General features: G+C 72.7%; 46 protein-coding genes and 1 tRNA gene (1 of these 47 cut by a window edge). 21 read left to right on the top strand and 26 right to left on the bottom strand.

Annotated elements, in window-relative coordinates:
* The 5 genes from ACZ7MY_RS28480 to ACZ7MY_RS28460 form a co-directional block, all read right to left on the bottom strand.
* Window positions 1-1,156: the 5' portion of a TerD family protein gene (locus ACZ7MY_RS28480; RefSeq protein WP_499606109.1), read on the bottom strand. 617 nt of this gene lie to the left of the window's left edge; only the first 1,156 of its 1,773 coding nucleotides appear in the window; the start codon lies at window positions 1,154-1,156; its stop codon lies beyond the left edge, outside the window.
* A 22-nt stretch (window positions 1,157-1,178) separates the two neighbouring features.
* Window positions 1,179-1,757 (bottom strand): TerD family protein, encoded by a 579-nt coding sequence (locus tag ACZ7MY_RS28475; RefSeq protein WP_499606107.1) that lies wholly within the window; start codon window positions 1,755-1,757, stop codon window positions 1,179-1,181.
* 109 nt (window positions 1,758-1,866) lie between these two features.
* On the bottom strand, window positions 1,867-3,963 hold the full coding sequence (gene uvrB / locus ACZ7MY_RS28470) for an excinuclease ABC subunit UvrB (protein ID WP_499606105.1): 2,097 nt from the start codon (window positions 3,961-3,963) through the stop codon (window positions 1,867-1,869).
* Between the two features lie 86 nt (window positions 3,964-4,049).
* Window positions 4,050-6,224: a bifunctional polysaccharide deacetylase/glycosyltransferase family 2 protein gene (locus ACZ7MY_RS28465; protein WP_499606104.1), complete on the bottom strand. Its 2,175-nt coding sequence runs from the start codon at window positions 6,222-6,224 to the stop codon at window positions 4,050-4,052.
* Between the two features lie 6 nt (window positions 6,225-6,230).
* Complete coding sequence (locus ACZ7MY_RS28460) at window positions 6,231-6,770, bottom strand: hypothetical protein (protein WP_499606102.1); 540 nt, start codon at window positions 6,768-6,770, stop codon at window positions 6,231-6,233.
* 197 nt (window positions 6,771-6,967) lie between these two features.
* Here ACZ7MY_RS28460 and ACZ7MY_RS28455 point away from each other — a divergent pair, with 197 nt between their 5' ends.
* Window positions 6,968-8,005 carry a chitinase gene (locus tag ACZ7MY_RS28455; protein WP_499606100.1) on the top strand — a complete coding sequence of 346 codons (1,038 nt, stop codon included), beginning with the start codon at window positions 6,968-6,970 and terminating at the stop codon, window positions 8,003-8,005.
* On the opposite strand, the gene ACZ7MY_RS28450 is transcribed toward ACZ7MY_RS28455, so the two are convergent.
* Window positions 7,970-8,767, bottom strand: a complete 798-nt coding sequence (locus ACZ7MY_RS28450; protein ID WP_499606268.1) for an MHYT domain-containing protein — start codon at window positions 8,765-8,767, stop codon at window positions 7,970-7,972. The two genes, ACZ7MY_RS28455 and ACZ7MY_RS28450, sit on opposite strands and share 36 nt — an antisense overlap.
* 176 nt (window positions 8,768-8,943) lie before the next feature.
* The gene (locus ACZ7MY_RS28445) at window positions 8,944-9,882 is read right to left on the bottom strand and encodes a hypothetical protein (protein WP_499606098.1); all 939 of its coding nucleotides are present in this window, start codon (window positions 9,880-9,882) and stop codon (window positions 8,944-8,946) included.
* A gap of 200 nt (window positions 9,883-10,082) precedes the next feature.
* On the opposite strand from ACZ7MY_RS28445, the gene ACZ7MY_RS28440 reads away from it, so the two are divergent.
* Entirely contained in the window at window positions 10,083-10,661 is a 579-nt protein-coding gene (locus tag ACZ7MY_RS28440) for a methylated-DNA--[protein]-cysteine S-methyltransferase (protein ID WP_499606097.1), read from the top strand.
* A gap of 78 nt (window positions 10,662-10,739) precedes the next feature.
* A complete protein-coding gene (locus tag ACZ7MY_RS28435; RefSeq protein WP_499606095.1) occupies window positions 10,740-11,543 on the top strand; it encodes an N-formylglutamate amidohydrolase in 804 nt (267 codons plus the stop codon).
* 21 nt (window positions 11,544-11,564) lie between these two features.
* Here the strand turns inward: ACZ7MY_RS28435 and ACZ7MY_RS28430 are convergent, their stop codons facing one another.
* From ACZ7MY_RS28430 to rpsA, 6 genes are all read right to left on the bottom strand, one after another.
* Window positions 11,565-14,696 carry an alpha-N-acetylglucosaminidase gene (locus ACZ7MY_RS28430; RefSeq protein WP_499606092.1) on the bottom strand — a complete coding sequence of 1,044 codons (3,132 nt, stop codon included), beginning with the start codon at window positions 14,694-14,696 and terminating at the stop codon, window positions 11,565-11,567.
* Between the two features lie 125 nt (window positions 14,697-14,821).
* Entirely contained in the window at window positions 14,822-15,190 is a 369-nt protein-coding gene (locus ACZ7MY_RS28425) for a tetratricopeptide repeat protein (protein ID WP_499606090.1), read from the bottom strand.
* A gap of 93 nt (window positions 15,191-15,283) precedes the next feature.
* On the bottom strand, window positions 15,284-16,222 hold the full coding sequence (locus ACZ7MY_RS28420; protein WP_499606088.1) for a slipin family protein: 939 nt from the start codon (window positions 16,220-16,222) through the stop codon (window positions 15,284-15,286).
* A gap of 70 nt (window positions 16,223-16,292) precedes the next feature.
* Entirely contained in the window at window positions 16,293-16,895 is a 603-nt protein-coding gene (gene coaE / locus ACZ7MY_RS28415; protein WP_499606086.1) for a dephospho-CoA kinase, read from the bottom strand.
* A 41-nt stretch (window positions 16,896-16,936) separates the two neighbouring features.
* Window positions 16,937-17,872 carry a PAC2 family protein gene (locus ACZ7MY_RS28410; protein ID WP_499606084.1) on the bottom strand — a complete coding sequence of 312 codons (936 nt, stop codon included), beginning with the start codon at window positions 17,870-17,872 and terminating at the stop codon, window positions 16,937-16,939.
* Between the two features lie 151 nt (window positions 17,873-18,023).
* Window positions 18,024-19,520 carry a 30S ribosomal protein S1 gene (rpsA, locus tag ACZ7MY_RS28405; protein ID WP_499511262.1) on the bottom strand — a complete coding sequence of 499 codons (1,497 nt, stop codon included), beginning with the start codon at window positions 19,518-19,520 and terminating at the stop codon, window positions 18,024-18,026.
* Window positions 19,521-19,824: 304 nt separating this feature from the next.
* Here rpsA and ACZ7MY_RS28400 point away from each other — a divergent pair, with 304 nt between their 5' ends.
* Both ACZ7MY_RS28400 and hrpB read left to right on the top strand, forming a co-directional pair.
* Window positions 19,825-20,685 carry a class I SAM-dependent methyltransferase gene (locus ACZ7MY_RS28400; RefSeq protein WP_499606082.1) on the top strand — a complete coding sequence of 287 codons (861 nt, stop codon included), beginning with the start codon at window positions 19,825-19,827 and terminating at the stop codon, window positions 20,683-20,685.
* Complete coding sequence (gene hrpB / locus ACZ7MY_RS28395) at window positions 20,613-23,243, top strand: ATP-dependent helicase HrpB (RefSeq protein WP_499606080.1); 2,631 nt, start codon at window positions 20,613-20,615, stop codon at window positions 23,241-23,243. The genes ACZ7MY_RS28400 and hrpB overlap by 73 nt, the downstream gene beginning before the upstream one ends.
* Here the strand turns inward: hrpB and ACZ7MY_RS28390 are convergent.
* Together ACZ7MY_RS28390 and ACZ7MY_RS28385 are read right to left on the bottom strand one after the other, a co-directional pair.
* On the bottom strand, window positions 23,224-23,961 hold the full coding sequence (locus ACZ7MY_RS28390) for a helix-turn-helix domain-containing protein (protein ID WP_499606079.1): 738 nt from the start codon (window positions 23,959-23,961) through the stop codon (window positions 23,224-23,226). The genes hrpB and ACZ7MY_RS28390 overlap by 20 nt on opposite strands.
* Before the next feature lie 111 nt (window positions 23,962-24,072).
* Window positions 24,073-24,145, bottom strand: a tRNA-Leu gene (locus ACZ7MY_RS28385).
* 99 nt (window positions 24,146-24,244) lie between these two features.
* On the opposite strand from ACZ7MY_RS28385, the gene ACZ7MY_RS28380 reads away from it, so the two are divergent.
* Window positions 24,245-24,871 carry an ANTAR domain-containing response regulator gene (locus ACZ7MY_RS28380; protein ID WP_499606077.1) on the top strand — a complete coding sequence of 209 codons (627 nt, stop codon included), beginning with the start codon at window positions 24,245-24,247 and terminating at the stop codon, window positions 24,869-24,871.
* Window positions 24,872-24,889: 18 nt separating this feature from the next.
* Here ACZ7MY_RS28380 and ACZ7MY_RS28375 read toward each other — a convergent pair whose 3' ends face one another.
* The gene (locus ACZ7MY_RS28375) at window positions 24,890-25,477 is read right to left on the bottom strand and encodes a hypothetical protein (RefSeq protein WP_499606076.1); all 588 of its coding nucleotides are present in this window, start codon (window positions 25,475-25,477) and stop codon (window positions 24,890-24,892) included.
* Between the two features lie 253 nt (window positions 25,478-25,730).
* Here ACZ7MY_RS28375 and ACZ7MY_RS28370 point away from each other — a divergent pair, with 253 nt between their 5' ends.
* From ACZ7MY_RS28370 to ACZ7MY_RS28350, 5 genes are all read left to right on the top strand, one after another.
* Entirely contained in the window at window positions 25,731-26,870 is a 1,140-nt protein-coding gene (locus ACZ7MY_RS28370) for a branched-chain amino acid ABC transporter substrate-binding protein (protein ID WP_499606074.1), read from the top strand.
* Between the two features lie 133 nt (window positions 26,871-27,003).
* Window positions 27,004-27,933: a branched-chain amino acid ABC transporter permease gene (locus tag ACZ7MY_RS28365; protein ID WP_499606072.1), complete on the top strand. Its 930-nt coding sequence runs from the start codon at window positions 27,004-27,006 to the stop codon at window positions 27,931-27,933.
* Complete coding sequence (locus ACZ7MY_RS28360) at window positions 27,930-29,297, top strand: branched-chain amino acid ABC transporter permease (protein WP_499606070.1); 1,368 nt, start codon at window positions 27,930-27,932, stop codon at window positions 29,295-29,297. The genes ACZ7MY_RS28365 and ACZ7MY_RS28360 overlap by 4 nt, the downstream gene beginning before the upstream one ends.
* Window positions 29,294-30,226: an ABC transporter ATP-binding protein gene (locus ACZ7MY_RS28355; protein WP_499606069.1), complete on the top strand. Its 933-nt coding sequence runs from the start codon at window positions 29,294-29,296 to the stop codon at window positions 30,224-30,226. The genes ACZ7MY_RS28360 and ACZ7MY_RS28355 overlap by 4 nt, the downstream gene beginning before the upstream one ends.
* Entirely contained in the window at window positions 30,223-30,990 is a 768-nt protein-coding gene (locus ACZ7MY_RS28350; RefSeq protein ID WP_499606067.1) for an ABC transporter ATP-binding protein, read from the top strand. Before ACZ7MY_RS28355 ends, ACZ7MY_RS28350 begins: the two co-directional genes overlap by 4 nt.
* A 116-nt stretch (window positions 30,991-31,106) precedes the next feature.
* Here ACZ7MY_RS28350 and ACZ7MY_RS28345 read toward each other — a convergent pair whose 3' ends face one another.
* Together ACZ7MY_RS28345 and ACZ7MY_RS28340 are read right to left on the bottom strand one after the other, a co-directional pair.
* Complete coding sequence (locus ACZ7MY_RS28345; RefSeq protein WP_499606066.1) at window positions 31,107-31,592, bottom strand: PaaI family thioesterase; 486 nt, start codon at window positions 31,590-31,592, stop codon at window positions 31,107-31,109.
* A gap of 56 nt (window positions 31,593-31,648) precedes the next feature.
* Entirely contained in the window at window positions 31,649-33,958 is a 2,310-nt protein-coding gene (locus ACZ7MY_RS28340; protein ID WP_499606065.1) for an FdhF/YdeP family oxidoreductase, read from the bottom strand.
* Window positions 33,959-34,025: 67 nt separating this feature from the next.
* Here ACZ7MY_RS28340 and polA point away from each other — a divergent pair, with 67 nt between their 5' ends.
* Window positions 34,026-36,761 carry a DNA polymerase I gene (gene polA / locus ACZ7MY_RS28335; RefSeq protein ID WP_499606063.1) on the top strand — a complete coding sequence of 912 codons (2,736 nt, stop codon included), beginning with the start codon at window positions 34,026-34,028 and terminating at the stop codon, window positions 36,759-36,761.
* On the opposite strand, the gene ACZ7MY_RS28330 is transcribed toward polA, so the two are convergent.
* A complete protein-coding gene (locus tag ACZ7MY_RS28330; RefSeq protein ID WP_499606061.1) occupies window positions 36,692-37,585 on the bottom strand; it encodes a DUF4184 family protein in 894 nt (297 codons plus the stop codon). The genes polA and ACZ7MY_RS28330 overlap by 70 nt on opposite strands.
* A gap of 150 nt (window positions 37,586-37,735) precedes the next feature.
* Between ACZ7MY_RS28330 and ACZ7MY_RS28325 the strand changes: the two genes are divergently transcribed.
* The 3 genes from ACZ7MY_RS28325 (at window position 37,736) to pgfA (ending at window position 40,243) form a co-directional block, all read left to right on the top strand.
* Window positions 37,736-38,950 carry a lytic transglycosylase domain-containing protein gene (locus ACZ7MY_RS28325; RefSeq protein WP_499606059.1) on the top strand — a complete coding sequence of 405 codons (1,215 nt, stop codon included), beginning with the start codon at window positions 37,736-37,738 and terminating at the stop codon, window positions 38,948-38,950.
* Between the two features lie 87 nt (window positions 38,951-39,037).
* Entirely contained in the window at window positions 39,038-39,172 is a 135-nt protein-coding gene (locus ACZ7MY_RS28320) for an SPW_0924 family protein (RefSeq protein ID WP_107418524.1), read from the top strand.
* 12 nt (window positions 39,173-39,184) lie between these two features.
* Entirely contained in the window at window positions 39,185-40,243 is a 1,059-nt protein-coding gene (gene pgfA, locus ACZ7MY_RS28315) for a cell envelope lipid trafficking protein PgfA (protein ID WP_499606058.1), read from the top strand.
* Here pgfA and pyk read toward each other — a convergent pair.
* Together pyk and ACZ7MY_RS28305 are read right to left on the bottom strand one after the other, a co-directional pair.
* A complete protein-coding gene (gene pyk / locus ACZ7MY_RS28310; protein WP_499606056.1) occupies window positions 40,152-41,591 on the bottom strand; it encodes a pyruvate kinase in 1,440 nt (479 codons plus the stop codon). The genes pgfA and pyk overlap by 92 nt on opposite strands.
* Before the next feature lie 139 nt (window positions 41,592-41,730).
* Window positions 41,731-42,438, bottom strand: coding sequence for an SIMPL domain-containing protein (locus tag ACZ7MY_RS28305; RefSeq protein ID WP_499606054.1), 708 nt, complete (start codon window positions 42,436-42,438; stop codon window positions 41,731-41,733).
* A gap of 175 nt (window positions 42,439-42,613) precedes the next feature.
* Between ACZ7MY_RS28305 and ACZ7MY_RS28300 the strand changes: the two genes are divergently transcribed.
* Window positions 42,614-44,443 carry a bifunctional metallophosphatase/5'-nucleotidase gene (locus ACZ7MY_RS28300; protein ID WP_499606053.1) on the top strand — a complete coding sequence of 610 codons (1,830 nt, stop codon included), beginning with the start codon at window positions 42,614-42,616 and terminating at the stop codon, window positions 44,441-44,443.
* 77 nt (window positions 44,444-44,520) lie between these two features.
* Here ACZ7MY_RS28300 and ACZ7MY_RS28295 read toward each other — a convergent pair whose 3' ends face one another.
* Window positions 44,521-45,408: a LysR family transcriptional regulator gene (locus tag ACZ7MY_RS28295; protein WP_499606051.1), complete on the bottom strand. Its 888-nt coding sequence runs from the start codon at window positions 45,406-45,408 to the stop codon at window positions 44,521-44,523.
* A 91-nt stretch (window positions 45,409-45,499) separates the two neighbouring features.
* On the opposite strand from ACZ7MY_RS28295, the gene ACZ7MY_RS28290 reads away from it, so the two are divergent.
* Genes ACZ7MY_RS28290 through ACZ7MY_RS28280 form a run of 3 tightly spaced genes read left to right on the top strand, consistent with a single transcriptional unit; the run spans window position 45,500 to window position 48,917 of the window.
* Window positions 45,500-46,225 (top strand): succinate dehydrogenase cytochrome b subunit, encoded by a 726-nt coding sequence (locus ACZ7MY_RS28290; protein ID WP_499606049.1) that lies wholly within the window; start codon window positions 45,500-45,502, stop codon window positions 46,223-46,225.
* Window positions 46,226-46,227: 2 nt separating this feature from the next.
* Window positions 46,228-48,162, top strand: coding sequence for a fumarate reductase/succinate dehydrogenase flavoprotein subunit (locus ACZ7MY_RS28285; RefSeq protein ID WP_499606048.1), 1,935 nt, complete (start codon window positions 46,228-46,230; stop codon window positions 48,160-48,162).
* Complete coding sequence (locus ACZ7MY_RS28280) at window positions 48,159-48,917, top strand: succinate dehydrogenase/fumarate reductase iron-sulfur subunit (protein WP_499606046.1); 759 nt, start codon at window positions 48,159-48,161, stop codon at window positions 48,915-48,917. Before ACZ7MY_RS28285 ends, ACZ7MY_RS28280 begins: the two co-directional genes overlap by 4 nt.
* Here ACZ7MY_RS28280 and ACZ7MY_RS28275 read toward each other — a convergent pair.
* The 4 genes from ACZ7MY_RS28275 to ACZ7MY_RS28260 all read right to left on the bottom strand — a co-directional run bounded on the left by ACZ7MY_RS28275 (window position 48,859) and on the right by ACZ7MY_RS28260 (window position 55,460).
* Entirely contained in the window at window positions 48,859-50,292 is a 1,434-nt protein-coding gene (locus ACZ7MY_RS28275) for a lysine N(6)-hydroxylase/L-ornithine N(5)-oxygenase family protein (protein ID WP_499606045.1), read from the bottom strand. The two genes, ACZ7MY_RS28280 and ACZ7MY_RS28275, sit on opposite strands and share 59 nt — an antisense overlap.
* Window positions 50,289-51,674, bottom strand: coding sequence for a pyridoxal phosphate-dependent decarboxylase family protein (locus ACZ7MY_RS28270; protein WP_499606043.1), 1,386 nt, complete (start codon window positions 51,672-51,674; stop codon window positions 50,289-50,291). Before ACZ7MY_RS28270 ends, ACZ7MY_RS28275 begins: the two co-directional genes overlap by 4 nt.
* A gap of 555 nt (window positions 51,675-52,229) precedes the next feature.
* The gene (pepN, locus tag ACZ7MY_RS28265; protein WP_499606041.1) at window positions 52,230-54,746 is read right to left on the bottom strand and encodes an aminopeptidase N; all 2,517 of its coding nucleotides are present in this window, start codon (window positions 54,744-54,746) and stop codon (window positions 52,230-52,232) included.
* Between the two features lie 111 nt (window positions 54,747-54,857).
* Complete coding sequence (locus tag ACZ7MY_RS28260; protein ID WP_499606039.1) at window positions 54,858-55,460, bottom strand: CGNR zinc finger domain-containing protein; 603 nt, start codon at window positions 55,458-55,460, stop codon at window positions 54,858-54,860.
* 76 nt (window positions 55,461-55,536) lie between these two features.
* Here ACZ7MY_RS28260 and ACZ7MY_RS28255 point away from each other — a divergent pair, with 76 nt between their 5' ends.
* Together ACZ7MY_RS28255 and ACZ7MY_RS28250 are read left to right on the top strand one after the other, a co-directional pair.
* On the top strand, window positions 55,537-56,328 hold the full coding sequence (locus tag ACZ7MY_RS28255; protein WP_499606038.1) for an MBL fold metallo-hydrolase: 792 nt from the start codon (window positions 55,537-55,539) through the stop codon (window positions 56,326-56,328).
* Between the two features lie 73 nt (window positions 56,329-56,401).
* Window positions 56,402-57,217, top strand: coding sequence for a class I SAM-dependent methyltransferase (locus tag ACZ7MY_RS28250; RefSeq protein ID WP_499606267.1), 816 nt, complete (start codon window positions 56,402-56,404; stop codon window positions 57,215-57,217).
* Window positions 57,218-57,313 lie beyond the last annotated feature (96 nt).

Genomic DNA, 57,313 nt, shown 5'->3' with positions numbered 1-57,313 from the left:
GGGCGCTGTCCACCCACAGCCCGCGCTCCAGCGGCAGCCGTACCAGCAGGGGGACGCGCAGCTCCGGGCGCTCGGGCAGGTGGAGGTCGCCGAGCCGGACGGCCATGGGCGGCTCGGTGGGGACGCGGTAGCCGTGCCAGACGGGGCTCTCCCAGCCCGCGTAGGGCGGCGGCAGGGCGGGCTCGACCACCTCGGCCTCGGCGGTCAGCTGGGCGAGGTCGCGGTCGAGCACGGTGCGGGCCCGGTCCACCAGCTCGGCCTGGCGCGCCCTGGCCTGGTCGCGAGCGGCCTCGGCGGCGGGGCCGACGCGCAGGCGCGGGTCGGCGAGGACCGTGTCGAGTTCCTGGTCGAGCCGGGACTCGGCGAACTCGACGGCGCTGCGGTAGGCCGCGATGGTGCGGGCCAGGTCCTCGAAGACGCCCCAGACCTGGTTGTAGAGCCGTTCCTCCATGCTCCAGCCCGCGGCGTCGCCGGCGACGGGTGAGGACGCGGCGGCCACCGTGTGCGGGACGGAGTCGGCGGGGGCCCCCGCCGGAGGCGCGGGAGGCGGGGTGGGTGGCGGTGCGGGGGCGGCCGGGGGCGGCGCGGTCGGCGACGGGGGCGCGGGACGTACGGCGTCCGCCATGCGGGCGGCCACGGCGTCCGCGTCGGGACGGGCCAGCCCCTGGTCGCGCAGCAGCTCGGCGAGCCCGCCCGGGTAGCCCTGGCCCAGCGCCCGCACCTTCCAGGCGCCCTGGCGGCGGTAGAGCTCCAGGGCGACGATCGCCGCCTCGGTGCTCAGCCCGGTCACGGTGAAGCTCACGACCGGTACCCCGTCGGGCCCGGCCACGGTCAGGTGGGGCGCGGGGCAGGCCCCGAAGCGGGTCGGCGCCCCCGCGACCGGCGGCAGCGCCAGCAGGACGTGGACGCGGTCCACGTCCGCCGGGACGGCCGCCAGGTCGGCGGTGAGGCGCTGCTCGGCGGCGGGGCGCACGGGCACCTCGATGCCGGGCAGCCGCGACGCCCCGGGGTGGGCGACGGAACCGGGGCCGCTGACGCGCCCCTGCCCGTCGCCCAGCGAGACGCCGGCCACCACCGGGGTACCGGCCGACACCCGGACCTCCAGGGAGGTGCCGGGAAGCGGATGGTTCTGCCCGTGGACCAGCTCGATGGTCATGCCCGCGCCCCCCTGTGCCCGGTCAGAGCGCCGGCAGGATCGCCGGCATGAGGTCCTGGAAGGTACGGCCGTTGGCCGCGGAGCCGATCGCGGTCATCGACCAGCCGTCACCGCTGCGCTGCACCTTCGCCATGATCTGGGCGGTGTAGCCGCCGCCCCCGGTGAGGGTGTAGCGGGCCAGCTCCTGCCCGTTGGTCTCGTCGACCAGGCGGCAGAAGGCGTTCTGCACCTCCTGGAAGGTCTGGCCCGTGAAGGAGTTGACGGTGAAGACGATCTGGTCGATGTGCACCGGCACCCGCTGCAGGTCGACCAGGATCGACTCGTCGTCGCCGCCCTGCCCGGCACCGCCGACCAGGTTGTCGCCGGTGTGCCGGACCGAGCCGTCGTCGCTGACGAGGTGCCGGAAGAACACCACGTCCACGGGCTGCTTGTCGGCGAAGAGGACCGCGGAGGCGTCGAGGTCGATCTCCCGGGTGCGGGAACCGAAGAGACCGCGACGCGGGGCGGCCTGCCAGCCGAGCCCCATCCGGACCGCCGTGAGGGTCCCCCCGTCCGACTTCTGCAGGCTGATCTTCTGACCCTTGGTCATGTTGACCGTCACGCGCTGTCCCCTCTCAACCGTTTTGCCGTCGTGCGGTTGCTCCGCACCCTATGGGGAGACGCACGGGTAGGGCACCGTGGTTCGGCAAGAGATTCGACAGCGGGTGCGGTCAGGCCACCCCGGCCTCCCGCATCTGCCGCAGTTCCTTCTTGAGTTCGCCCACCTCGTCGCGCAGCCGGGCCGCCACCTCGAACTGCAGGTCCGCGGCGGCCGTGTGCATCTGGTCGGTCAGCTCGCCGATGAGGTCGGCCAGTTCGGCCGCGGGCAGGCTCTTGGCGGCGCGCTTCTCCCCGGCCTTGGCGGACAGCCCCGGCACGGGCGCCTTGCCGCGCGAGCGCTGCCGGCCCGTGCCCAGCAGTTCCTCGGTGTCGGCGTCCTCGCGGGCGAAGGAGTCCAGGATGCCGGCGATCTTCTTCCGCAGCGGCTGCGGGTCGATGCCCCGCTCCTCGTTGTAGGCGATCTGCTTGGCCCGGCGCCGGTTGGTCTCGTCGATGGCCTTCTCCATCGCCGGGGTGATCTTGTCGGCGTACATGTGGACCTCGCCGGAGACGTTGCGCGCCGCGCGGCCGATGGTCTGGATCAGGGAGGTGCCGGAGCGCAGGAAGCCCTCCTTGTCGGCGTCGAGGATGGCGACCAGCGACACCTCGGGCAGGTCCAGGCCCTCGCGGAGCAGGTTGATGCCGACCAGCACGTCGAACTCGCCGGCCCGCAGCTCGCGCAGCAGCTCCACCCGGCGCAGGGTGTCGATGTCGCTGTGCAGGTACCGCACCTGGATGCCGAGCTCCAGCATGTAGTCGGTGAGGTCCTCGGACATCTTCTTGGTGAGCGTGGTGACCAGGACCCGCTCGTCGCGCTCGGCGCGCACCCGGATCTCGTGGACGAGGTCGTCGATCTGCCCCTTGGTGGGCTTGACGATCACCTCGGGGTCGACCAGGCCGGTCGGGCGGATGATCTGCTCGACGACGCCGTCGCCGCGGGAGAGCTCGTACTTGCCGGGGGTGGCCGACAGGTAGACCGTCTGACCGACCCGCTCCAGGAACTCCTCCCACTTCAGCGGGCGGTTGTCGAGGGCGGAGGGCAGCCGGAAGCCGTGGTCGACCAGGGTCCGCTTGCGGGAGGCGTCGCCCTCGTACATGGCGCCGATCTGGGGCACCGTGACGTGCGACTCGTCGATGACGAGGACGAAGTCCTCGGGGAAGTAGTCGATGAGCGTGGACGGGGCGGAGCCCGCCTCGCGGCCGTCGATGTGCCGCGAGTAGTTCTCGATGCCGGAGCAGGTGCCGATCTGCCGCATCATCTCGATGTCGTACGTGGTGCGCATCCGCAGCCGCTGCGCCTCCAGCAGCTTGCCCTGCTTCTCCATGACGGCGAGCTGCTCGCCGAGCTCCTTCTCGATGCCTGCGATGGCCCGCTCCATGCGCTCGGGGCCCGCGACGTAGTGGGTGGCGGGGAAGACGTACAGCTGCTGGTCGTCGGTGATGATCTCGCCGGTGAGCGGGTGCAGCGTGTACAGGGCCTCGATCTCGTCACCGAACATCTCGATGCGGACGGCGAGCTCCTCGTAGACCGGGAAGATCTCGATGGTGTCGCCGCGCACCCGGAAGGTGCCGCGGGTGAACGCCACGTCGTTGCGCGCGTACTGGATGTCGACGAACTTGCGCAGCAGGGCGTCCCGGTCGATCTCGTCGCCGACCCGGAGCCTGACCATGCGGTCGACGTACTCCTGGGGCGTGCCGAGGCCGTAGATGCAGGACACCGAGGCGACGACGACCACGTCTCGGCGGGTGAGCAGCGAGTTGGTGGTGGAGTGGCGCAGCCGCTCGACCTCCTCGTTGATCGAGGAGTCCTTCTCGATGTAGGTGTCCGTCTGCGGGACGTACGCCTCGGGCTGGTAGTAGTCGTAGTACGACACGAAGTACTCGACCGCGTTGTTCGGCAGCAGCTCGCGGAACTCGTTCGCGAGCTGGGCGGCCAGGGTCTTGTTGGGCGCCATGACCAGGGTCGGGCGCTGCAGCCGTTCGATCATCCAGGCGGTGGTCGCCGACTTGCCGGTTCCCGTGGCGCCGAGCAGGACGACGTCGTTCTCGCCCGCGCGGACGCGGCGCTCGAGGTCGGCGATGGCGGTCGGCTGGTCGCCGCTGGGCTGGTAGGGGCTGACGACCTCGAAGGGCGCCACACTGCGTTCGATGTCTGATACGGGCCGCATGGGTCAACGGTACGACCCTCCACCGACAACCGGCTCCGACCTGCCCTGATCCGTGCAGGGGCGGGGGAGGGAGGCCCCGGAGGGGGTCACCGGGCGGCTCCCGCGGGCGCCTGCGGGGAGCCGACCTCGCCGGTGCGCTCGAGCTTCTGCCAGCGCAGCCGGCCCCCGGTCATGGCCGTGACGCAGGAGTGGATCAGCACGAGGTACATCAGCTGCCGGTAGATGATCTGCTGCAGCGGCAGCATCAGCAGGTGGCGGTAGCGCTCGCGGTCGAGGCGGAAGGCGTACGCGGCGCAGAGCACCTGGACGGACATCAGCCCGGCCCAGGCGAGGAGCGACCTGGCCGGGTCGACGAAGACGGCGCCGTAGACGGTCAGGAGGTCGATGAGCGGCGCGAAGAGGGGCGTGACGATCTGGAAGAGCACGACCAGCGGCATGCCGACGCGCCCGAAGCGTCCCGAGGGCCCCCGGTCCACCAGGGAGCGCCGGTGCTTCCACAGCGCCTGCATGGTGCCGTAGCTCCAGCGGTAGCGCTGCCGCCACAGCTGGCCGATCGTGCCCGGGGCCTCGGTCCAGGCACGGGCGTGCTCGGCGTACACCACCCGCCAGCCGGCGCGGAGCAGCGCGATGGTGACGTCGGTGTCCTCGGCGAGGGTGTCGCCGCTCATGCCGCCTGCCTCGAGCAGCGCGGAGCGGCGGAAGCCTCCGGCGGCGCCCGGCACGGTGGGCATGCAGCCGAGCAGGTCGTACATGCGGCGGTCGAGGTTGAAGCCCATCACGTACTCGATGTGCTGCCACGCGCCGATGACCGTGGCGCGGTTGCCGACCTTGGCGTTGCCGGCGACGGCGCCGACCCGGGGGTCGGCGAAGGGCTGGACGAGCCGGTGCACGGTGCCGGGCTCGAAGACGGTGTCGCCGTCCATCATCACGACGAGGCCGTGGCGGGCGTGCTCCAGGCCGCGGTTGAGCGCCGCGGGCTTGCCCGCGTTCTCCTGGCGCACGACGCGCACCTGGGGCAGGCCCATGGCCTCGACGATGCCCGCGGTGCCGTCGGTCGAGCCGTCGTCCACGACGATGATCTCCAGCGGGTGGGTGCTGGCCGCGAGCGAGCCGACGGTGTTGGCGATGCACTCCTTCTCGTTGTACGCGGGCACGATGACGCTGACCGGTTCCGTGACCGGCGGCCCCCATCTGAAGCGGCGGCGGCCGCGGATCCTGGCGTGCCGGCGGGCGAGGACCAGCATGAGGGCGAAGCGGGCCAGGACGGCGGCGCCGACGACGACGAGCAGCCAGAACAGGACGGGCATGGTGAACTCGGCCAGGGCCACGACGCCGATGAGGGCGCGGCCCTGCCACAGCTCGGCGCCGCCGGAGGGGTGGTTGGCGGTCGTGGCCCCCAGGCTCGCGGTCAGCGTCGTGAAGGTGTAGCCCTTCGCCTTCATGGTGTCGATGTACGTGCCGAGCGCCTCCACGGTCTGGGAGCGGTCGCCCCCGGCGTCGTGGAAGAGCACGGAGGCGCCCTTGCCGTTCCGCGGGGTGGCGTCGCGGACGATGCGGGCGACGCCAGGGCGCCGCCAGTCCTCGCTGTCGGTGTCGACGAAGGCGCTGATGTACCCCTTGGTGCCGAGGTAGCGGTAGACGGGCCAGGTGGTGTCGTCGACGGCGTCGGGCTCGGAGGAGTACGGAGCGCGGAAGAGCGAGGTCGTGATGCCCGCGGCGCCGGCGAGGGCCAGCTGCGTCTGGGCCAGTTCGCGGTCGATCCTGGCCCTGCTCTGGTACGCCAGGTCGACGTGGGAGAAGGTGTGGACGCCGATCTCGCCGCCGGAGTCGACGATGTCGCGGATGAGCCCCGGGTACCGGGCGGCCATCTGGCCCACGACGAAGAAGGTGCCGGGGACGCGGTGTTCGCGCAGTACGGCGAGCACCTTCGGGGTCCACCGGGGGTCCGGGCCGTCGTCGAAGGTGAGCGCGACCGTCTTGGGCGGCAGGGTGTGGCTGACGGGCGCGCCGTCGGCGCCGAAGGTCAGGACGGGGCCGCCCTCGAGGACGGAGGCGGGCACCCGGTCCGCGTTCCCGGACTCGTGGACGCGGCGGTCGTTGCCGATCTCCGAGTGGAGGTAGCCGTCGAGCAGCATCACGCACACCAGCGCGCACAGGCCCAGCACCGCCATGACGAGGCGGGGCCGGGGCACGGCCTGCCGGCCGGCGGACGCCACCTTGGTGATCGCACCGGGTGCCGCGTGCCGGGCCGTCCGCGCCATGCCCGCTCAGTCGTCCCAGCCGTCACCGGGCACCGGGTCGCCGCCCGCGTCACCCGGGGGGAAGGCGGGGGTGTCCGGCCCGGGCGTCGCGGGGACGGAGGCGGACGGGGAGGCGCCGGCCGTGGGGGTGCGCGGCAGCGTGGGGCGCGGGGATGCGCTCGGCGTCGCAATGGTGCCGGTCCTGCCGGGAGCGGCTGAGGGGGTCGGCGATGCCGTGGGGCGCCCCCTGGTGGCGGAGGGGGTGACTCCGGCGGCCGCGAACACCGTGGGCGCGGCCGCGGCGCGGGCCACAGGCGCGGGGGCGTGGGGGGCGTCCGGGGCGCGCGGGGCGCGTTCCCGTACGGCCTCGTCCCTTCCACCCGCCTCGGCCTGCACCGAAGCGCCCCCGGGAACCTCCGCGCCGGGAATCAGGGTCTCGGGCGCGAAAGGGGTGCCTCCCGCCAAAGCCACGCCGAGCAGCACGGCATATCCCGCGCAGGCGGCCCCGACGGCCGTTCCGGCGCGCCGGATGATGCGCGCCCGGCGGCCCGACGCGTCGACGAACACGGGCCCTTCCTCCGTGGACCGCCCACGGGGACACGCCCGCCGGGAGAGGGAATGCATGGCCGGAATGCTAGCAGTAAATTCCCTCCATGAATTCCTGCGATTCACCTCCGAATTAATCCCACGAATGGGCCGCGGGCCTTTTCCCCAATTCCTGGAATGCGAGGTCCTGAATTCCCGGGGCGGATAGTCTCTCCGTCATGAAGAGCCGCACGGCACAGCTGATCACCGGACTCGTGGCGGTCGCCGTCGCCGCCACGACCGCCTCCCTCCTCACCGGCCGGGAGCCCGCCGGCGCACCGGCTCCCCGCGCGCACCAGGGGCGGGAGCCGGTGGCCGAGGTGGCCTTCACCCCGTACGTGGACGCCTCGCGCTCCACCGCGTACGACCTGGCGGGTTGGGCCCGCAGGACCGGGGCCGACGGCTTCACCCTCGGCTTCGTCACCGCCCGCGAGGGCTGCGCCGCGACCTGGGACGGGCGCGACGGCATCGCCCACGACGACCTCGCGGACCGGATCGCCGCCCTGCGGGCCACCGGTCGCGACGTGCGCGTCTCGTTCGGCGGCGCCGACGGCACGGAACTCGCCGGGGCCTGCGACGACGTGACCCGACTCGGCGCCGTCTACGCCGAGGTGATCGCCCGTTACCGGCTGACCGGGGTCGACTTCGACGTCGAGGGGGACGACCTCGCGGACACCGCCGCCAACACCCGGCGGGCGCGCGCCGTCGCCCGCCTCCAGGCGCAGGCGCGGCGCGAGGGACGGACGCTGTCGGTCTCCTTCACGCTGCCCGTGATGCCGTCCGGGCTGACCGCCGAGGCCTCGGCGCTGCTCGCGGACGCACGGCGCCAGGGGGTGCGGGTCGACGGCGTCAACATCATGGCGATGGACTACGGGGAGGCGTACACGGGCGACATGGGCCGGTACGCGATCCAGGCGGCCACCGCGGCGCAACGGCAGCTCAAGACGCTGCTGGGCCGCCAGGAAGCGGCGGCCTGGCGGACCCTCACCGTGACGTCGATGATCGGGGTGAACGACATCGAGGGCGAGGTCTTCACCCTGCGGGACGCGGCGCGTCTGGCGGCGTTCGCCCGCGACAAGGGGCTGGGCGGCCTGTCCATGTGGTCGGCCGACCGGGACCGGCCCTGCGAGGACGGCACCATGGAGACGGCTCCGACCCGGTGCAGCGGGGTCGACCAGCCGTCACTGGCGTTCGCGCGGGCGCTCGCTGACGCGTGAGGGACGAGCCGCGGACGAGGAGCGGGCGGCGGAAGAGGGGCGTGCCGCACGCGAGGAGCGCCGGCCGCGCGCGGGGGCGGGCTCGGGGAGGACGTCGCCGTCGGGCGGGTCGAGCGCCACGACGACCCCGGCGAGGAAGAGGAAGACGACCGGGCCGATCAGCACCGGGGCCAGGAACGCCACGGGCCCCGCCCCGCTCGCCCCCTGCCGGGCGTCGCTGTGCAGGTGGACCGTCAGCGCGGCCATGCCGGTGTAGTGCATCACGGTGACGGCGAGGCCCAGGACGAGGGCGGCGACGGCACCGGCGAACACGCGCCGGACGAAGAGCGCCACCCACAGGGCGACGGTGGCGGCCAGTAGGGCGACGCCGACCGACAGCACCACCGTGGACTGCGTGTACTCCAGGTCACCGCGCAGCCGCAGGGCCCGCATGCCCGTGTAGTGCATGGCGGCGATGCCGAGCCCGGTGAGGCATCCGCCGCCCAGTACGGCGAGCGGCGTGCGGCCCGCGAAGCCGACGAGGAACACCCCGAGCCCGACGACCACGACGGCGACCAGCAGGCTCTCGAAGGTGGCGGGCGTGTCATAGGTGATCCGCACCTGGCCGACGCTGAAGCCCATCATGGCGACGAAATGCATGGTCCAGATGCCGGAGCCGATGGCAGCGGAACCCAGCGCGAGCCAGCCGGCCCGTCGCGAAGGCTGCATGGCCAGGGCCCGGGTGATGCAGCGCAGCCCGAGGGCGGCGCCTAAGCAGGCCATCAGGAACCCCACCAGTGGGGTCGCCCATCCGTAGGTGAATCCGTTGACCGTTCCGTATGTGCCGTTCACGGCACCCTCCCCTGGCCGCGCCGGTCCCCGCACTGTCAGAAACTAGGCTCGCCGCCGCGCCCCGCGCCGCCGCCTCACGACGACTTCATCGCGCGTGCACCCGTACGTCACCTCGCCCCGGGCAGCGCCGTGATCCGTTCCAGCGGCCCGTACGGTCCCTCCGCCAGGGCGGTGCGCAGGGCGGCGACGACCTCGGCGGGGCTGCGGGTGAGCGCGGCGGGCGCGACCCGCAGCACACGCAGTCCCAGCGACTCCAGGCGGCCGCGCCCGGCCCCCGGGCCGAGGTCCAGCACGAGGCCGTCGCGCACCCAGTAGGCGTCGGGCGAGCCCAGGAAGGCGCCGTCGAGCTGGAGCACGGGACGCCACAGCGGTTGCCGCAGCCCGGACCGGGCCACCAGGGCGCGGGCCATCGGCTCGGCGGGAGCGGCACGCGGGCCGGGGTCCATGGCCTCCAGCAGCGCCGCCACGGCGGGGCGCCGCGCCAGCACCGCGCCGCCCAGTTCCGCGGCGAGCGCGGGGGCGGGCACGCCGAGCCCGGTGACCAGTTCGCGGACCACCTCCAGGGCCCACTCGGGGTCGATCGACTCCCGTACGCCGTCGGCCGCCGCCCGGACCACCGGCGCCACGGGCACACCGTCCACGCTGTCGGGCAGGGGGAGCCCGCGGCCGTGGTGGACCCGTACCCAGGTGTGGGTGCGGATGCGGCGCTCGCTCGGGACGAGGACGTCCACCACCGGGAGCCCGCAGGGCGGCGCGGCCACACCGACGCCGTGCAGGGCGAGCCCCGCCACACCGGTGATCATGGCCGGAACCTGCGGGTACCCGGCGAACGCCAGTGCGGCTCTGGACCGCTGGGCGGCGGTGAGCGGACCGGTCTGGAGGACGACCACCCGGGGCAGCGGCCGCTGCCACCGGCCGCCGGGCCGGCACCACTCGCGCAGTCTGCTCTGCGGCACGCCCACCGCGGCGAGCTGGGAGACGGTGGCCACCCGGTCCTGTTCGCGGGCGAGCCGGCGGACGGCGGGGATGAAGTCGTTTCGCGTCATGCGCGCCCCATCCCCCTCGTAACCGATCAACTACCGCTTGTGACACACCTGTCGAGAACGGCCACCCTCCCGGGTGGCCGGGCGTGCGGCCGGTTGCCGCCGCCGCCCGGGGTTGTCCGGACCGGGCCGCGACCCCGTCCGTGCCCCTCCGTGCCCCCGTCCGGGACCCGTTGTCGGTGCCCCGTCCTAGGCTGGGGACCGTGACGCAACCGCAGACCCCCATCGCCGAGGTCGCCTGGACGGTGCTGGAGGCACCGATCGGGCCCCTGCTGCTCGCCGCGACCGGGCAGGGCCTGGTCCACGTCGCCTTCCGGACCGGGGAGGAGGAGGCGCCCGCCGTGCTGGAGCGGATCTGCTCCCGGCTGGGCGCCGTACCCGCGCGCAGGCCCGGGCCCGCGACCGCCGCCGGGGCCCGGCTCGACGAGGCGATACCCCAGGTGGAGGCGTACTTCGCCGGGACGCGGCACACCTTCGACCTCGCCCTGGACTGGTCGCTGACGACGGGCTTCAACCGCCGTGTGCTGCGCGAGCTGTCGGGCAACGTCGCGTTCGGCAGCGTCGTCGGCTACCAGGACCTGGCGAACCGGGTCGGTGAACCGGGCGCGGCCCGCGCCGTGGGCACGGCCATGGGCTCCAACCCGCTTCCCGTCGTCGTGCCGTGCCACCGGGTCCTGGAGAGCGACGGGGGCATCGGCGGCTTCGGCGGGGGCGCGCGCATGCTCGACATCAAGCGCTCGCTGCTGGCCCTGGAGGGGGTCCTGCCGGAACCGCTGTTCTGACGGGTCGCCGGCCGCCGCCGCGGCCGCCGGCCGTCGCTGCGGCGGAAGGGCCCGCAACGGGCCGGGAGGGGTGGAGACATGGACGGACCGGCTTTCCGCATCACCGAGGGCGCACCGGACTCACCGGTGCTCCTCCACGTACCGCACAGCGCCCGCGCCGTGCCCCGGCACGTCCGCGAGCGCATCCTCCTGGACGACGCCGCGCTGACGGCCGAACTCGACCGCATGACGGACGCCCACACCGACCTCATCGCCGGGCGCGCCGCCGCGCGGACGGGGGCCTGGCAGTTCACCAACCTCCTGTCACGGCTGGTCGTCGACCCCGAGCGGTTCCCCGACGAGCGGGAGGAGATGCGCGCCGTCGGCATGGGCGCCGTCTACACCCGCACCTCGCACGGCGCGCCGCTGCGCGCGGACGACCCCCGGCACGAACGGGCCCTGCTGGACGCCTACTTCGAACCGTACGCGGCCGCCATGACGGCCGCCGTCCAGGACCGGCTGGCGGCCACCGGGCGGGCGGTCGTCATCGACGTGCACTCCTACCCGGGCACGCCGCTCCCCTACGAGCTGCACGGCGACGGGCCCCGCCCCGCGGTCTGCCTGGGCACCGACGTCTTCCACACGCCGTCCTGGCTGCTGGACGCCGCCCGCGAGGCCTTCGCGCCGTGCGGCGACGTCGGTCTCGACTCGCCGTTCGCCGGCACCTATGTGCCGTTGACGTTCTACGGCCAGACCCGCGAAGTGTCGGCGCTGATGGTCGAGATACGCCGGGACGGGTACATGACCGAGCCCGCGGGTGAACCCGACGCGGGCCTCGACCGGCTCGGTGACGCCCTGGCCGCACTCGTCTCCGCCGTGGCCGCGGGCGGCCGCACCGGCTGACGCCGAGGGGGCCCGCCGACCTCAGCCGAGGCGGAAGCCGGTGAACTCCACCAGTCCGCGGTCCCCCGTGCCGCCGTTGCCCGCGGTCATGAAGAGCCCCACGTCCTGCTGCGGGGCCGCCGAGGGGACGGTCACGGTCGCCACCTTCCGCCACGTCGTCCCGTCGTCGGTGCTGCACTCCCCCGTGTACGCGCGGCCCCGGCGGCGCAGCCTCAGCAGCACCGGTGCCCGCACACCGGCGAGCCGCCGGTAGCGGTTCACCTGGCCGCCGCCGTCGGAGTCGTACGACAGCGTCACCCCGTGGCCGGGGCTCACCGCCAGGTTCAGGAAGCCCGGCGCGGCCGGGTCCTCGAGGTCGTCACGGACGACGATGCCCGCCCGGGCCCACGCGGCCGTCTCGGCCTGGCTGTCGACGCGCGTGGTGACCGTCCCGCCGTCCCGCAGCGCGCCGCGCCGCAGGAGCGCCGCGAACTCGGCGGTGCCCTTCCACAGGTCGCGCCCGGCGCCGTCGATGGCGAAGCGGTCGCCGAGCTGCCCGAAGACGGCACCGGCGCCGTCCACGGTGCGGAACGCGCGGTCCAGCGGGCCCGCGACGTACAGGTCCCCGGTGGCGACCGCGGGTACCCGCGCCCCGCCCGGCACCGGCTCGTACGCGGCGCGCGCCTCGTACCGCAGCGGCGACAGCGGCCGCTGCGGATGCGCCTCGGGCGCGGTGACGTGCCAGGTCGCGCGGCCGGTGCCGCCGGCCGCCACGCGCGGCAGCGACAGCGACCCCCGCGCGGCGGCCCGCACTCCGTCCGTACTCAGGGAGAAGCCCACCGTGCCCGTGGGGGCGAGCCCGTTGGTGTTGGTGAACTCCGCGGTGACCAGGGTCCGGCCGCCCGGCCGCAGCGTCGCCGGCTGCGCCGTCACCGTCAGCGTGCCCTGGTAGGGGGCGGCGGCGAGCACCTCGTAGGCCCGCCGGGCGAGTGTGTGCGCTTCGCCGGTGGGGCGGGTGGGGTAGCTCCCGGCGCGCTTCGTCCAGGGCTCCTCGGTCCGGTACCAGTCGACGTCCCGCGGTGTGCGGCGGGTGGTGAGGGCCGTCGCGCACTCGTCCAGGAAGGTCCGCCAGCGCGGCAGGTAGAAGTCCGCGACGAGGCCGTTCCAGTCCCGGTTGGCGTACTCGTGCAGCGACGCCGAGGTCGCCCGGCCGCCCCAGGTGGTGGCCAGCACGCGCGCGGTGCGCTCGAGTCCGGCGCGCTGCGCCTCCGCCCCGCCCCAGGCCCGGGCCTCCGCGAGCCAGGGGCCCAGCAGGAAGGCCCGGTGGCCGCCGGCGACCTCGTCGGCCAGCCGCATCAGCCGCAACCACAGTTCGGACAGCTGGCGGAAGACCGCCGCGTCACCGCGCGCGAACGCGGCGCGCAGCTGCGGCAGGAGCTGCCGGCTGCGGTTGGCGACGGCCTGCCGGGCGACGTCGACCAGGTCGTAGCGGTAGGCGTCCCGGGCGCGCGCCCCGGCGGACACCCCCAGGAGCGCGGCGAGCGCCGTGTCGAAGGCGGCGGGGTCGTAGGTGAGGGCGTTCGGCGCGTACACGCTGCCGGAGTCGGCGGTCAGCGAGGGGCGGGCGGTGAACAGGCTGTCGTGGGCGTCGGCGCGCTCCAGTGCCTCGTGCCGGTAGGCGGTGCGGCGCAGTGCCTGCCAGGCGACGCGGGCCTGCCCGTCGGCGGTGCCGTAGCGGGTCCGCGCGTAGGTGTCGAACCAGGTCGGCAGGTCCACCCGCCGCTCGTGCCAGGGCAGTTCGCAGAAGAGCTCGAAGGCGGCCGGGTCGCGCTCGGCGGCCTCCGGCAGGTAGCAGGTGCCGGTCAGGGCGCTGCCGGGCCTGTCCCGCCAGGTGAAGAAGCGGTCCGCCCACACGTGGGTCTTGGCGCCGATCGTCGTGCGGCCGCCGAAGTTGGGGATGGAACCGAAGGCGTACGGGGTGCCCGCCCAGTCCCGCTCGCGGTCGGTGACCGACGTGTACCGGTCGGAGACGCCGTCCACGACGAGCATCCGCTCCTTGTCGACGGCCCCCAGCAGGTCGGCCCGGGGGTTCTTCTCCCAGCCGAGGATCACCCAGGTCGCACGCGGATGCGCCGCGAGCAGCGCCGCCTGGACGCCCCGGGCGGCCGCGGGCACGGGCACGCCGCCGGCGGTGCCGCCCTCGTGGAGCAGGTCCATCTTGAAGTAGTCGGCCTTGCCGAACAGCTCCTTCTGGTGGCGGTAGTAGGCGGCGGCCACGGCGGCGAAGGCGCCGGTGCGCGGGTCGAGCCAGTCCGGGCGGGCGAAGCCGTGCCAGGTGCCCTGGGGGACGACGCGCGCCCCCGCGTTGCGCCCGGCGAACCCGTCCGGGACCGTGCCGAAGTAGCCCGGCAGCACCGGGGCCATGCCCAGTTCCCGCAGCCGCGCGGTGATCCTGCGGCCCAGCGTGGCACGGGCGTCGACGATGCCGGCGGTCAGCGGGCCGCCGTAACCGGAGAGGTTCTGCAGCAGCCACCACGGCTGGTGGGACGGCGCGGGCAGCCAGGCCAGGGCCTCCCGGTCGGAGTAGCCGAACTCGCGCAGCACACGCCGGTACACGGCCTCGGCGCCCGCCACCACCAGCACCTCGTTGCAGCCGTGCAGGGCCAGGACGTCGATGAAGCGCTCCCAGCGCGACCAGTCGGCGTAGGGGGCGGTGTAACCGTCGTTGGTGTCGTTGAGGACGAAGCGGTGCGGCACGGTCGCGCGCCGGGCGATGCCGCCCGGGGGCGGGGCGGGGAGCGTGGCGGGCAGGGCGTCCAGACTGTCGCCCATCCAGGAGACGCCCACGCCGCACACGTGCTTGAGGTACCAGCGCACGCCGCACAGCAGTGTGGCCGGGGACGTACCCGCAACCTCGACCCGCCCGCGAGTGCCCGCGATCCGGAAGCGGTCGGACCGTTCGCCGTCCTTGCCCCCGTGCCCCCGGTCCAGGGCGAGCAGCCGGAACTGCCCCGCGTGCCGCGGCAGCAGCCGCCGCAGGGCGGCCTGCGCGGGCGCGGTGTCGAAGGGGGTGTCGAGGGGGGAGGCCGCGGCCGCGGCCCCCACCGGGAGGACCGCACCCGCCGCGGTCGCGGCGGCGGAACCCAGCAGCGTCCGCCTGGTCACTCGAGTCACGGCCGGCTCCCCCACAGTTGAGGCTGCGTCAGAACGCGTGCCGGAACCGTAACGGGAGTGACGATGCGGATCAATGTGGCGCGAGGGGTGTTCGCCGTAAAACCGGGCGAACTACCCACCCTGGCTCACGTCGGGTCGGGGAAGCGGGCCGCCTGCAGGTAGTCGGGCTTGGGGTCGAGCGCCGCCGCCAGCCGGAAGTGCCGCAGCGCCTCGCCGGAACGCCCCGAGCGCTCCAGGGTGCGGCCCAGCGCGAAATGCGCGTACGCGTTGTCCGGCTCGCGCTCCAGGACGACCTGGAACTCCAGCTCGGCCGGGCGCAGCTGCGCGGCCAGGAAGAAGGCCCGGGCGCGCAGCAGCCGCGCGGCGGTGTTCTCCGGGTGGGCGGCGATGACCGAGTCCAGCAGCTTCACCGCCCCGCGGGCGTCGCGGGCCGCGAGCAGCTGCTCCGCCGCACGGAAGTCGATGACGTGGTTCTCGGGGCTCTGCTCGGGCACAGCCGCCTCCTTCCCCGGGCACTCAACAGCTCACAACTACCCAACATCACCGTCCGCATATGCATTCCCCGGAGGAACACCGCGCCGGACGGCTCACGCCTCCTCGTCCGCCGGACGCGGTTCCGCCGGCACCGCGGGCTCGGTACGGCCCTTCGGCGCCTCCAGCGCCGCCGTAGCCGTGCCGTCCACCTCGGCGACGGGCCGCGGCGATTCCTCGAGCGGGGCCGGCGCCGCAGCAGGAGCCGGGGCAGACGTAGGAGCGGGGCGTTCGCCCCCGGACGCCCGCTCGAAGAAGCGCAGCATCTCCACCGGGAACGGCATGACCAGCGTCGAGTTCTTCTCCGCGGCCACCTCCACCACGGTCTGCAGCAGGCGCAGCTGCATCGCCGCCGGAGTGCCGTCCATCGCCGACGCGGCCTGCGCGAGCTTCTGCGAGGCCTGCAGCTCGCCGTCGGCGGTGATGATGCGCGCCCGGCGCTCACGGTCCGCCTCGGCCTGCCGCGCCATCGACCGCTTCATCGACTCCGGCAGGGCCACGTCCTTGATCTCCACCCGGTCGATGTGGATGCCCCACTCGACGGCCGGCGTGGCCAGCATCAGCTCCAGGCCCTCGTTCATGGCCTCGCGCCCCGACAGCAGGTCGTCCAGCTCGCTCTTGCCGATCACCGACCGCAGCGAGGTCTGGGCCACCTGCACCATGGCGAACTGGTAGTTCTGCACGTCCACGGTGGCCTTGATCGGGTCGATGACCCGGAAGTACAGCACGGCGTCCACCCGCACCGAGACGTTGTCCCGGGTGATCCCCTCCTGCGAGGGCACCGGCATGGTCACCACCTGCATGTTGACCTTGGTCATCCGGTCCACGAACGGCACCAGCAGACGCGGCCCGGGCTGCTTGGGCTGCGGCCGCACTCGTCCGAGGCGGTAGACCACACCCCGCTCGTACTGCCTGATCACCCGGAAACTGCTCTTGAGACCACCGAGGCCCAGCACCACGACGGCGACCCCGATCACGGCCGACACGGCTTCCATCCCCATCCCCCTCCTGTCCGCGAGGCAGCGACGCTACTGCCCCCAGGACGCCCCCGGTGAGGGTTCCGGATCAGCTCTTGACGATCTTTTGACGCAACTGCTCCCAGACCTGCCGGACCCGGGGCTCCAGCGCCCCCAGCGGCCCGTCGTTGTCGATCACGACGTCGGCGACCGCCAGCCGCTGCTCCCGGGTCGCCTGGGCCGCCATCCGGGCACGGGCGTCCTCCTCGGTCATGCCGCGCAGCCGCACCAGCCGGTCCAGCTGGGTCTCCGGGGCGGCGTCCACCACCACGACCACGTCGTAGAGCGGCGCCAAGGCGTTCTCCGTCAGCAGCGGCACGTCGTGCACCACCACGGTGTCCGGGGCCGCGGCCTGCTCCAGCGCGGCCGAACGGTCCCGGACCAGGGGGTGGACGATCGCGTTCAGCGCCCGCAGCCGCTCGGGGTCGGAGAAGACGATCGCGCCCAGCTTCGGCCGGTCCAGGGAACCGTCGGCCGCCAGCACCCCCTCGCCGAACTCGGCGACCACGGCCGCCAGCCCGGGTGTGCCCGGCTCCACCACCTCACGGGCGATCCGGTCGGCGTCGACCAGCACCGCCCCGTAGGAGGCCAGCAGCCGCGACACCTCGCTCTTGCCCGCCCCGATCCCGCCCGTCAGCCCCACTTTGACCATGGCGCGAGACTACCGGGACCCCCGTACCCCCACGAGCCCGGTCAGGAGCCGTCGTCCTCGCGGTCGGCCAGGAAACGCTCGAACTCCGCCGCCAGGTCGTCCGCCGACGGCAGTTCGACCGGCTCGGCGATCAGGTTCTGCCGGCTGCTGCCGCCCGCCAGCGCGTCGTACTGGTTCTCCAGGCCCTGCACCACCGCGACCAGTTCCGCGTCGCCGTCGGCGACCTGCCGGTCGATCTCGGCGCGCACCGTGTGCGACTCCATCCGCAGCGCGTGCGCCACCTGCGGCAGCACCAGGCCGGTGGCGGCCGTCAGCGTCTCCACCACGGCCAGCGCCGAGTCCGGGTAGCCCGAACGCGCCAGGTAGTGCGGTACGTGGGCGGCGACCCCCAGCACGTCACGGCCGGCCTCCGCCAGCCGGTACTCGATCAGCGACTCCGCGCTGCCCGGTACCTGCGCCTCGTCGAACCACGTGCGGTGGGCCGGCACCAGGTCCAGCCGGTTGCCGTGCGGCGTCAGCCCCACCGGGCGGGTGTGCGGCACGCCCATGGGGATGCCGTGGAAGTTGAACGCCAGCCGCACGCCCAGCCGCTCCACGACCTGCACGACCGCCGCGGCGAAACGCTCCCACTCGATGTCCGGCTCCTGGCCCGACAGCAGCAGGAACGGTGAGCCCGTGCTGTCACGCACCAGCCGCAGCGCGATCTCCGGCGCCTCGTACCCCGTCCAGCTGTCCCGCTTGAAGGTCATCAGCGGTCGGCGCGCCCGGTAGTCCACCAGGCGGTCCGCGTCGAAACGCGCCACGACCCGGTGCTCCTGCCGTTCCAGCAGCTCCTCGACGACCTGCGCGCCGGTCTCCCCGGCGTCGATGTACCCGTCGAAGTGGTACAGCAGTACGGGTCCGGTCTCGCCGAACGCCTCGTCGACCGCCTCTGCCCCGCCCGGCTCGTATGCGTACAGCCCCTGCGGATCCAGCACTGCGCACCCTTCCCTCGGTCTTCGTCAACTCCCGGTGCAACGGACCGTACAGCCCGCGCATTCCCACCCGGACCCGGCGAACGCGGAAGGACCCGCCCTCCAGAGGAGAGCGGGTCCTTCCGTGTCGCTGCGGTGGGCGCGAGCCCTGCGATCAGCTCTGGCCGCCGGCCAGCTTCTCGCGGAGCGCGGCCAGCGCCTCGTCCGACGCCAGGGCGCCGGACTGGTCACCGGACTCCGAGGAGTACGAGCCACCGGTCGGGCCGGCCGGAGCCGCCTCGCCGGCCGCGGCCGCGGCCTCGGCGTCCGCCTCGCGGGACTTGATGACCTGGGCCTGGTGCTGCTCGAAGCGGGACTGCGCCTCGGCGTACTGGTGCTCCCACGCCTCCCGCTGGGTCTCGTAGCCCTCGAGCCAGTCGTTGGCCTCGGGGTCGAAGCCCTCGGGGTAGATGTAGTTGCCCTGGTCGTCGTAGGACGCGGCCATGCCGTACAGGGTCGGGTCGAACTCGACCGAGGCCGGGTCGGCACCGAAGGACTCGTTGGCCTGCTTCAGCGAGAGGCTGATGCGACGGCGCTCGAGGTCGATGTCGATGACCTTGACGAAGATCTCGTCGTTGACCTGGACGACCTGCTCCGGGATCTCCACGTGGCGCTCGGCCAGCTCGGAGATGTGGACCAGACCCTCGATGCCCTCGTCCACGCGGACGAACGCACCGAACGGCACCAGCTTGGTGACCTTGCCGGGGACGACCTGGCCGATCTGGTGCGTACGGGCGAACTGCTGCCACGGGTCTTCCTGGGTCGCCTTCAGCGACAGGGAGACACGCTCGCGGTCCATGTCGACGTCCAGGACCTCGACCGTGACCTCCTGGCCGACCTCGACGACCTCGGAGGGGTGGTCGATGTGCTTCCAGGACAGCTCGGACACGTGCACGAGGCCGTCCACGCCACCCAGGTCCACGAAGGCACCGAAGTTGACGATGGAGGAGACGACGCCGGAGCGCACCTGACCCTTCTGGAGGGTGGTGAGGAAGGTCTGGCGGACCTCGCTCTGGGTCTGCTCCAGCCACGCGCGACGGGACAGGACCACGTTGTTGCGGTTCTTGTCCAGCTCGATGATCTTGGCCTCGAGCTCCTTGCCGACGTACGGCTGGAGGTCGCGGACACGGCGCATCTCGACCAGGGAGGCGGGGAGGAAGCCGCGGAGGCCGATGTCGAGGATGAGACCACCCTTGACGACCTCGATGACGGTACCGGTGACGATGCCGTCCTCTTCCTTGATCTTCTCGATCGTGCCCCAGGCGCGCTCGTACTGGGCGCGCTTCTTGGACAGGATCAGACGACCCTCCTTGTCCTCCTTCTGGAGGACCAGGGCCTCGATCTCGTCACCCACGGCGACGACCTCGTTGGGGTCGACGTCGTGCTTGATCGAAAGCTCGCGCGAGGGGATGACACCCTCGGTCTTGTAACCGATGTCGAGCAGGACCTCGTCCCGGTCGACCTTCACGATGACGCCGTCGACGATGTCGCCGTCGTTGAAGTACTTGATCGTCTCGTCGATCGCGGCGAGGAAGGCTTCCTCGGAACCGATGTCGTTGACCGCCACCTGCGGGGTGGTACGAGGGGCCTGGGCCTCGGTGCTGCTCGTCATTAGGAAAAGGGCTCCGGTACGGACATGAAGTCGTAGGTACTGCTACGCCGTAAGCCCGTTTCGCTCCTGCCGATTCCGGACAGCCCACAAGGCCGAGAGGTTTACAACAGATGTGAGCGCAGCCTGCTCCGTCCGAGGCGCGCAGGCTCGCAGCGCAACTTGTAGCATACGGGGGCAGCCGGGCACGGTCAATGCACGAAGAGCACACCACGGGCGTAACACCCCGTACCGGGCACTGGTACATGGACGTGCAACGGCGGCTCCGCAGCCACAGGTCACCACAGAGGGTACGACGACCAGCGCAATGATCCAAGCACCGGCCCCCCGGCCCGTCCCCGAAGAACCCGAGGCCACGCGACGTGTCGCAGGCGCCACGGAGAGCAGCCGAGCCAACCGCGGATGGTGGGACCGCAACGCAGACGAGTACCAGAGCGACCACGGCGAGTTCCTCGGCGACGCCGACTTCGTCTGGGGCCCGGAAGGAGCAACCGAGGACGAGCTCCACCTCCTCGGACCCACCGCCGCCCTGAAGGACGCGGCCGTCCTGGAGATCGGCGCCGGCGCCGCCCAGTGCTCCCGCTGGCTCGCCGCACACGGCGCCCGGCCCGTCGCACTCGACCTCTCCCACCGCCAGCTCCAGCACGCCCGCCGCATCGACGACGCACGCGCCGCCGGCTCAACCGGGGGCGGCGCCCCCGCGTTCCCGCTCGTCCAGGCCGACGCCGGCGCACTCCCCTTCGCCGACGCCTCCTTCGACCACGCCTGCTCCGCCTACGGCGCCCTCCCCTTCATCGCCGACACCGCCCACGTCATGCGCGAGGTCCGGCGCGTGCTGCGCCCCGGCGGCCGCTGGGTCTTCTCCGTCACCCACCCCCTCCGCTGGGCCTTCCCCGACGAACCAGGCCCCGAAGGACTCACCGCCACCGCCTCCTACTTCGACCGCACCCCCTACGTCGAACAGGACGAGACCGGGCACGCCGTCTACGTCGAGCACCACCGCACCCTCGGCGACCGCGTCCGCGAACTCAGCACCGCCGGCTTCCGCCTCGTCGACCTCGTCGAACCCGAGTGGCCCGCCTGGAACACCGCGGAATGGGGCGGCTGGTCCCCGCTGCGCGGCCGGCTCCTCCCCGGCACCGCGGTCTTCGTCTGCGTCGCCGCGTGACCCCCCGCCCCGCACGACTGCGGGAGGACGCCCTCGCCGCCCTCCCCGTGCGCACCGCCGTGCCCGCCCTCCACGACGCCCTCGACGGACACGGCTGCGCCGTGCTCGCCGCCCCTCCCGGCACCGGGAAGACCACCCTCGTCCCGCTCGCCCTCGCCGGGCTCCTCGACGACCGGCCCACCCGGACCGTCCTCGTCGCCGAACCCCGCCGCATGGCCGCCAAGGCCGCCGCCCGCCGCATGGCCTGGCTCCTCGGCGAGGAACCGGGCGGCCGCGTCGGGCACACCGTGCGCGGCGACCGCAAGGTCTCCCCGCGCACCGTCGTCGAGGTCGTCACCACCGGCGTCCTCCTCCAGCGGCTCCAGCGCGACCAGGAACTCCCCGGCACCACCACCGTCCTCCTCGACGAGTGCCACGAACGCCACCTCGACGCCGACACCGCCATGGCCTTCCTGCTCGACGTCCGCGCCGCGCTCCGCCCCGACCTGCGCGTCGTCGCCGCCTCCGCCACCACCGACGCCGACGCCTGGTCCCGGCTGCTGGGCGGCGCACCCGTCGTCCGGGCCCAGGGACACATGCACCCCGTGGCCGTCACCCACGCGCCCCCGCCCCACGGCATCCGCCCGCCGCACGGCACGCGCGTCGACCCCGCGTTCCTCGACCACGTCGCCGCCACCGTCCGCACCGCGCTGCGCACCGCGGACGGCGACGTCCTGTGCTTCCTCCCCGGCACCGGCGAGATCGCCCGCGTCGCCCGCCTCCTCGACGGCACCGGCGCCGAGGTCCTCCAACTCCACGGCCAGGCACCCGCCGCCGTCCAGGACGCCGTGCTCCGCGGCGGCGACGGCACCCGCCGCCGCGTCGTCCTGTCCACCTCCGTCACCGAATCCAGCCTCACCGTCCCCGGCGTACGCGTCGTCGTCGACTCCGGGCTCGCCCGCGAACCCCGCACCGACCACGCCCGCGGGCTCGGCTCCCTGACCACCGTCCGGGCCTCCCTCGCCACCGCCGCCCAGCGCGCGGGACGCGCCGGACGCGAAGCACCCGGCACCGCCTACCGCTGCTGGAACGAGGCCGAGGACACCGGCCGGCCCCGCTTCCCCTCCCCCGAGATCGCCGTCGCCGACCTCACCCCCTTCGCCCTCCAGGCAGCCGCCTGGGGCGACCCCGACGCCACCGGGCTCGCCCTCCTCGACCCGCCGCCGCCCGGCGCCCTCGCCGCCGCACACGACGTCCTCACCTCCATCGGTGCCCTCCGCCCCGACGGCCGCACCACCGACCGCGGCAACCGCATGGCCCGCATCGGCCTCCACCCCCGGCTCGCCCGCGCCCTCCTCGACGGCGCCCCCCGCACCGGCACCCGCCGCGCCGCCGACATCGTCGCCCTGCTGTCCGAACAACCCCCGCGCGACCACGGCGACGACCTCGCCGCCGCCTGGCGCACCGCCCGCCGCGCCCACGACGCCCACGCCGACCGCTGGCGCCGCGAAGCCCGCCGCCTGGCCGCGGCGGCCCCCGAGCACCCCGACACGGCCCTGACCGACGACAGCGCCGCCGGCCTCCTCACCGCACTCGCCTTCCCCGAACGCGTCGCCCGCCGCCGGACCGGCACGGGGACTGGGGCGGGGGCCGGCTCGGGCTCCGGCTACCTGATGGCCTCCGGCACCGCCGCCGACCTCGCCGACGGCACACGCCTGGGCACCCCCCAATGGCTCGCCGTCGCCGTCGCCGACCGCCCCGCCGGCTCCCCCTCCGCCCGCGTACGCCTCGCCGCCGTCATCGACGAGGACACCGCACGCACCGCCGCCGCGCCCCTGCTCACCGAAGCCGACGAGGTCACCTGGACCGACGGCGACGTCACCGCCCACCACGCCGCCCGCCTCGGCGCGATCACCCTCACCACCCGCCCCCTCCCCCACCCCGACCCGGAACACCTGCGCACCGCGCTCCTCGACGGCCTCCGCCGCGAAGGACCCCGCCTGCTGAAGTGGACCCGCGACGCCGACACCCTGCGCCGGCGCCTCGCCTTCCTCCACCGCGAGATCGGCGCCCCCTGGCCCGACGTCTCCGACGAGGCCCTGCTCTCCCGCGCGGAGGAGTGGCTGGCCCCCGAACTCGCCACCGCCCGCCGCCGCGCCGACCTCGCCCGCGTCGACGCCGCCACCACCCTGGGCCGCCTCCTGCCCTGGGCCACCGGAGACGCCGCCCGCCTCGACGAACTCGCCCCGGAACGCCTGGAGATCCCCTCCGGATCCAAGGTCCGCGTCTCCTACGACGACGACCGCCCCGTCCTCGCCGCCAAGCTCCAGGAGCTCTTCGGCTGGACCACCACCCCCCGCATCGCCGGCGGCCGCGTCCCCCTCCTCGTCCACCTGCTCTCGCCCGCGGGCCGCCCCGCCGCCGTCACCGCCGACCTCGCCTCCTTCTGGCGCGACGGCTACCGGGCGGTGCGCGCGGAACTGCGCGGCCGCTACCCCAAGCACCCCTGGCCCGAGGACCCCACGACGGCGGTCGCCACCCGGCACACCAAGGCGCGGCTCAATGCTTCGGACCGATGAAGCGGTCCATCAGCGCGACGGCCTCCCGGCGGGCGACGGAGACGTTGCAGGCGCCGGCCTGCCGCCAGGCGACGCCGAGGGCGTCGAGGGTGTCGGTGCACAGCCGCCGGATGTCCTCGGACCGGTTGGTGAAGAAGTAGCGCGGGTACTCGTAGCGCCTGGTCACACCGGCCACGGTCCGCGTGGTCCGGTTCACGACCCGGCTCCCGTCGGAATGGATCAGCCCGCGCAGGAAGTCCCAGGGGCACTCGTCCACGACGTCCTGCTGCCAGGGCTCAAGAGCGATCCGGCGCTCGTGCTTCCTGCCGGGTCCGTGCTGGGGGAAGAGGCAGGGCCAGTGGTCGCTGTACGACGTCACCATGGTGCAGCCCTGGGCGTGGACGCGGCACACGGAGTTCCCGGGCCGGACGGCCCTGACGGCCTCCTCACAGGCGTCGATCAGGCCCGGCCAGGCGTCCGCGCATGCGATGCGCAGGGCGTGACCGCCGCGCGGCTGCGGGCTGATGCAGCCGTCGCCGAGGTAGAGGCCGAGCAGATAGGCGTAGGCGGGCCCCGACGCGCGACCGGTGCACTCGGTGCCGCTCCGTCTGGGTTCGACGCGGGTGCGCCACTCCCGGATGGCCGAACGGGATATTCCGGTCGCCCGGCTCACGGAGTTGAGGCTCCGGCCCTCGGCGAGGAGCGCGAGGGCGCGACGGCGCGTTTTCATGTCGTACACGTGCACGACTTTGGCGGGATTCCGGCCGCGCGTGGCCGGGAATCCATCGTCTCTCACTCGACCCAGTGAAGATCACCCTGAGTGATAAACGCCTTGAAATTGAAGGCGGAGTACCCCGGGTGGGATTCGAACCCACGCTATATGGTGTTTGAGACCATTGCCTCTACCGCTGGGCTACCGGGGCTTCCTTTGAAGCGAAGGCTAGCGTATACCCTCCGTGTCCTAAACATACCGGAGATAGGTAGGCTCTTGGGGCAGCACCTGCCCTGGAACGAGGAGTCCCGTGAGCGCCGCCGAGCCCGTTGACGAGCAGTCGCACGTACCGCCGCTGACCACCCGCGTGGTGATCGCCGAGGACGAGGCTCTGATCAGGCTGGACCTGAAAGAGATGCTCGAGGAGGAGGGCTACTCCGTGGTCGGCGAGGCCGGGGACGGCGAGACGGCCGTCAAGCTCGCCGAGGAGCTGCGGCCGGACCTGGTCATCCTGGACGTGAAGATGCCGGTGCTGGACGGGATCTCGGCCGCGGAGCGGATCGCCAAGGAGAAGATCGCGCCGGTGCTGATGCTGACCGCCTTCTCGCAGCGCGAGCTGGTGGAGCGGGCCCGGGACGCGGGTGCCATGGCCTACCTGGTGAAGCCGTTCAGCAAGAGCGACGTCGTGCCGGCCATCGAGATGGCGGTGTCGCGGTTCACGGAGCTGCGGGCGCTGGAGGCGGAGGTCGCGGACCTGAGCCTGCGGCTGGAGACGCGGAAGCTGGTGGACCGGGCGAAGAGCGTCCTGCAGACGAAGTACGGGCTGTCGGAGCCGGCCGCGTTCCGGTGGATCCAGAAGACGTCGATGGACCGCCGCATGACGATGCAGGCGGTGGCGCAGGCCGTGCTGGACGAGGTGGACGGCGGCGCCAAGTAGCGTCGGCCGGGGGCTGGTTCAGGCCGAGTGGTCGGGCCAGTCGCGTCGTGGCAGGGGGATGTCCGCGGTGGGGTTGCCCTTGTCGTCGGTGACGGCGAGGTGGTCGACGGCGGCGCCGCGGGGGATGTCGAACCACAGGTCGTACTCGGCGCGGTCGTGGGCGCCGATGTCGATGGTGAGGGGCTGGCGCTTGATCTGCATGGCCTCCCAGTCCATGGCGTGCCGGCTGCCGTCGGCGAGGACGAGCCGGTGGAGGTCGTTGTCGAGGCGGGCGCTGACGGAGTCGTCGACGGTGACGCCGACGCGGATGCGGCAGAGGCGGCCTTTCGCGGGGTGTTCGGCGTGGGTGCCGACGATGACGGCGATGCCGCAGCGCAGGGCGAGGGCGCGGAATTCCAGGTTCCCCGCTGTGACGGCGGGTGCGTCGAGGGCAATTTCGAGCTGACGCAGGGGTTGGCCGGTCGTGGGTGGGGAAGGGTGGGGCCATATCGCCGCGGCGGTGAGGGCCGCTACCGTGGCCCCGGCGAGCGCTCCGGCCAGGGCCGTCAGCGCGGGCCTGCGGGTCGCCCTTCGCGCAAGGCCGCCAAATCGGACGTTTTTCTGCATCTCTCCCCCGTTGGTCGTCCGGTTACCGGTAAGGACCGTTCTGTTTCCGGCACATGACCGAGGTCACCGTCCGATCACATCTCTTCCTGTGGCCTATCTGAGTGCCTGATCAGCGGATTACATTCCCGCCAACCCGCGTGTTGTTCACGCGGTCGCAATCCGGAGGGCCTACGGCCCGCCGACTCGTAATCTCATTGGGCGGCTCCAGGGGGTCGTAGTGCTCAACAACAAGTTCGTCAAGTTTGCCATCCCGGTGGCAGTTGGCGCTCTCGCGCTCACCGCGTGCGGTGGCGGCAAGGACGACAGCGGCAACGGCGGCGGCGGCAAGCCGACGTTCTCCATCGGCTTCCAGGGTCCGCTGTCCGGCGACAACAGCGCGCTGGGCATCAACGAGAACAACGGTCTGAAGCTGGCCGTCGAGGAGGCCAATGCGAAGGGCGACCTGCCCTTCACGCTGAAGGTCGTGGACGGTGACGACCAGGGTCTGCCGGACCAGGCGCCCGCTGCCGCCCAGAAGCTCATCGGTGACACCAGTGTCGTCGCCGTCGTCGGCCCGGCGTTCTCCGGCCCGACGAAGGCCTCGGGTGGCCTGTACGCCCAGGCGCAGCTCGCCGCGGTGTCGCCGTCGGCGACCAACCCGGACCTGACGAACCAGGGCTTCGCCTCGTTCCTGCGCGGTGCGCCGAACGACAACGAGCAGGGTGCCGGCATGGCCGAGTACCTGTCGAAGAAGGAGAAGGCCAAGAAGGTCTTCGTCATCGACGACAAGAGCGAGTACGGCGTCGGCCTGGCCAAGGTCGCGATCGACAACCTGAAGGCCGCGGGCGTCACCGTGGAGACGGACTCCGTCCCCGCGAAGACCCCGGACTACACCGCCGCCGCGACGAAGGTCGTCAACTCGAAGGCCGACGCGCTGATCTACGCGGGTTACTACGCGGACCTGGCGCCGTTCGCCAAGAAGCTGGCCGACGGCGGCTTCAAGGGCATCGGCATCTCGGGTGACGGCTCGAACGACGCGAAGTTCGTGGAGCTGGCCGGTGCCGCGGCCAACAACTGGTTCCTGACCTGCCCGTGCACCGACGCCACGAAGAACGAGAGCACCAAGGCGTTCACCGACGCGTACACCAAGAAGTTCAACACTCCTCCGGGCACCTACTCGGCCGAGTCGTACGACATCGCGAACCTGGTCATCTCCGAGATGAAGAAGCTCGGCAAGGACGTCACGCGCGACAAGCTGCTGGCGGCCCTGAAGGCCGTCAACTACAAGGGCCTGACCAAGGAGTTCGCCTTCGACGACAAGGGTGAGCTGAAGATCAAGAACGTGTACCTGTACCAGGTCGCCGACGGCAAGATCGGCTACCTGGGTGACGTGGCCACCCTCAGCGCCAGCTGACCCGGCAACCGACATCTGAGGTGGGGGGCGTGGGACGCGGCGCCGGTTCCGGCCGCCGCCCCGCGCTCCCCATCGCTGTGTCGGACGCGTTTTCGCCGCCCTTCACCGGCTTCAGCAAGGATTCCCACGCACGATGAATCTCTTCCACAACTTCTGGGACTACTTCATCCCAGGCTTGACGACGGGGTCCATGTACGCCGTCATCGCGATCGGGTACACCCTGGTCTACGGCGTGCTCCAGCTCATCAACTTCGCGCACAGCGAGGTCTTCATGATGGGCGGCTTCGGTTCGCTCGTCGTGCTGTCGGAGCTCGCCCCGCAGTCCCCGCACGGGTTCAACTCCGTCGTGTGGGTGATCGTCGGCATGATCGCCGGCGCCCTGGTCGGAGCGCTGACCGCGTTCGGGCTGGAGAAGGCGGCGTACAAGCCGCTGCGCAAGCGGAACGCCCCCAAGCTGGTCTTCCTGATCAGCGCCATCGGCGCGTCGTTCTTCCTGTACAACCTGGCGGGCAAGCTGTGGGGCCGCAACCCCGTGCCGATGCCGGAGCTGTACACCAACGGTGAGGTCTTCAGCGTCTTCGGCACCCCGGTGAAGATCACGCAGCTGATCATCATCGGTTCCGCGGTCGCGATGATGATCGGTCTGGACATGGTGGTCAACCGCACCAAGATGGGTGCGGGCATCCGGGCCGTGGCGCAGGACGCCGAGACCGCGGGTCTGATGGGTGTCGACATCGACAAGATCATCTCCCGTACGTTCATCATCGGCGGTCTGCTGGGTGGCGCGGCCGGCTTCCTCTACGGCTTCGGCATCTCCGGCCAGGTCTGGTTCACGGTGGGCTTCCTGCCGGGCATCAAGGCCTTCGCGGCGGCGGTGCTGGGCGGTATCGGCAACATCCGTGGTGCGATGCTGGGCGGTCTGCTGCTGGGCATCGTCGAGAACCTGAGCTCCCCGCTCTTCGGCACGCAGTGGATCGACGTGACCGCGTTCGTGATCCTGATCCTGGTGCTGATGTTCCGTCCGACGGGCATCATGGGTGAGCGTCTGGGGAGGTCGGCATGAGCGACGCGACCGCTTCCGAGTCCTTCTCGGTGGACGTGGCGAAGCTGCGCCGCAAGGCGTGGTACCAGGAGCCCCGTTGGGCCCGCCTGATCGGCATGGTGATCCTGGGCTTCGTCCTCGCGCTGATGACCGGCGAGGACGGCAACCCGGCGGAGAGGCTGTCGGCGTTCACCGGCGCCTTCGAGTCGGCGCGGCTGTGGATCTGCATCGCCATCATGGTGGGCGTGTGGGCGCTGGTGGAGTTCGGTGCCCCGGTGCGTGACGCGGCCCGGCAGGGTGCGCAGGGCGTCGGCAAGTCGCTGGAGCCGACGCGGGCGATGTTCCGCTCCAACGGCTGGCTGCGGCTGGGCGGACTGGTGGTCGTCCTGGTGCTGGCGATCGTCATCCCGGCCAACACCAGCCTGTTCTGGCAGGAGGTCCTCGTCACGCAGATGGGGATCTTCATGATCATCGCGGTCGGCCTGAACGTGGTGGTCGGCTGGGCGGGTCTGCTGGACCTGGGCTTCATCGCCTTCTACGCGATCGGCGCGTACTCCTGCGCCTTCTGGACCGGTCACATGCCGGTGAAGCCGCCGTTCACGGTGGGCGCGCTGGAGTCGATCCCGTTCGCCATCGTCACGTGCCTGATCGCCGGTGTGCTGCTGGGCGCCCCGACGCTGCGGCTGCGCGGCGACTACCTGGCGATCGTGACGCTGGGCTTCCACGAGATCGTGTACCTGGTCGCGAAGAACTCGGACGGCTTCACCAACGGTTCGCGCGGTGTCATCGGCATCCCGCACCCGTCGATCCACATCGGTCCGATCAACTACGACTGGACGCTGGACCCGCTGCCGTACTGGTACCTGCTGCTGTTCTTCCTGGTGGTGCTGATCTTCCTGTACAACCGCCTGGAGCACTCGCGGATCGGCCGCACCTGGACGGCGATCCGGGAGGACGAGGTGGCCGCCTCCGCGACGGGCATCAACACCGTCCGGTACAAGCTGCTGGCGTTCGCGATCGGCGCGTCGACCTCGGGTCTGGCGGGCGTGGTGTACTCCAGCAAGGTCGGCTTCATCAACCCGGAGAACTTCACCATCGTGCTGTCGGTGCTCGCGCTGGCGTACGTGGTGTTCGGCGGCATGGGCTCCATCGCGGGCGTGCTGTTCGGTGCCGCGCTGCTGGTGTGGCTGCCGAACGCGCTGCGTGACCTGGTGCCCGAGCAGGACCGCTTCATCTACCTGGGTGCGCTGCTCGTCATCATGATGATCTTCCGTCCGCAGGGTGTGATCCCCTCCCGCCGCAGGCAGCGCGAGCTGCACATGGCGGAGGCGGGCATCGGTGACGCCGATGCGATGACCGAGCCGACGGGAGGCGTGAAGTCGTGAACGCGGTGAAGGAAGCGGGCGAGCAGCCCGCGCAGACCGGCGGGACGGTGCTGCAGGCCCGCGGCGTGACGCTGCGGTTCGGCGGTCTCACCAGCCTCTCGGACGTCAACCTGACCATGCGGCGGGGCGAGATCCTCGCGGTGATCGGCCCGAACGGCGCGGGCAAGACCTCGCTGTTCAACTCCCTGACGGGCGTGTACGTCCCGCAGGAGGGCGCGATCACCTTCCACGAGGAGGGCGGTGCGGAGCACAAGCTGCTCGGCACCAAGCCGTACCTGGTGAACCGTTACGGTGTGGCCCGTACGTACCAGAACATCCGGCTCTTCGCGGCCCTGACGGCGCTGGAGAACGTCAAGATCGCGGCGGAGTCGCGGCAGAAGTCGGGCGCGATCTCGATCATGCTGGGCCTGCCGTGGGCGCGCCGGGACGAGAAGGCCAGCGACGAGCGAGCGCAGGAGCTGCTGTCGTACGTGGGTCTGGCGGGCAAGCACAACGAGCTCGCCGCCGGCCTGTCCTACGGCGACCAGCGGCGTCTGGAGATCGCCCGGGCGCTGGCGACCGACCCGAAGGTGCTGCTGCTCGACGAGCCGGCGGCCGGTACGAACCCGACGGAGAAGCTGGAGCTGGAGCAGCTGATCCGCCGGATCAACCAGGACCTGGGCGTCAGCGTGCTGCTGATCGAGCACGACATGAAGCTCGTGATGTCGGTCGCCGACCGCGTCATGGTGCTGAACTTCGGCAAGGTGATCGCCGAGGGGCTGCCCGAGGAGGTGCAGCGCGATCCCGCGGTGATCGAGGCGTACCTGGGTTCGGCCGACGAGGAGGCCGTGGAGGCCGTCGCGGAGATGGTGGAGATCGTCGAGTCGCACCACGCGGACGATGTTCCCGAAGTCCCCGCGCCGCGTGAGTCCGAGGAGGAGGGCCGATGACCGAGGCCGCCAACTTCGAGAAGGCGACGGCTGGTTCCGCCGCCCAGGCGACGGCGATGCTGGAGCTGGTCGACCTGCAGGTGTTCTACGGCGCGATCCAGGCGCTGAAGGGCATCAACGTGACGGTCGGGCAGGGCGAGGTCGTGGCCCTGCTGGGCGCGAACGGCGCCGGCAAGACCACCACCCTGCGCACGATCTCCGGTCTGCTGCAGCCCCGCCACGGCGAGGTGCGGCTGGGCGGCCAGCGGATCGACGGCGTTCCCTCGCACAAGGTCGTGGAGCTCGGCATCGGCCAGTCCCCGGAGGGCCGCCGGGTCTTCCCGGTGATGACGGTGCTGGAGAACCTGGAGATGGGCGCGTACCGGTTCAAGGGCGTCTCCAAGGACGACCTGGACCGCGTGCTGACCCTCTTCCCGCGCCTGGCGGAGCGGCGTACGCAGCTGGCGGGCACCCTGTCCGGCGGTGAGCAGCAGATGCTGGCCATCGGCCGGGCGCTGATGGGCCGTCCGAACCTGCTGCTGCTCGACGAGCCGTCGATGGGTCTGGCGCCGCTGATCGTCCAGCAGATCTTCGAGATCATCAAGGAGATCAACGACCAGGGCACCACGGTGCTGCTGGTGGAGCAGAACGCCTCCCAGGCGCTGCAGTTGGCCGACCGCGGCTATGTGCTGGAGACGGGTGCGATCGTCATGGAGGACGACGCCTCGGCCCTGCTGTCCGACCCGCGCGTGCGTGCCGCCTACCTCGGTGAGGGCGCGGCGTAACGTACGGCGTCCCGCGGCACGCCGTACGGCGCGTCATACGGCAAGGCGAACGGCCCCCGGAGGATTCCGGGGGCCGTTCGCCTTGTGCGTGCCGTCCGTGCTGTCCGTGCCGGACGTCAGGAGGAGACGGCGCCGGGGGTGGCCGGGGTGGCCGGGCGCAGCATGCAGGTGAGGCGGGCGGAGCAGACGCGGCGGTCCTGCTCGTCGCTGATGACGATCTCGTACGTCGCGGAGGAGCGGCCGCGGTGGACGGGGGTGGCGACCCCGGTCACCCGGCCGGAGCGCAGGCCGCGGTGGTGGGTGCAGTTGAGGTCGACCCCGACGGCGATCTTGCCGGGGCCGCCGTGCAGCATGGCGCCGATGGACCCGATGGTCTCCGCCAGGACGGCGGAGGCGCCGCCGTGGAGGAGTCCGTAGGGCTGGGTGTTCCCCTCGACGGGCATGGTGCCCACGACGCGCTCCGCGGTCGCCTCGACGATCTCGATGCCCATGCGGGAGCCGAGGTCGCCGGCGGAAAAGAGCGCCACCAGGTCGACGCCGAGTCCGGCGTACTGCTCGATGACCTCCGGGGAGAAAAGGCTGGTGGTGGTCTGCTCGCCCATGGACGGTGGCTCCGATCGTCGTCGTTCGGTGTACTGGCCCGTTTTCTACCGGACGGTCAGTGGGGACCGCCGACCGGGGTCGTCGGTTCCAGCCGGACGACGACGGACTTGGACGCGGGGGTGTTGCTGGTGTCGGCGGTGTGGTCGAGGGGGACCAGCACGTTCGTCTCCGGGTAGTAGGCGGCGGCGCAGCCGCGGGCCGTCGGGTAGTGGACCACCCGGAAGCCCCCTGCGCGGCGTTCGGTGCCGTCCGTCCACTCGCTGACGAGGTCGGTGTAGGCGCCGTCGGCGAAGCCGAGGGCGGCTGCGTCCTCGGGGTGGACCAGGACGACGCGGCGGCCGCCCTTGATGCCGCGGTAGCGGTCGTCGAGGCCGTAGATGGTGGTGTTGTACTGGTCGTGCGAGCGCAGCGTCTGCAGCAGCAGCCGGCCCTCGGGCACGTGCGGGTACTCCAGGGGCTCGGCGGTGAAGTTGGCCAGCCCCGTGGCGGTGGGGAAGCTGCGGGAGTCGCGCGGGGCGTGCGGGAGGGTGAAGCCGCCGGGGCGGCGCACCTTGGCGTTGAAGTCGTCGAAGCCGGGGACCACGCGGGATATGCGGTCGCGGATCCGGTCGTAGTCGGCCTCGAGCTCCTCCCAGGGCACACGGCTGTCCGGGCCGAGGACGGCGCGGGCGAGGCGGCAGACGATGGCCGGCTCCGACAGCAGCAGGGGGCTCGCGGGCTCCAGGCCGCCGCGGGAGGCGTGCACCATGCCCATGGAGTCCTCGACGGTGACGAACTGCTCGCCGGCCGTCTGGACGTCCTTCTCGGTGCGGCCCAGGGTGGGCAGGATCAGGGCGCGGGCGCCGGTGACCACGTGGGAGCGGTTGAGCTTGGTGGACACGTGCACGGTGAGGCGGGCGCGGCGCATGGCGGCCTCGGTGACGTCCGTGTCGGGTGAGGCTGCGACGAAGTTGCCGCCCATGGCGAAGAAGACCTTGGCGTCGCCGTCGCGCAGGGCGCGTATGGCGGCGACGGTGTCCAGGCCGTGGTCGCGGGGCGGGGCGAAGCCGAACTCCTTCTCCAGGGCGTCGAGGAAGGCGGGTGCGGGCTTCTCGTAGATGCCCATGGTGCGGTCGCCCTGGACGTTGCTGTGGCCGCGCACGGGGCACACGCCGGCGCCGGGGCGGCCGATGTTGCCGCGCAGGAGGAGGAAGTTGACGACCTCCTTGATGGTGGGCACGGAGTGCTTGTGCTGGGTGAGGCCCATGGCCCAGCAGACGATGACGCTCCGGGCGTCGAGCACCATGGCGAGCAGCCGGTCGATGTCGGACTGCGGCAGCCCGGTGGCGCGCAGCACCTCGTCGGGGTCGGTGGCGCGGGCGGCGGCGGCGCACGCCTCGAAGCCGTGGGTGTGGCCGGCGATGAAGGCCTGGTCGAGCACGGTTCCTGGCGCCCGGTCCTCGGCCTCCAGGAGGGCCTTGTTGAGGGCGCGGAAGAGGGCCTGGTCGCCGCCGAGCCGGATCTGCAGGAAGAGGTCGGCGAGCGGGGTGCCGCCGCCGGCCAGGCCCTTGGGGGTCTGCGGGTTCTTGAAGCGCTGCAGGCCGGCCTCGGGGAGCGGGTTGACGGTGACGATCTTCGCGCCGCCCGCCTTAGCCTTCTCCAGGGCGGAGAGCATGCGGGGGTGGTTGGTGCCGGGGTTCTGCCCGGCGACGATGATCAGGTCGGCGCGGTGGAGGTCGTCCAGCAGGACGCTGCCCTTGCCGACGCCTATGGTCTCGGCGAGCGCGGAGCCGGACGACTCGTGGCACATGTTGGAGCAGTCGGGCAGGTTGTTGGTGCCGAACTCGCGGGCGAAGAGCTGGTAGAGGAAGGCGGCCTCGTTGCTGGTGCGGCCCGAGGTGTAGAAGAGGGCCTCGTCGGGGCCGGTCAGCCGGTGCAGCTCGTCGGCGACGATCTCGAAGGCACGCTCCCAGGGGACGGGCTCGTAGTGGTCGGCGCCGTCGGGCAGGTACATGGGCTGGGTGAGGCGGCCCTGCTGGCCCAGCCAGTAGCCGCTGCGCCGGGCGAGGTCGGCGACGGGGTGCGCGGCGAAGAAGTCCGGGGTGACCCGGCGCAGGGTGGCCTCCTCGGCGACGGCCTTGGCCCCGTTCTCGCAGAACTCAGCGGTGTGCCGGTGCTCCGGCTCGGGCCAGGCGCAGCCGGGGCAGTCGAAGCCGTCCTTCTGGTTGACCCTGAGGAGGGTGAGCGCGGTCCGCCGCACTCCCATCTGCTGCTGCGCGATGCGGAGCGTGTGCCCTACGGCCGGGAGCCCGGCAGCGGCGTGCTGCGGGGCGCTGACCTCGGGTGCGTCCTGGACGGGGTCGCCTGCGGGTGCTTTGCCTGCCATGGCTTCGATCCTGCCACGACGAGGCCGCGGACCGGCAGTGTCAGTCGGGCGTGGGAGGATCGGGAACGTGGCAGCAAAGGCAGAGAAGACGAACGCAGCGACCGGCACCGCACCCCAGGGGGGTGAGCGGCCCCGGTTGCTCCTGCTGGACGGGCACTCGCTGGCGTACCGGGCGTTCTACGCGCTGCCGGTGGAGAACTTCAACACCACCACCGGCCAGCCGACGAACGCGGTGTACGGCTTCGCTTCCATGCTGGCGAACACCCTGCGTGACGAGCGGCCGACGCATCTGGCGGTCGCGTTCGACGTCTCGCGGCGCACGTGGCGTCTGGAGGAGTTCCCCGAGTACAAGGCGACCCGCTCCACGACGCCGGACGAGTTCCGCAGCCAGGTCGGGCTGATCGGCGAGCTGCTGGACACGATGAACGTGCAGCGCTTCGCCACGGAGGGCTATGAGGCGGACGACGTGATCGCCACGCTGGCCACGCAGGCGGAGGCCCTCGGGTACGAGGTGCTGATCGTCACCGGCGACCGCGACTCCTTCCAGCTCGTCTCGGACCACGTCACGGTGCTGTACCCGACCAAGGGCGTCTCGGAGCTGACCCGGTTCACCCCGGGCAAGGTCGAGGAGAAGTACGGGCTGACCCCCACGCAGTACCCGGACTTCGCGGCGCTGCGCGGCGACCCGTCCGACAACCTGCCGGGCATCCCGGGCGTCGGCGAGAAGACCGCCGCCAAGTGGATCAACCAGTTCGGCTCGTTCGCGGAACTCGCGGAGCGCGCCGACGAGGTGAAGGGCAAGGCCGGCGAGAACCTGCGCGCCCACCTGGAGTCGGTGAAGCTGAACCGCCGGCTGACGGAGCTGGTGCGGGACGTGGAGCTGCCCTGCGGGCCGGAGCAGTTGGCGCGGCAGCCGTACGACCGGGACGCGCTCGACGTGGTGCTGGACACCCTGGAGTTCCGCCACCCCAACTTCCGGGAGCGGCTGTACGCGGCCGACCCGGGCGCCGCGCAGGAGGACGCGCCGGAGGTCGCCGGCGGCGTCGCCGTCGAGGGCCGGGTGCTGGCCGCGGGCGAGCTGGCCGGCTGGCTGGCGGAGCACGCGGGCGGGCCGCTGGGCGTGGCGACGGTCGACGCGTGGGCACTGGGCGCGGGCAGTGTGTCCGAGGTGGCGCTGGCGACGGCCGAGGGACCGGCGGCGTGGTTCGACCCGGCGGCGCTGGACGAGAAGGACGAGCGGGCCTTCGCGGCGTGGCTGGCCGACGCGGCCCGGCCGAAGGTGCTGCACAACGTCAAGAACATGATGCGGGTCCTCGCCGAGCACGGCTGGTCCGTGGACGGCGTCACGATGTGCACGGCGCTGGCCGCGTACCTGGTGAAGCCCGGCCGCCGCTCGTTCGCGCTGGACGACCTGTCGGTGGAGTACCTGGGGCGTGAACTGGCCCCCGCGGGCGGCGAGGACGGCCAGTTGGCCTTCGGCGCGGACGACGAGGCGGAGACCGAGGCCCTGATGGTGCAGGCGCGCACCGTGCTGGACCTGGGCGAGGCGTTCGCCGCACGGCTGGAGCAGGACGGCGCGCGGCGGCTGCTGGAGGAGGTGGAGCTGCCGACCTCGGCGCTGCTGGCGCGGATGGAGCGGGCGGGCATCGCCGCGGACCGCGAGCATCTGGAGCGCCTGGAGCAGCGGTTCGCGGGCGAGGTGCAGCTCGCCGTGAAGGAGGCGCACGCCGCGGTCGGGCACGAGTTCAACCTGGGCTCCCCCAAGCAGCTGCAGGAGGTGCTCTTCGGCGAGCTGGGGCTGCCCAAGACGAAGAAGACCAAGACGGGTTACACCACCGACGCGGACGCGCTGGCGTGGCTGGCGGCGCAGACCGAGCACGAGCTGCCGGTGATCATGCTGCGGCACCGGGAGCAGGCGAAGCTGCGGGTGACGGTCGAGGGGCTGGTCAAGACCATCGCTCCCGACGGGCGGATCCACACCACGTTCAGCCAGATCGTGGCGGCCACGGGCCGGCTGTCGTCGACCGACCCCAACCTGCAGAACGTGCCGGTGCGCACCGACGAGGGCCGGGCGATCCGCCGCGGTTTCGTGGTCGGCGAGGGCTACGAGTCGCTGCTGACCGCCGACTACAGCCAGATCGAACTGCGGGTGATGGCCCACCTGTCGGAGGACGAGGGGCTGATCGCGGCCTTTGACTCCGGCGAGGACCTGCACACCACCGTCGGCAGCTACGTCTTCTCGGTGCCGCCGGAGCAGGTCGACGCCGAGATGCGCCGCAAGATCAAGGCGATGTCGTACGGCCTGGCGTACGGGCTGTCGGCCTTCGGCCTGTCGCAGCAGCTGGGCATCGAGGCGGCGGAGGCGCGCGGCCTGATGGAGACGTACTTCGAGCGCTTCGGCGGCGTTCGGGACTATCTGCAGCGCGTGGTGGAGGAGGCCCGGGTCACCGGCTACACCGAGACCCTGATGGGCCGCCGCCGTTACCTTCCGGACCTCACCAGCGACAACCGGCAGCGACGCGAGATGGCCGAGCGGATGGCGCTCAACGCGCCGATCCAGGGCTCGGCCGCCGACATCGTGAAGATCGCGATGCTGAAGGTGGACGCGGCGCTGACCCGGGAGGGGCTGCGGTCCCGGCTGCTGCTCCAGGTGCACGACGAAATCGTGGTCGAGGTCGCGCCCGGCGAGCGCGCCGCGGTGGAGGAACTGGTCCGCCGCGAGATGGCGGCCGCCTACCCGTTGCGGGCGCCGCTGGACGTCTCCGTGGGCGTCGGCGCGGACTGGGAGTCGGCGGCCCACTGACCGGGCGTCGCCCGGCCGTCGCGGCGGTCGGCGCGGTGCGTGAGGTGCACCGCGCCGGCGCAGGCCGCGGCGGCCAGGGCGAGTCCCGCGCCGGCGCCGAAGACCCCGGCCGGGATCATCCCGGCGGCGTCGCCGGTGGCCCCGTACCACTGCTCCGCGCGCACGGCGGCTCCGGCGGCCGTGGTGGCGCCGAGGACGGTCAGGGCGAGCCGGCGGGCCCGGCGGGAGAGCCGCGGCACCGGCGAGGGACGCTTTTCGGCCGGTTCACCGGGCACGGCCCTCAGGGCGCGCAGTCCGTACCAGCCCAGCACCACCAGCGCCACGGCCGAGCTGCCGTACTGGGCGTACTTGTGCAGGGCCGTGCCGTGCACCTCGTGGTCGAGCACGGGCAGCAGGCGCACGCCCCACCGTCCGGGGTGGGTGAAGGCGTCCCAGACCACGTGGGTGGTCGCCCCCGCCACCGCCGACAGCCAGAAGGCCGCAGCCGAGCGCACCGAGGGGCGCGGGCGGTCGCCGGCGCCCACCAGGGCGGCGATCCCCGCCTGCCGGCGCTCGGGCAGCAGCGCCACCATCGGGCCGCGCAGCACCGCCCAGCCGCCCACCAGCCCGGCGGCGACGACCGGGTCCACGAGGACGACGCCCAGCGGGGCGTGGGTGAGCTGTCCGTAGCCGAAGAGGCCCCGCACCAGCGAATCGGCGAAGTAGGGCACGTCGGGGGCGAAGGAGCCGGCGACGAGGGCCGCGGCCACCAGCGGGCCGCGTCCCCGTACGGTGCCGGCGGGGTCCTGCCGCAGACCCGGCAGGACGGCCAACGCATGACTCATCGTGAACGGCATGCAACCTCTTCCGGAACACATCGGTCCGATCAGTATGCGACGTCCGGGACGGTGGCTCCGTTCAGGAAGTTGCCGTAGGGTCACCAGGGTTGCCACGCAGGGAGACGGGCGACACGGCTTTCGGGAGGGGCTTCGGGTATGCGAGCGCGGTACGGACGGCGGATCCGCAGGGGAGTCGCGGGCACCGCGGTGGCCGCCGCGGCCATGGCGGCGCTGACGGGTTCCCAGGCCCCCGGACTCCTGCCGGGCGTCCTCAACACCAGTGCCGGTGCCCCGATCGTGCCCCCGCCGGGCGACCCCATCGACGGCAACTCGTCGGAGTACCTGACCGAGCTCCCGCCGCTCAACACGCCCCCTCCGGGCAGCTCCACCGCCCCCGACGCCGGAACCGGCACCGTGACCACCGGCGGTACCGGCCTGCCGGCGTCCGTGCTGGAGGCCTACCGCAGGGCCGAGACGGCTCTCGCCGCCAGCGACCCGGGCTGCAACATGCGCTGGGAGCTGCTGGCCGCGATCGGTCAGGTCGAGTCCAACCAGGCGCGCGGCGGCAACGTCGACTCGGCGGGCACCACGCTCTCCCCCATCCTGGGCCCGGTCCTCAACGGCGACGGCTTCGCGAACATCACGGACACCGACGGCGGCAAGTGGGACGGGGACACCGTCCACGACCGTGCGATAGGCCCGATGCAGTTCATCCCGTCGACCTGGGACACCTGGGGCGCCGACGGCAACGACGACGGGGTCAGCGACCCGAACAACATATTCGACGCGGCGCTCGCCGCCGGCCGCTACCTCTGCGCGGGCAACCGCGACCTGTCGATCGAGAGCAACCTGCACCAGGCGATCCTGGGCTACAACAACTCGACGGCGTACCTGAACACGGTCCTGTCCTGGTACGACCACTTCCGCGACGGTGACGTCGTCTCCCTCCCCGACATCGGCGACGCGGGCAGCGACACGCCCCACAACCCGCCGGTCTCCACGACGCCCTCCGCCTCGCCGTCGCCGACGTGGTCGCCGAGCATGAGCGCCTCGCCGACGAAGAAGCCCACCCCGACCGCGTCCTCCAGCGGCACGATCGGCACCCCGTCGGGCCACCCCTCGCCCACCGACTCCCCGACGACGGGCCCCAGCACGGACCCGACGGATCCGACCACGGACCCGACCGACCCGTCCGGCCCGACGGACCCGCCGACCTGTCCGACGGACTCGGGCTCGCCCACGGCGACCCCCACCGACACGACGTCCCCGTCGCAGACCGGTACGCCCGACCCGTGCGCGACGGCCTCCCCCGGGGACAGCCCGTCACCGACGGAGACCGAGGGCGGCACCGCGACCGGCCCGGTCAACTGACGCCGTAGAACCTGTTCTCATTTCACCTCCCGGTTGCTACGGTGCACCGGCCCAGCCGACGTAGCCGTACGACCGGGAGGTACGGCCATGCGCGCAGTCATCGCCGCGGCCATCGGACTCGTCGCCGCGTTCGCGATCGTCCTCCTCGTGACCGCGGTCGGTCCGCCGGACGGCAGCACCTCCCCCGAGCCGCTGCTCACCACCGTCCCCGCGCACCCGTAGGAGGGCGGTCCCATGCGCCGCAGGTCAAGCCTGGTCCTGCTGTTCCTCGCGGTGTTCTTCACCGCGCTGTCGCCCCTCGTCCGCTGGTACGCGTTCCCGCGGCTGGCGAAGATCCCGGCGGGCCAGTACCAGGCGGTCGTCCTGGAGGCGCGGGACGCCACGCTGCTCGACTACGGCACGATGCGGCCGAAGAAGGTCTCCAAGGTCAGCATCGTGCAGACCCTCAAGGGCGACGTGGAGGAGGCCCGCAGGATCGACCGGGCCACCGGACGTGACGTGGTCGTGTGGGACGGGCTGGCCTACGTGGTGGGCCCGGACGGCGCGATGGTCTCCCAGGTGCCGGAGCGGTACGTCTTCGACGCCCACACGCAGGAGCCCGTCCACGCGGGGGGCGAGAGCGTTGACGGCGACGCCGTCCGACGGCGGGGCGTCGAGTTCAAGTTCCCCTTCCTGACCGAGAAGCGGGACTACTACTACTTCGACGCGCAGGCGCGGACCTCCGCGCCCATCCACTACCGGGGCACGCAGGAGTTCCGCGGGCTGGAGGTCTACTACTTCGAGCAGACCGTGCCGTGGACCGAGGTGCCGCTGCCGAAGAAGATGCCCGTCGAGGGCGTCACCCCGCAGACCGTCGCGGCGATGGGCATGGAGCGCTGGTACACCACCAAGCGCATGTTCTGGGTGGACCCCGTCACCGGGGCGCCGGTCAACGGCGAGGAGGTCCACCGCGAGGAGATGCGCTTCACCGACGGGAAGCAGCGGCCGATCACCGCGTTCGCCGGGCACGTGAGGATGCGCGAGGACTACGTCCGGCACACCGTGGCCCTGGTGAGGTCCCAGCGGCAGGCGGTGCTGCTGCTGACCTCCTACCTGCCGTGGGGCTCCCTCGCGCTCGGCGTCGTGCTGCTGTCGCTCGCGCTCGTCGTGGAGGCGCGCGGCCGCCGCCCGGCGGCGGGCGGCGCCGGCGGCGTCAGCGGCGTCAGCGGCGCTTGGGGGAGTCGTCCTCCCCGATGTGGTGCACGCGCACGAGGTTGGTGGTCCCGGGGACACCGGGCGGGGAACCCGCCGTGATGACGACGACGTCGCCCTCCTGGCAGCGGCCGATGCGCAGCAGCTGCTCGTCGACCTGGTCGACCATCTCGTCGGTCGTCTGCACCATCGGCCCGAGGAAGGTCTCCACGCCCCAGGTCAGGCTGAGCTGGGAGCGGGTGGCCGGCTCGGGGCTGAAGGCGAGCACGGGGATCGGCGAGCGGTAGCGGGACAGCCGCCGCGCGGTGTCGCCGGACTGCGTGAAGGCCACCAGGTACTTGGCGTCGAGGAAGTCGCCCATCTCCGCGGCCGCGCGCGCGACGGCGCCGCCCTGGGTGCGGGGCTTGTTCTGCTCGGTCAGCGGCGGCAGGCCGGCTGCGAGCATGTCCTCCTCGGCGGCGGCGACGATCCGGCCCATGGTCCTGACCGTCTCGACGGGGTGCTTGCCGACGCTGGTCTCGCCGGAGAGCATGACCGCGTCGGCGCCGTCCACGACGGCGTTGGCGACGTCGGAGGCCTCCGCGCGGGTGGGCCGCGAGGAGTCGATCATCGACTCCAGCATCTGCGTCGCGACGATCACCGGCTTGGCGTTGCGCCGGGCGAGGGAGACGGCGCGCTTCTGCACCATCGGCACGGCCTCCAGCGGCATCTCGACGCCGAGGTCGCCGCGGGCAACCATGATCCCGTCGAACGCGGCGACGATCTCCTCGAGGTTGTCGACCGCCTGCGGCTTCTCGACCTTGGCGATGACGGGGACCCGGCGGTCCTCCTCGCGCATGATGCGCAGCACGTCCTCGACGTCCCGGCCGCTGCGGACGAAGGACAGCGCGATGATGTCGGCACCGATGCGCAGCGCCCAGCGCAGGTCCTCGACGTCCTTCTCGGACAGGGCGGGCACGGAGACCGCGACACCGGGGAGGTTGAGCCCCTTGTTGTCGGAGATCAGGCCGCCCTCGATGCACAGGGTGCGGACCCGGGGGCCCTCGACGCCGGTGACCTCCAGGGTGACGCGGCCGTCGTCGACGAGGATCCGCTCACCGCGCGTGACGTCGGCGGCGAGGCCCTTGTAGGTGGTGCCGCAGACCAGGCGGTCGCCCTCGACCTCCTCGGTGGTGATCGTGAACTCGTCACCGCGTTCAAGGAGTACGGGGCCCTCGGCGAAGCGTCCCAGCCGGATCTTCGGGCCTTGAAGGTCCGCGAGGACACCGACGCTGCGGCCGGTCTCGTCGGCGGCCTTGCGCACGCGCTGGTACCGGTCCTCGTGATCGGCGTGGCAACCGTGGCTCATGTTCAGGCGGGCGACGTCCATGCCGGCCTCGACCAGGGCCTTGATCTGGTCGTAGGAGTCGGTGGCGGGCCCGAGGGTACAGACGATTTTTGCTCGGCGCATGGGGTGAGCCTATGACCTACTTCACAGTAGGTACCTCGTGGAAGGCGACTGTCCAACGTCAGCCTGATTAACGGTTGTTGACAAGTGGTGAAGTGAGCCCGGGCCCGCTCTGATGAGCACACCGCCGGTGTGCCGGACCTCAGCCCGACAGGTCGGGGGCGGTCATCGTGAAGTGCGCGGTGACCTGCGCGTACACGCTCTGTCGCTCCGGTTCCATGTCAAGGGCGCGGGCCGTCTCCTCGGCGCCGCCGGGCGCCGCGAAGGCGGCGGTCCGCATCGCCGGACGGGCGGCGCGGAAGGGCGCCGACTGCTGCACGCCCTCGTCGGCCAGCTCGACCAGCGCGACCAGGCGGGCGCCGAGCGCCTCCGCGTACCCGCGGGCGCGCTGCACCGCGTCGCGCACGGCCTGCCGGCGGGCCTCGGCGTAGGCCGGGGAGTCGGGGCGCAGCGACCACCACGGGCCGTCGACACGGGTGAGCTCCAGATCGGCCAGCCGGGTGGTGAGCTCCCCCAGGGCGGTGAAGTCGGTGAGGGTGGCCCCGACGCGCACGCTGCCGTGGTACGCCCGTACGCGCTCGCCGCGGCCCCGCTCCCGCAGCTCGGGGGTGATCACGAACGCGCCGGTCTCCAGTTTCTCGACGGCGTCGGTGCAGCCCTTGACGAGGTCGAGCACCTGCGCGTTGCGCCGGCTGAGGTCGTCCAGGGTGGCGCGGCGGTCGGTGCCCCGGGCGCTGACGGTGACGGCGATCCGGGCGAGCTCGGGCTCGACCTCGAGGGTCGCCTCACCGCGTACCCCCACGTGCGGGGTCTCGGGCGTCGGGTACGTCCTGGCCGGTTCTGTGGTCATGCGTCCCACCCTGCCAGGCCGGTGCCGCCGTGACGAGTCATCTGTTCGCAGCCCGGCGGGGGTGTTGCCCGGAGCACCCTTGCGCCAGAATCTACGCGCGTTAACCGCATGAACGGACAGTCATCCCGCCCCCGGCGACCGCCCGGGGCGTCCGCCGGACACCAGGAGCCGACGTATGCCGCTGAACCGCAGGGACTTCCTCAACCGCTCCGCCGCCACCGGCGCGGGACTCGCGCTCGCCGGCACGGCCGGCACCGTGGCCGGCGCGGCTCCGGCCCAGGCCACGGGGCGCCACGGGCACGGGCATGGCCACGGGCACACTCCGAAGAGGTACTCCTTCAGCGTCCTCGGCACCACCGACCTGCACGGCAACGTCTTGAACTGGGACTACTTCACCGACGCCGAGTACGACGACGCGGCGCACAACGACGTCGGCCTGGCCAAGATCTCCACCCTGGTCTCCCGGCTGCGCGCGGCCAAGGGCCGCGAGAACACCCTGCTCATCGACGCCGGCGACACCATCCAGGGCACCCAGCTGTCGTACTACTACGCCAAGATCGACCCGATCACCGCCGAGCACGGCCCGGTGCACCCGATGGCACAGGCCATGAACGCCATCGGCTACGACGCGGCGGCGCTGGGCAACCACGAGTTCAACTACGGCATCCCGGTGCTGCGCAAGTTCGAGGAGCAGTGCGACTTCCCGTTGCTCGGCGCCAACGCCCTCGACGCGCGCACGGGCCGGCCGGCCTTCCCGCCGTACTCCTTCCACCGGCTGCGGGTGAAGGGGGCGCCCGACGTGAAGGTGGCGGTCCTGGGCCTGACCAACCCCGGCATCGCGATCTGGGACAAGGCCAACGTGCAGGGCAGGATGACCTTCCCGGGCCTGGAGGAGCAGGCCGCCAAGTACGTGCCGCGGCTGCGCGCGATGGGGGCCGACGTGGTCGTCGTCTCGGCCCACAGCGGCTCCTCCGGCACCTCCTCCTACGGTGACCAGTTGCCGTACGTCGAGAACGCGGCGGCGCTCGTCGCCGAGCAGGTGCCGGGCATCGACGCGATCCTGGTCGGCCACGCCCACTCCGAGATCCCCGAGTACGTGGTGGCCAACAAGCGGACCGGCCAGGGCGTGGTGCTGTCCGAGCCGCTGAAGTGGGGCCAGCGCCTGACCGTCTTCGACTTCGACCTGGAGCTGGTCCGCGGCAGGTGGGAGGTCGTCACGGTCGGCGCGTCCGTCCTCAACTCCAACACGGTCGAGGAGGACCCGCGGATCGTCCGACTGCTCGCGGACGAGCACAAGGAGGTCGTGGCCTACGTCAACCAGGTGATCGGCACCTCGGCCGCCGCGATGTCGGCCCAGGAGTCCCCCTACAAGGACACGCCGATCATCGACTTCATCAACTTCGTCCAGGCGGAGACGGTCAAGGCCGCGCTCGCCGGGACGGAGCACGCCGCCCTGCCGGTGCTGTCGCAGGCGGCGTGCTTCTCGCGCACCGCCGCCATCCCGGCGGGTCAGGTCACCATCCGCGACGTCGCCGGGCTGTACGTCTTCGAGAACACCCTGGAGGCCCGGGTCCTGACCGGCGCCCAGGTCAAGGCGTACATCGAGTTCTCCGCGAACTACTTCGTGCAGACGGCGCCCGGCGCGCCCGTCGACGTCGCGAAGCTGACGAACGCGAACGGCACGCCCGACTACAACTACGACGTGGTCAGCGGCGTCACCTATGACGTCGACATCTCCCGCCCGGCCGGTTCCCGGGTGTCGAACGTGCTCTTCCAGGGCGCGCCGATCGACGAGTCGGCCCGTTTCGTGCTGGCCGTCAACAACTACCGGGCCAACGGCGGCGGCAACTTCCCCGGCGTCGCCACCGCGCAGCAGGTGTGGGCGAACTCCGAGGAGATCCGGAACACCATCATCGCCTGGGTGCGGGCCAACGGCTCCATCGACCCGGCCCGGTTCGCCTCGCAGGACTGGCGGCTGACACGCGCCGGCGTGCCGGTCTTCTAGGCCGCTCGCGGGGCGGCCCGGAGGGCGTGTGCACGGCGCGCACGCCCTCCGGGCGGTGACGCCGGCACCCCCGGCCCTCAGGCCGGTACGTGTTCCAGGAGCACGCGGCGCAGTTCGCGGGCGGCGCGCGGGGGTTCGGCGTCCTTGCGGTGCGCCAGGGCGACCGTGCGCTGCAGCCCGGGGGCCTCGAAGGGCGTGGTGCGCAGCCTGGGGCGGCGTCCGGCCACCATGCTGGGCACGACGGCGGGGCCCAGTCCCGCTTCCACGAAGCCCAGCACCGCGTCCATCTCGCCGCCCTCTATCGCGAAGCGCGGCTCGAAGCCGGCCGCCCGGCACGCGGTGACGGTGAGCTCCCGCAGGTCGTAGCCGTTGCGGAACATGACCAGCGGCTTGTCCCTGAGGTCGGCGACCCGGATGGCGGGACCGGCGCACGGCGGCGGCGCGTCGGCGGCGGTCACCACCACCAGGTCCTCGTGGAGAAGCGGCGTGGCGTCCAGGGCGGGGTCGTGACTCTGCAGCGGCAGCACGATCAGCGCGAGGTCGAGGCTGCCGGAGGCCAGCTCGCGCACCAGGTCGCGCGAGCCGCCCTCCTCGACGACCAGCCGGATGCCGGGGTAGCGGTCGTGGAAGTCGCGCAGCACGTCCGGCAGCAGGCCGGTGGCGAGGCTGGGGGTGGCGCCGAGGCGGACCCGGCCGCGGCGCAGGTGCACCAGCTCCTGGACCTCCTGGGTGGCCGTCTCGGTGTCGGCGATGATGCGGCGGGCCAGCGGCAGCAGGGCCTCCCCGGCGTCGGTCAGCGCGATGTTGCCGCGGGCACGGCTGAACAGGTCCGCGCCCAGTTCCCGCTCCAGGGCCTTGATCTGCTGCGACAGCGAGGGCTGCGCCACGTGGACGCGCTCGGCGGCACGGGTGAAGTGCAGGGTCTCGGCGACCGCCAGGAAGTACACGAGCTGCTGCAGCTGCATGTCCGCACGATAACGCGATAGGCGAGGCCTATCGAAACGAGCCGGAACATGTCTTGGACCTGTCGTAGCAGGCAGACCTAGCGTCGAGCGCATGGCTTTGGCGACGACGAGGACGAGGGCGACGACGGGCACCGACCGCCGCCCGTCGCTCCTACGGGCACTGTGGGGCTCGACCGTGGGCAAGAAGGCGGTCATGGCCGGGACCGGCGTGATCATGCTGCTGTTCCTGGTCGCGCACATGCTGGGCAACCTGAAGATCTTCTTCGGCCCGGAGGAGTTCAACGGCTACGCGGCGTGGCTGCGCACCATCGGCGAGCCCGCCCTCCACAACAGCTGGTACCTGTACATCCAGCGCACCGGCCTGGTCGTCGCGGTGGTGCTGCACGGCGTCGCCGCCTACCAGCTCAGCAAGCGCGACATCAAGGCGCGCCCCGCGAAGTACGAGCACAAGCGGCAGCGGGCCAGCTACGCGACCCGGACGATGCGCTGGGGCGGGGCGATCCTGGGCCTGTACATCGTCTGGCACATCCTGGACCTCACCACGCTCACCGTGAACCCGCTGGGCAAGGAGCACCACCCCTACGAGAACATCGTGGCCGACTTCCGGATCTGGTGGGTCGACCTCGTCTACATCGTCGCGATGCTCGCCCTCGGCCTGCACATCAGGCACGGCTTCTGGAGCGCCGCGCAGACCCTGGGAGCGGTGAACAAGCGCCGCGACCGCGCGCTGAAGATCACGGCGAACGTGCTGGCGGCCGCGCTGACCGCCGGCTTCCTCGTCGTACCCGTCTCCGTGATGACCGGATTGGTGGACTGACCGTGGATTACCGACTGGGCGAGCCGATCGCCGACACCAAGGCGCCGGACGTGCCGATCGCGGAGCGCTGGGACCGCCGCAGGTTCGAGGCGAAGCTGGTCAACCCGGCCAACCGCCGCAAGCACACGGTGATCGTGGTCGGCACGGGCCTGGCCGGCGGCTCCGCGGGCGCCACGCTGGCCGAACAGGGCTACCACGTCGTGCAGTTCTGCTACCAGGACTCACCACGCCGGGCGCACTCCATCGCCGCCCAGGGCGGCATCAACGCCGCGAAGAACTACCGCAACGACGGCGACAGCGTGCACCGCCTGTTCTACGACACCGTCAAGGGCGGCGACTTCCGCGCCCGCGAGTCCAATGTGCACCGCCTCGCCGAGGTGTCGGTGCAGATCATCGACCAGTGCGTGGCGCAGGGCGTGCCCTTCGCCCGCGAGTACGGCGGCCTGCTGGACACCCGCTCCTTCGGCGGCGTCCAGGTCTCCCGCACCTTCTACGCGCGTGGCCAGACGGGCCAGCAGCTGCTGCTCGGCGCCTACCAGGCGCTCTCCCGGCAGATCGACGCGGGCAACGTGGAACTGCACCCGCGCACCGAGATGCTCGACCTGATCGTGGTGGACGGCAGGGCCCGCGGCATCGTCGCCCGCGACCTGGTGACGGGCGAGGTGTCGGTGCACATGGGTGACGCCGTGGTGCTGGCGAGCGGCGGCTACGGCAACGTCTTCTACCTGTCGACCAACGCCAAGGGATCCAACGCGACCGCCATCTGGCGGGCGCACCGCCGGGGCGCGTACTTCGCCAACCCCTGCTTCACGCAGATCCACCCCACCTGCATCCCGCGCTCCGGCGACCACCAGTCGAAACTGACGCTGATGAGCGAGTCGCTGCGCAACGACGGCCGCATCTGGGTGCCGAAGGCCGAGGGCGACACGCGCCCGCCGCACGAGATCCCCGAGGACGAGCGCGACTACTACCTGGAGCGGATCTACCCCTCCTTCGGCAACCTGGTGCCGCGCGACATCGCCTCCCGCGCCGCGAAGAACGTCTGCGACGAGGGCCGCGGCGTCGGCCCCGGCGGCCAGGGCGTCTACCTGGACTTCGCCGACGCGATCGCCCGCATGGGCCGCGCCAAGGTGGAGGAGAAGTACGGCAACCTCTTCGAGATGTACGAGCGGATCACCGCGGAGGACCCGTACACCCGGCCGATGCGGATCTACCCCGCCGTGCACTACACGATGGGCGGCCTGTGGGTGGACTACGACCTGCAGACCACCGTCCCGGGCCTGTTCGCCATCGGCGAGGCCAACTTCTCCGACCACGGGGCCAACCGCCTCGGCGCCAGCGCACTGATGCAGGGCCTGGCCGACGGTTACTTCGTGCTCCCGGCCACGATCAACGACTACCTGGCGCGCGGGCCGCACGACACCGTGACGGCGGACCACCCCGCGGTCGCCGAGGCGGTCGCCGACGTCGAGGACCGGCTGAACCTGCTGCTCGCCGTGGACGGCGACCGCACCCCCGACTCCTTCCACCGCGAGCTCGGCGAGCTGCTGTGGGACGAGTGCGGCATGGCCCGCAACGAGGCGGGGCTGCGCAAGGCGCTGGAGCGGATCCCGGAGCTGCGCGAGGAGTTCTGGCGCCGGGTGAAGGTGCCCGGCAGCGGCGACGAGCTGAACCAGGCGCTGGAGAAGGCCAACCGGATCGCCGACTTCCTGGAGCTGGCCGAGCTGATGTGCCTGGACGCCCTGCACCGCGCCGAGTCCTGCGGCGGCCACTTCCGCGAGGAGAGCCAGACCCCGGACGGCGAGGCGATGCGCGACGACGAGGCCTTCTCGTACGCCGCGGCCTGGGAGTTCACCGGCGCCGGCGAGGACCCGGTGCTCCACAAGGAGGCCCTCGACTTCGAGTACGTACACCCCACCCAGCGGAGCTACGCGTGAACCTCACCCTGCGCATCTGGCGTCAGCCGTCCTCCGAGGACGACGGCACCATGGTCACCTACCGCGTCGAGGACATCAGTCCCGACATGTCGTTCCTGGAGATGCTGGACGTCCTCAACGAGGAGCTGATCCTCGCGGGCGACGAGCCGGTGGCCTTCGACCACGACTGCCGCGAGGGCATCTGCGGCGCCTGCGGCATGGTGATCAACGGGCAGGCGCACGGCCCGGAGCGGACCACCACCTGCCAGCTGCACATGCGGCACTTCGAGGACGGCGACACCATCGACGTCGAGCCGTGGCGGGCCGCCGCCTTCCCGGTGGTCAAGGACCTGGTCGTCGACCGGTCGGCCTTCGACCGGGTGATCCAGGCGGGCGGCTACATCAGCGTGCCGACCGGCAGCGCGCCCGAGGCGCACGCCACGCCCGTCCCGAAGGAGGCGGCCGACTTCGCCTTCGAGCACGCGGAGTGCATCGGCTGCGGCGCGTGCGTGGCGGCCTGCCCCAACGGCTCGGCGATGCTGTTCACCTCGGCCAAGGTCAACCACCTCAACGTGCTGCCCCAGGGGCAGCCCGAGCGCGAGACCCGGGTGCTGGACATGGTCGCCGCCATGGACGACCAGGGCTTCGGCGGCTGCACCAACACCGGGGAGTGCGCGACGGCCTGCCCCAAGGGCATCCCGCTGCCGTCGATCGCCGCTATGAACCGCGAGTACCTGCGGGCCTTGCGCAAGGAGAAGTCGCGGTCCAAGGGCTGACCGGCTCGGCGGGCGCGCCGAGCCCGAAGGTCGTGAAGGCCGTGCGGGAGGGCAGCGGGTAGGGCTCCTTGCCGGTCACCGCGTTGAGCACGACCGCCGAGCGCCACGCGGCGAGCCCCAGGTCGGGGGCCCCGACACCATGGGTGTGGCGCTCGGCGTTCTGCACGTGGACGGCCGCGCCGGTGCCGGCGACGACCGGGTCCAGCTCCAGCCGGTGGCACTCGTCGATCCGGGGCCGGCCGGAGGCGTCACGGCGGACGTACGGGTCGATCGGGGCGAGCAGCGCGTCGAGGGAGCGCTCCCGGTAGCCGGTGGCCAGGACGACCGCGTTGGTGACCAGCCGGCTGCGGGTGCCCTGCTGCTCGTGCTCCAGGTGGAGTTCGACGGCTCCCATGCCCATCCGGCCGGCGGTGCGGACCGTCACGCCCGGGGTGAGGACGGCGTCCGGCCAGCCGCCGCCGAGGGTGCGGCGGTACAGCTCGTCGTGGACGGCGCCGATCGTGCCGTGGTCGATGGCCCGGTGCAGCTGCCACTGGCGGGGCAGGAGGTTGTCGCGGACGGGCTCGGACAGCCCGTGGAAGAAGCGCGTGTAGTCGGGGGTGAACTGCTCCAGGCCGAGCTTGCTGTACTCCATGGGGGCGAAGGCGGGGCTGCGGGCGATCCACGTCAGCCGTTCGCGCCCGGCGGGCCGGGCCCGCAGCAGGTCCAGGAAGACCTCGGCGCCCGACTGACCGGAGCCGACGACGGTGACGTGCTCGGCGGCCAGCAGGCGGTCCCGGTGCTCCAGGTAGTGCGCCGAGTGCACGACGGGGACGGCGGGCGACTCGGTCAGCGGCCGCAGGGGCTCCGGCACGTACGGCGCGCTGCCGACGCCGAGCACCAGGTTGCGGGCGTAGGTGCGGCCGAGGGACTCGGCCTGGCCGTCGGCGTCGAGCCGGGTGTGGTCGACCTCGAAGACGGCCCGCCCGGGGTTCCAGCGGACGGTGTCGACCTGGTGGCCGAAGCAGATGCCGGGCAGCGACTCGGCGACCCAGCGGCAGTAGGCGTCGTACTCGGCGCGGTGCGTGTGGAAGCGCTCGGCGAAGTAGAAGGGGAAGAGCCGCTCGCGGGTCCTGAGGTAGTTCAGGTAGCTCCACCGGCTCGTGGGGTCGACCAGACTCACCAGGTCGGCGAGGAACGGCACCTGGAGGGTGGCGTCGTCGAGCAGCAGCCCCGGGTGCCAGCGGAAGGAGCGCTCCTGCTCGTAGAAGGCGGCGCTGAGGTACGGGACGCCGTCGGCGAGGGCGGCCAGGGACAGGTTGCACGGGCCGACGCCGATGCCGAGCAGGTCGAAGGGCTGGTCCCGGTGGGGGTCGTGGTCGTCGTTCGCGGTCATCGGGGGGTGCTGCCTTCCTGGTGGGTCGCGCATACGAGCGTGAGCAGTGCCTCGAGGTCGGTGGGTGTGGTCGTCGGGTTGAGCAGGGTGGCCTTGAGCCAGAGCCGCCCGTCGGCGCGGGCCCGGCCGAGGACGGCCCGGCCGTCGAGCATCAGTCGGCGGCGGATCGCGGCGACCTCCTCGTCACCGGCGCCGGTGGGACGGAAGAGCACGGTGCTGACGGCCGGGCGGGCGCGCAGGGTCAGCGCGGGGTGCCGGTCCACCAGGTCCGCGAGGTGCCGGGCCCGGTCGACGACCGCCTCGACGAGCCCGCCCAGGCCGCGGCGGCCCAGGGCGCGCAGCGTGACCGCGATCTTCAGCACGTCGGGGCGGCGGGAGGTGCGCAGGGAGCGGCCGAGCAGGTCGGGGAAGCCGGCCTCGGTGTCGTCGGCGGCGTTCAGGTAGTCCGCGCGGTGGTCCAGGGGGCGCAGCAGCGCGGCCTCGCGCACCGCGAGCACCCCGGCGGCCACGGGCTGCCAGCCGAGCTTGTGCAGGTCGAGGGTGACGGTGTCGGCCTCCCGCAGCCCGGAGAGCCTGGCCGCCTCGCGGTCGCTGAACAGCAGTGACCCGCCGTACGCGGCGTCGACGTGCAGGCGCGCGCCGTACTCCCGGGCGGCGCGGGCGAGTTCGGGGAGCGGGTCGATGTCGCCGGAGTCCGTGGTGCCCGCGGTCACGACCAGCAGGGCCGGGCCGACGCCCGCGGCGAGCGCCTCCCGTACCCGCTCCGGGTCGAGCACCCCGCCGGGGGTCTCCACGACGACGGGGGCCGGCATCCCGAGCAGCCAGGCGGCGCGGGGCACGCTGTGGTGCCCGTTGGCCCCGGCGACGACCCGCACGCCCGGGGCGCCCTCCCGGGCCAGCAGCAGCGCGAGCTGGTTGGACTCCGTGCCGCCGGTCGTGATGAGCGCGTCCGGTGCGGCCGCGGCCGGGTGGACGAGCCGGGCCAGGGCGCGGGTGACCTCCGCCTCCAGCGCGGTCGCCGCGGGGGCCTGGTCCCAGGAGTCCATCGAGGGGTTGAGGGCGCTCGCGGCGAGGTCCGCCGCCACGGCCGCGCCCAAGGGCGGGCAGTGCAGATGGGCGGCGCACAACGGGTCCGCCGGATCGGCCGCGCCCTCGGCGACGGCCCCGACCAGCGCGCGCAGCGCCTCCGCCGCCCCGGTGCCGTCCTCCGGGAGGGCCTGACCCAGCACCTCCCGCACGCGGCGGGCGACCGCCCCCGGGCCGCCCGCGGGAAGCGGCCCCTTGCGCACGGCCGCCCCCGCGGCGAGGGCGTCGAGCACGACCTCCAGCAACGGGCGCAGCCGGTCCGGCCCTTCACTTCCGCCGGCGAGAGGGGGTGGCATGGGTCGGCGCCTCCGTTGTCGCGGATCACCGGCGCGTACGCGCTGGGCGACCTGCGTAACGACGCTCCCCCGCCCCGGGTGTTGCCCCCGCGCCCCCAACGGTCGCCGCCCCGGCGCACCCGCGGGGGCGTTCACCCAGTTGTCGTGTGCGGCGCCGTTGTCGTTGCGGTTGGGGGTTTCCCCGCCGCCCGCCCGATTGCCCGGCGCAGTCGGTGCGGGCCTGCGCATCGTGTGCCTGGGTCGGGGCCGCGCCGGCGCACGTCCTCAGCGCTCGCGGTTTACCCCCACATCGTTCGGCGCCGCGTGCTCCGCGTGCCCCCGCAGGCGACGAGCGGAGCACGCGGAGCACGCGGCGCCGGATGACGTGGGGCAGCGCCGCGAGCGCCGAGGAGGTACCCCGGCGCGGCACCGACCCACAACGTACGCAGCGAGGCGGTCACTGACCGCGCCGGGCAATCGGGCGGGAGGGCGGGGGATGCCCGCCGCAGGCGCAACAAAGCCGCACACGACAACGCACCGCACACAACCACCCGGGCAGCCCGGCGCAGCCGCCCGCTACGCGGAACCCCCGCGGACGCGGAGGGCGCGGCGCAGGTCGTCGAGCTGGTCGGCGAGGCGGCGGCGCAGTGCGGGGGTGGGGGCGGGGTCGCCGGTGCGGAGGCACTCCTCGCCGAGGTCGAGCACGGCGGTGTCGACGACGGGGACGGGGAAGGCCCAGCGGCCCGCGGCCTCCGCGAGCGCGGGGCCGCGGCGGGCGGCGACCGCCACGGCGGCGGGGAAGAAGCGGGGCACGTACTCCCGGACCAGGTCGAGCTGTTCGGGCTGCCAGAAGCCCTGGGCGGTCGCGGTGAAGAGGTAGTTGGACAGGGTGTCGCCGTCGAACATCCGGGCCCAGGCCTCCCGCTTCGCCTCCGGGTCGGGCAGCGCGGCCCGGCAGCGGGCGGCGCCCTCCTGGCCGGTGGCGCTGGGGTCGGCGTCCAGTTCGGCCGCGATGTCCTGCGCGGAGGCCGCGCCCAGCACGCTGAGCCGGGTGAGGATCTGCCAGCGCAGTTCGGGGTCGAGCGCGGGCCCGCCGGGCAGGGCGCCGTCGGTGAGCCAGCCGCGCAGGGCGCCGGGGTCGGCGGTGGCGGCGATGAGCTCGCGGGTCGCCGCCAGCCGCAGCCCGGGGTCGTCGCGGGTGAGCAGGTCGCGGGTGAGCGCCTCCAGCGTGGCGAGCGCGGCGGGGCGTTCGGCGGCGGGGAGGTAGCGGTCGGCGATCTGCCCGCGGGCGAAGCCCAGCACGCCCTGGACGACGGCGATGTCGGTCTCGTACGGCAGGTGGGCACGGGCCACGTCGAGGTAGGCGGCGGGCGGGAGTTCGCCGTCCCGCACGAGGTCGCGGGCGGCGTTCCAGACCAGGGCGCGGCTGAGCGGGTCCGGCAGGCCGCGCAGCGCTGCGACCAGGGTGTCCCAGGACCGCGCGTCGAAGCGGATCTTGGCGTACGTCAGGTCCTGGTCGTTGAGGAGCACCAGGTCGGGGCGGGGGCCGGGACGCGTGCCGGGCGTCTCGCCGTCCGCGGGGACGTCGGTCTCGAAGCGCTCGCGCAGCACCAGTCGCTCCGGGTCGGTTTCGGTGCCGGAGCCGTCGCGGTCGTACGCGGCGACGGAGATGCGGTGCGGGCGGCCGCCCTGGTGCGTGACGTCCAGCCGCCAGCCGCCGTCGACGCCCTCGGGGACGGGGGTGAGCGTGTCGACGCCGGTGGTGCGCAGCCAGCGGTCGGCCCAGGCGTGGACGTCGCGGTCGGTGGCGCCGGCGAGGGAGTCGATGAAGTCGGCGAGGGCGGCGTTGCCGAAGCGGTGCCGCGCGATGTGCTCGTTGATGCCGGCGAGGAAGTCCTTGCGGCCGAGCCAGGTGACGAGCTGGCGCAGCGCGGAGGCGCCCTTGGCGTAGGAGATGCCGTCGAAGTTGAGCAGGGCCGAGGCGGTGTCGGGGACGGCCTCCGGGGCGGGGGCGACGGGGTGGGTGGAGGGGCGCTGGTCGGCGTCGTAGCCCCAGCCCTTGCGGGCGACGGCGAAGTCCGTCCAGGTGCCGGTGAACCGGGTGGCCTCGGAGAGCACCTGGTAGCCCATGTACTCGGCGAAGGACTCGTTGAGCCAGATGTCGTCCCACCAGCGCAGGGTGACGAGGTCGCCGAACCACATGTGGGCCATCTCGTGGGCGACGACCATGCCGCGGGTCTGCCGCTCGGTGTCGGTGACGGCGGAGCGGAAGACCATCTCGTCGCGGAAGGTGACCAGGCCGGGGTTCTCCATGGCGCCCGCGTTGAACTCGGGGACGAAGGCCTGGTCGTAGGAGTCGAAGGGGTACGGCTCCTCGAACAGCTCGTGGTAGCGGTCGAAGCAGCGCCGGGTGATGTCGAAGAGCTCCTCGACGTCGGCGTCCAGGTACGGGGCGAGGGAGCGGCGGCAGTGCAGTCCGAAGGGCAGGCCCGCGTGCTCGGTGCGCACCGAGTGCCAGGGCCCGGCGGCGACGGCGAGCAGGTAGGTGCTGATCGGCGGGGTCGCCGCGACGCGCCAGCGGCCCTCGGCCTCCCCGGTGCGCTCGGCGACTCCGTTGCCGAGGACGGTCCACGCGGGGGGCGCGGTCACGGTGACGTCGAAGACGGCCTTGAGGTCGGGCTGGTCGAAGGCGGCGATGACGCGCTGCACGTCGTCCAGGAAGAGCTGGGTGTAGAGGTAGGTCTCGCCGTCGGCGGGGTCGGTGAAGCGGTGCATGCCCTCACCGGTGCGGGAGTACCGCATGTCCGCCTCGACCCGCAGTTCGTGCGGTCCGGCCGTGAGACCGGTGAGCGGCAGCCGGTCGTCGCCCAGGGTCGCGGCGTCCAGCGGCCGTCCGTCCAGGACGGCGCCGTGCAGCGCGGCGGGCTTCAGCTCGACGAAGGTGTCGACGCCGTCGGCGAGGGCGGTGAAGCGGATGACGGTGGTCGATCCGAACACCTCGTCGCCGCGGGTGAGGTCCAGGTCGACGGCGTAGTGCTGGACGGCGATCTGCCGGGCGCGGGTCTCGGCCTCGGCACGCGTGAGAGCAGGCATGCCGTCATGCTGCCCCATGCCCGGCCCGCGGCGCACGGGGGTCCCCCGCGGCCCGTGGGCCAGGACGGCGGGCGCGCCTTCGGCGGGGGCCGTCGCCGGGGGGCGCGGGCGTCACGGCGAGGCGGTGCGGCGGGCGTAGGCGCGGGCGGCGCGGGCGCGGTCGCCGCAGCGGGTGGAACACCACTGGCGGCGGCCGTGGCGGAGCAGGTAGCGGTTGCAGGGAGGGGAGCCACAGGCGGTGAGGCGGGCCGCTTCGGGGCCGGTGAGCAGGTCCGAGGCGTCGGCGGCGAGGACGGCCAGGGCGTGGTCCACGACGGCGGTGGTGGGGTGCGGGGTGGCGCGGTAGGGACCGGTCTCGTCGTCCCACTGCAGCAACGGGGCGGTGGGGATGCGGGTCATGGCGTCGTTGACGGCCCTGACCGCGGCGGGGAGGGCCGGCAGGCCTTCGGCCCGGGCGGCGAACAGCGACCTGATCTGTTCGCGCAGCGAGCGCAGTTGCGCCGCGCACATCTCCCGCATGCCGGCCTCGACCGGTGCGAGGCCGCGTTCCGCGAGCCAGTGGTTCGCCTGCGCGGGAGAGCCCAGGAGGTCGACCGTGTGCCCGCCCGTCAGCGCGACCGCGCTGTTGGCGAGGGCGAGGGCCAGGTGCTCCTCCTCGCCCTGTGCGGGCGGCAGGCCGAGTTGTCCGATCAAGGGCTCCTTCACGCTCCTCATGGTACGGCTTGCTTGATCCGTGAGAGGCGACTACCGTCTTGTCACGGTTAGAAACCGCCTATCCGTGAGGTGCACCATGTCTTCCCTTCCCGCGGCGACCGGCTCGTTCCCCGTACGCGTCCTCGGCGGTCCGACCGCCCTCTTCGAGTACGGCGGCCTGCGCTTCCTCACCGACCCGACCTTCGACTCCCCGGGCGACTACCCCCGTGGCGGCGGCCGGTTCCTGACCAAGACCGCCGCCTCCAGCGGGGCCCCCGCCGACCTCGGCCCGGTCGACGTGGTCCTGCTCTCGCACGACGAGCACCCCGACAACCTCGACGCCTCGGGCCGGGCCCTGCTCGCCGAGGTCCCGCTCACCCTCACCACCCCCGGTGGCGGGCAGCGCCTGAAGGAGCGGGCCGAGGGCCTGGCCGACTGGGAGTCCGTCGAGCTGGACCGCCCCGGCGGCGGAACGGTCACCGTGACGGCCGTCCCCGCCGTCCACGGCCCCGGCCCGCGCGAGAAGGTCGAGCCGGTCACCGGCCAGGTCGTCGGCTTCGTCCTGACCGGAGAGGGCCTGCCGACCGTCTACGTCAGCGGCGACAACGCCTCCCTCGACGCGGTCAAGGAGATCGCGGAGCGCTACGCCCCCGTCGACACCGCCCTCCTCTTCGCCGGCGCCCCCCGCTTCCCCGAACTCTTCGACAACCAGCTGATCGTCCTGGACAGCGCCCAGGCCGCCGAGGCCGCCGGACTCCTCGCCGCCCGCCGCGTGGTCCCCGTCCACTACGACAGCTGGGCCCACTTCACCGAGGGCCGCGACGAACTGGCCGCCGCCTTCACCGCCGCCGGTCTGGCCGACCGCCTCGACTGGGGCCGGCGGGACTGACCCCGGCGCCCGGGTCGTGCCGTCCTAGGCTGGCACGGTGACTGATGAGCAACGGCCGTCGCGGCCGTCGGGAGTGTGGGCCACGGCGGTGAGCGTGGCCAGGGTGCGGGCGCTGGAGACCGAGCGGGAGAACGCGCTGTTCCGCGACCCACTGGCACGGGCCTTCGCCGCCGCCGGCGGCCTGTGGCCCTCCTCGCCGCCGCTGCCCGACGACGAGGCAGCGCGACGCCGCCGGCTGGCCGTGTCGTTCTCCATCGTCATCAGGACGAAGTTCCTCGACGACCTGTTGCGGGAGGCCTCCGCCTCCGGGGTCCGGCAGGTCGTGCTGCTCGGCGCCGGCATGGACAGCCGCGCATTCCGGATGGACTGGCCGGAGGGCACCCGGCTGTTCGAGGTCGACACCGCCGACCCACTGGACTTCAAGGCCTCGGTGCTGCGCCGGGAGCGGGCCGTCGCGCGCTGCGAGCGGATCACCGTCCCGGTGGATCTGCGTGACGACTGGCCGGGCGCGCTGGTCGCCGCGGGGCACGACCCCTCCGCGCCGACCGTGTGGATCGCCGAGGGGCTGCTGATCTATCTGCCCGAGGACGCGGTGGAGTTGCTGCTCGCCCGGATCGGCGCGCTGTCGGCGCCGGGCAGCCGGATGGGGCTGACGTTGGGCTCGCGCGGTGTGATCGAGCGCTTCGGCGCGGACGCCGCGCCGGGATCGGCGGCGTCCCTGTGGGTCTCGGAGATGCCCGACGACCCGGTCGGCTGGCTGGCCCGGCACGGCTGGGCGGCCGCCGGCCACACCCTGCGCGAGCGCGCCGCCGCCTACGGCCGCCCGGTCACCACCCCGCCGCAACACGAGGAACGGCCCGGCGGACTGATCTCGGCAGTCCGCTGCTAGGTGTATTGATCACGAGCGTTGTTGACACCTGCGGGGGCTTGATCAAGGCGAAGACCTCCGGTGTGGTGGAGCTGTCTAGGACTGCACCACACGGAG

It is taken from the genome of Streptomyces sp. NPDC111520 (genome assembly GCF_055635295.1).
Note: the sequence above shows the minus strand (reverse complement) of the source record. Positions and strands in the feature narration are given on the sequence as shown.

Coding starts and splice junctions, on each gene's coding strand:
- pgfA (WP_499606058.1), top strand. CDS start 39,185: ATGCGCCGCAGGTCAAGCCTGGTCCTGCTGTTCCTCGCGGTGTTCTTC.
- rpsA (WP_499511262.1), bottom strand. CDS start 19,520: ATGACGAGCAGCACCGAGGCCCAGGCCCCTCGTACCACCCCGCAGGTG.
- pyk (WP_499606056.1), bottom strand. CDS start 41,591: ATGCGCCGAGCAAAAATCGTCTGTACCCTCGGGCCCGCCACCGACTCC.
- ACZ7MY_RS28300 (WP_499606053.1), top strand. CDS start 42,614: ATGCCGCTGAACCGCAGGGACTTCCTCAACCGCTCCGCCGCCACCGGC.
- uvrB (WP_499606105.1), bottom strand. CDS start 3,963: ATGCGGCCCGTATCAGACATCGAACGCAGTGTGGCGCCCTTCGAGGTC.
- coaE (WP_499606086.1), bottom strand. CDS start 16,895: ATGGTCAAAGTGGGGCTGACGGGCGGGATCGGGGCGGGCAAGAGCGAG.
- ACZ7MY_RS28375 (WP_499606076.1), bottom strand. CDS start 25,477: ATGCAGAAAAACGTCCGATTTGGCGGCCTTGCGCGAAGGGCGACCCGC.
- ACZ7MY_RS28435 (WP_499606095.1), top strand. CDS start 10,740: ATGGACGGACCGGCTTTCCGCATCACCGAGGGCGCACCGGACTCACCG.
- ACZ7MY_RS28325 (WP_499606059.1), top strand. CDS start 37,736: ATGCGAGCGCGGTACGGACGGCGGATCCGCAGGGGAGTCGCGGGCACC.
- ACZ7MY_RS28420 (WP_499606088.1), bottom strand. CDS start 16,222: ATGGAAGCCGTGTCGGCCGTGATCGGGGTCGCCGTCGTGGTGCTGGGC.
- pepN (WP_499606041.1), bottom strand. CDS start 54,746: ATGCCTGCTCTCACGCGTGCCGAGGCCGAGACCCGCGCCCGGCAGATC.
- ACZ7MY_RS28345 (WP_499606066.1), bottom strand. CDS start 31,592: ATGGGCGAGCAGACCACCACCAGCCTTTTCTCCCCGGAGGTCATCGAG.
- ACZ7MY_RS28365 (WP_499606072.1), top strand. CDS start 27,004: ATGAATCTCTTCCACAACTTCTGGGACTACTTCATCCCAGGCTTGACG.
- ACZ7MY_RS28450 (WP_499606268.1), bottom strand. CDS start 8,767: ATGGCCTGCTTAGGCGCCGCCCTCGGGCTGCGCTGCATCACCCGGGCC.
- ACZ7MY_RS28400 (WP_499606082.1), top strand. CDS start 19,825: ATGATCCAAGCACCGGCCCCCCGGCCCGTCCCCGAAGAACCCGAGGCC.
- ACZ7MY_RS28255 (WP_499606038.1), top strand. CDS start 55,537: ATGTCTTCCCTTCCCGCGGCGACCGGCTCGTTCCCCGTACGCGTCCTC.
- ACZ7MY_RS28350 (WP_499606067.1), top strand. CDS start 30,223: ATGACCGAGGCCGCCAACTTCGAGAAGGCGACGGCTGGTTCCGCCGCC.
- hrpB (WP_499606080.1), top strand. CDS start 20,613: ATGGGGCGGCTGGTCCCCGCTGCGCGGCCGGCTCCTCCCCGGCACCGC.
- ACZ7MY_RS28290 (WP_499606049.1), top strand. CDS start 45,500: ATGGCTTTGGCGACGACGAGGACGAGGGCGACGACGGGCACCGACCGC.
- ACZ7MY_RS28340 (WP_499606065.1), bottom strand. CDS start 33,958: ATGGCAGGCAAAGCACCCGCAGGCGACCCCGTCCAGGACGCACCCGAG.
- ACZ7MY_RS28445 (WP_499606098.1), bottom strand. CDS start 9,882: ATGACGCGAAACGACTTCATCCCCGCCGTCCGCCGGCTCGCCCGCGAA.
- ACZ7MY_RS28275 (WP_499606045.1), bottom strand. CDS start 50,292: ATGACCGCGAACGACGACCACGACCCCCACCGGGACCAGCCCTTCGAC.
- ACZ7MY_RS28270 (WP_499606043.1), bottom strand. CDS start 51,674: ATGCCACCCCCTCTCGCCGGCGGAAGTGAAGGGCCGGACCGGCTGCGC.
- ACZ7MY_RS28305 (WP_499606054.1), bottom strand. CDS start 42,438: ATGACCACAGAACCGGCCAGGACGTACCCGACGCCCGAGACCCCGCAC.
- ACZ7MY_RS28330 (WP_499606061.1), bottom strand. CDS start 37,585: ATGAGTCATGCGTTGGCCGTCCTGCCGGGTCTGCGGCAGGACCCCGCC.
- ACZ7MY_RS28295 (WP_499606051.1), bottom strand. CDS start 45,408: ATGCAGCTGCAGCAGCTCGTGTACTTCCTGGCGGTCGCCGAGACCCTG.
- ACZ7MY_RS28320 (WP_107418524.1), top strand. CDS start 39,038: ATGCGCGCAGTCATCGCCGCGGCCATCGGACTCGTCGCCGCGTTCGCG.
- ACZ7MY_RS28360 (WP_499606070.1), top strand. CDS start 27,930: ATGAGCGACGCGACCGCTTCCGAGTCCTTCTCGGTGGACGTGGCGAAG.
- ACZ7MY_RS28455 (WP_499606100.1), top strand. CDS start 6,968: ATGAAGAGCCGCACGGCACAGCTGATCACCGGACTCGTGGCGGTCGCC.
- ACZ7MY_RS28260 (WP_499606039.1), bottom strand. CDS start 55,460: ATGAGGAGCGTGAAGGAGCCCTTGATCGGACAACTCGGCCTGCCGCCC.
- ACZ7MY_RS28465 (WP_499606104.1), bottom strand. CDS start 6,224: ATGGCGCGGACGGCCCGGCACGCGGCACCCGGTGCGATCACCAAGGTG.